Genomic DNA, 57,671 nt, shown 5'->3' on the forward strand with positions numbered 1-57,671 from the left:
AACTACAGCTAATTTAAAAGCCATATTATAATCCTTTTGAGTACGCTTAACTCGCGTTGTTGTTGTGTCTTTCATAATAAGTCGATTTTGTGTCAACTTATTTCAGGACGGGACACAACAATAAAAAAAGCGCACTGAATAGTGCGCTTTTTTTATTGCTAATACTGAAATGCCTACGCATTTACAGTTATATTGTTTTCCAGTTTCAGGATTTTAGCGGTATGTGCTCTTAAGGTATCGGCTAATTCCGGATTATCATTCAGCGACAAACCATAAGAAGGAATCATTTCCTTTAGTTTATGCTGCCATTCGGCTGTTGCCAGTTGTTCCGGAAAACAACGTCCTATCAGATCCAGCATGATCGACACGGTGGTAGAAGCACCCGGAGAAGCGCCAAGCAATACGGCTAATGAACCATCGGCAGCATTAACCACTTCCGTTCCGAATTCCAACACGCCACGTCCCTGCTTGTCTTTTTTAATTACCTGCACTCGCTGACCGGCATTTTCCAATACCCAGTCTTCTTTTTTAGCATCCGGTAAGTATTCTTTCAAAGCTTTCATCCTGTCTTCAGAAGACTGGAACACCTGATCGATCAGGTATTTGGTCAACGGAATGTTTTTCATTCCGGCAGAAAGCATCGGTTTAATATTATTCAGTTTAATGGACTGTGCCAAATCAAAATACGATCCGTTTTTCAGGAATTTAGTCGAAAATCCGGCATAGGGTCCGAATAACAAGGCTTTCTGCCCGTCAATCATTCGGGTATCGATATGCGGTACCGACATTGGCGGTGCGCCAACAGAGGCTTTTCCGTATACTTTTGCCTGGTGTTTTTCGATTATTTCCGGGTTGATACATTTCAACCATTGTCCGCTAACCGGGAAACCTCCAAATCCGTCGCCTTCCGGAATATTGGCTTTTTCAAGCAGCAATAACGATCCTCCTCCGGCTCCGATAAAGATAAATTTCGCTTTTACGCGTTTTTTACCCCCGTTTTCCAGGTCTTTTACTTTTACTTTCCAGTTACCGTCTTCATATTTTTTCAGGTCTTTCACTTCGTGGTGGAAATGCATTTTCACGCCTTCCAGTGTTTGCAGATAGCTGAATATGCTTCGGGTTAATGCCCCGAAATTAACATCGGTTCCGATTTTCATTGAAGTCGCGGCAAGTTTTTTAGCTCCTTTACGCCCTTCCATGATCAGCGGTGCCCATTCTTTAATCTGACTGGCATCTTCCGTATATTCCATTCCTTTGAAAAGGTGGTATTTCTGAAGTTCCTGATAACGGTTTTTAAGGTATTTTACATTTCTTTCTCCCCATACAAAACTCATGTGGGGAACGCTTCTGATAAAACTTTCCGGATTGTTGAGTAATCCTTTTTCTACCAGGTAGGCCCAAAATTGTCTTGAAACTTCAAAAGATTCAACAATCTTAACGGCTTTTTTGGTTTCTACCGAACCGTCTTCCAGTTCCGGTGTGTAGTTTAATTCACAAAACGCTGAGTGTCCTGTTCCTGCATTGTTCCATGCATCCGAGCTTTCGGCAGCAGCGACATCTAAACGTTCAAAAATTTCAATTTTTAAGTTTGGTTGCAGTTCTTTCAGTAGTAGTCCTAATGTTGCGCTCATTATTCCTGCTCCTATTAAAACCACATCAGCCTCAGTTTTGTGTGTCGTAGTAGTCATCGCAATATTTTAAAAGTGCAAATTTAGTTTGTAAAGTTCGAAAAACTATTACTTTTCCTGATCCTTTACAATCCAGATTACATTTTTAGTAAATTATAAAATTTTTCTAAATCATTTTTCGAGATAGATAATCTCTAAGCATAATTGTTGCGGAAATCTCATCAATCAAGCCCTTATTCTGACGCTGTTTCTTTTTAAGTCCGCTGTCGATCATGGTCTGAAAAGCCATTTTTGAAGTAAAACGTTCGTCTACCCTTTCCACCTTCATATCGGGAAAAGCAGCCGTAAATTTAGCGACAAAAGCCTCTATTACGGGCGTACTTTCGGAAGGCTGACCATTCATTTGTATCGGTTCTCCAATGAGTACTTTGATTACATTTTCTTTCGAAAAATAGTCTTTTAAGAAGGGAATCACTTCGGCTGACGGGATGGAGGTTAAGCCCGAGGCAATAATCTGCAGTTCGTCGGTAACCGCAATTCCTGTTCTTTTCTGTCCGTAATCTATCGCTACAATTCTCGGCATTTGTTTTTTATTAAAGGGTTTTCTGTAATTTTCCTATTCGCAAAAGTAAGGGAAAAGTAACTTTTTTATCACTTTTCTCCCACGATGTTTTAAGGTCTTCCCGAATGAGTGCTATCGGGTTCGTATTGTTTTTATCTTTATAATGCTGTACTGCCGACCAGGTTTCAAGATAGCCAATCAGCTCCTCAAATTCCCAGGTTACATGATTCTCAAAAGATTTTGTCTTGATCTCGTCATAAGGAAACGGTATTGTGCTGTAATTGTTATCAATATAAGCCCGTTCTTTATCCCAGTAGCCGCCCAGTATGTCTTTATAGAGCCTTTTAATAATGGCATCCGTGTGCGGGTTGGTTTTTAGCAAAGCATATCCCAAAACCGCAAAGATGCCGTCATTTTTCAGCACACGGTAAATCTCCCTGTTAAAGCGGCTGAAATCGAACCAGTGCACTGCCTGGGCCACCGTTATCAGGTCGAATTGTTTGTCCTGGAATGTTGTTTGTTCGGCCGGCTGTATACTATATGCCAGATTGGGAACTTTTGCGGCATTTTTCAGTTGTTTCTCACTAATGTCGATAGCTGCTACCTGCTCAAAATGTTTTGCCAGTTTTTTTGCCAGCTGTCCGTTGCCGGTGGCTATATCAAGCGCCTGTTTTTTATGGGTAGCAAATGAAACAATGTAATCAATAATTTCCTTTGGATATTCCGGTCTGTAAGCAGCATATTCTACTGCCATTTTGGAAAAATTGTCTTTCATCTCTTCTTCTTTAAACATTACCGAATAGTAATGCTTTACAAAGTTACTCCCAACAATGTAAAATTATATCCAAGACCGGTTTAAATATTTCTTAAAGTTTTACGGCTTAATGGGATACATACTTTAAACCGATAATCGATCCGATCAGGGTACAGATAAAGAAGATTCTCCAGAAATCTGCCTGTTCCTTAAAGAAAATAATGCCGACTAAAACGGTTCCTACTGCTCCGATTCCCGTCCAAACGGCATAAGCGGTCCCGATAGGCAGGGTTTGTGTGGCTTTAATAAGCAGCAGCATGCTAACGGTTAAACAGATCACAAATCCGGAATACCACATAATGGCTGCATTTCCGGTTGCTTCTTTGGCTTTTCCCAGACATGAAGCAAATCCTACTTCAAAAAGTCCCGCAATAATGATTAAAATCCAGTTCATTTTTTATTATTTTTAGACTGCAAATTTCGGGTACCGCAGCATGGCATCCTTTAACAAATGATAAAAAATTCATCTTATTTCGGCACGGATCCGGCTTAAGGTTACCTGAGTTACGCCCAGATAGGAAGCAATGTTCCCCAGAGAAACCCGGTTCAAAAGAGACGGATCGCCTTTTATCAGTTCTTCATAGCGTTCCAACGCCGATTTAAACTGCCGGGAAATGAGTCTTTCTTCGGTTTTAACCAGTTCATATTCCGAAAGCCTCCTGCCCCAGTTGGCAATATCAATATCTTCCTGATAGAGTTCTTTCAGTTCCGTTGCCTTGATATGGTAAAGCCTGGAAGCTTCCAGAAGTTCTATCGTTTCATAGCCCGGTTTGTTAAAGATATAGCTGTTAAACGACAATACGACATCGCCTTCTTTCCCGAACCAGAAGGTAACTTCGGTATCGTTATTATAGCAAAATGCCCGCGCCATTCCTTCTTTTATAAAGTAAATGTCGTTTTCCGTTTTGTTGCTTTCAATTAAATAATGCCCTTTGGGATAGTGTACTTCCGAAAGGCGTTCTAAAATTTTATGCAGTGCTTTTTCCGGCAACGGATGAATGGACTGTAGTATTTCTTTTGCTGTCATTTTTGGGGCGGCGTGTTTATAGAACCAAAGCAAGTGTTTCGAAAAACAGTGCTGTTATCTGGCTTTGAATTTCCAGTCGAACTCATCATTGTCATTGATCGTTGCGCCCACCTCAACCCGGATTATTTTTTCAAATTCCGATTGTAAAATCAGCCAGTTGCTTTCATTAAAGACATTATCGACCGAATCGAAGGTTTCCACTTCCCAGCTTTTGATGCCTTTTTCTGTAATTTCTTCCTGAACTTCTGCGGTTGGCCTGCCGATAATCCTGTTTCCGAACAATTCCAGATCCGGATGCGAACAGATAAGATACCCCATTCGCATATCTTCATCTTCATAGAATGTTACGCGGATTCTTTTATCGTTATACAGATAAATGATGTTGTTTTCATCGTCTTTATACTGTCTGTCCGGTTCACCGTAAACGGCCATAACGTTTTTTTGCGTCATCCCGAAGATAAGTTCGTCTATTCCTGTTTTCAAATTGATTTTCATACCTGTTTTTGTTTCTATCAAAGATATTTTATTTCCTTTTAAATGGCATTACGAATGCTGCTATTATTAGCATAAAAAAAATCCCTTATTCAAGGGATTTTTTAAATTGTTATGGTGATTGTTTAATATTCGAATTGTCCGTATTCGCTATTAATCGTCAGTTTTTTATGTTCGGATTCTTCTACCCTTCCTACAATTCTGGCATCGATGTCGAATGATTTTGAAATGGCAATAATATCTTCGGCAATTGCTGCCGGAACATATACTTCCATACGGTGCCCGCAGTTGAAAACCTGGTACATTTCTTTCCAATCGGTTTTAGACTGCTCCTGAATTAGCTTAAACAGCGGCGGAACCGGAAACAGATTGTCTTTGATTACGTGAAGGTTATCAATAAAATGTAATATTTTGGTCTGTGCTCCTCCGCTACAGTGTACCATACCGTGGATTTCGTTTGCCGTATATTTTTCTAAAATCTTTTTAATGACCGGTGCATACGTACGCGTTGGTGATAAAACCAGTTTCCCGGCATCAATAGGCGCGTCTTTTACAGCATCCGTTAGTTTAACATTACCGGAATATACCAGTTCTTCCGGAACAGAAGCGTCGAAACTTTCCGGATATTTAGCTGCCAGGTATTTATGAAAAACATCATGACGGGCCGAGGTCAGTCCGTTGCTGCCCATGCCACCGTTATAGGATTTCTCGTATTTTGCCTGACCAAAAGAGGCTAATCCTACGATTACATCGCCTGCTTTGATGTTTGCATTATCGATAACATCCGAGCGTTTCATTCTTGCCGTTACGGTAGAATCCACTATCAGTGTGCGAACCAAATCGCCCACATCAGCTGTTTCCCCGCCTGTAGAATGGATGGTTACACCAAATGTTTTTAATTCTTCTATTAATTCTTCGGTACCGTTAATGATTGCCGAAATAACCTCACCCGGAATCAGGTTTTTATTTCTGCCAATGGTAGACGACAGCATGATGTTGTCTGTTGCCCCCACGCATAACAGGTCGTCAATATTCATGATCAGGGCATCCTGTGCAATTCCTTTCCAAACGGTAGTATCACCGGTTTCTTTCCAGTACAGGTAAGCCAGTGACGATTTGGTACCGGCACCATCGGCATGCATGATAAGGCAGTAATCCTGGTCGTTGGTAAGATAGTCGGGAACAATTTTACAGAAAGCTTTTGGAAAAAGCCCTTTATCAATGTTTTTAATGGCGTTATGCACATCTTCTTTTGCGGCAGAAACGCCTCTCAAACTGTAACGTTTACTAGTATCGGAACTCATGAAATGGTAGTGTGTGTTGTTGTCGGGCAAAGATACTCTAAAATGTGGGAATTTGAAAAAATGAAGATTTGAAAATCGTTTTTTACTTAATTTTCAATAATTTCAATTTCCACTCTTCTGTTTGCCGCTCTTTCTTCTTCGTTTTTTTCCGGCAGCGGATTAATGGGCTGCGTACTGCCAAATCCTTTAAAGGTGGCTCTGGTTTTATCGATACCGTTTGCTTCCAGAAACAGACGGATGGCTTTGGCGCGTTTGGTCGACAAATCGGCTCTGTCATTAGGCATGCAGCAGATATGTCCCTGGATCTGAATGCGGAGTTTCGGATTGCTTTTCATGATCTCCAGCAATTCAAACATTTTGGGCCGTGAATCCGGCAGTATGGCAAAGGTATTTTCGTAGAAATTAAGGTTTTCCAGTTTGAGTTTATCGCCCACCAAAGCATGCTTTACTTTTAATGCCAGCGGCGCATCGGCCGGAACGTCTACTCTTTTAATTTCGGTTACCGGTTTGATTCCCAGTATTTCGTTTTCACGGGACAGGTCTTTTGCTTCAATATAATGAATCATGACTTTCCTGTTTTCGGCTTTTATTTTAGACTGCTTGTGGCTTTCCCCGAAGCTTCTGGTCTTAAAATCGTCTCTTGTTCTGACCGTATGCCGGACCGTATTGAAAACATACGTAACTCTTTTCTGGGCTAAGGTGTCGTTATAACTATTCGTACCGTCCTCATCGGTAAATCCGTTGATGGCTACAATTTTGGATGTTTTGTTTTTTTGCATCCATTCTTCCAGCCGCAGCAGTTCTTTTTTATTGAGTTCGTGTTTATTACTTTCAAAATACACCGCAACAGATTCCTGTGCGAAAGTTGTTCCGCCAAATAAAGCAACGAAAAGCAGTAATACGAATGGTTTCATGTGTTGTAATTAGTTACAACGAATTAACAACTTTCCCCTGACTTTTAAAAGTCTTCCTTTATTTTTCTTGTGTTACCGGTCACATTAATAAAGGCGTATCCTCCATACAAGAGCGATACGCCTTTAAAAAAAGAAAGAGGTGAATCTTTTATTTCCAATCGGGCATTAGTCCGTTACTAAACAGTGCCGTACGGGAACCGCTTGTTCCCATCGTATATTTTGTAATGGTTCTCGGAGAAACGCCGTCGTTTGAGGTGCTCACAAAAATCAGTTCTGCTTCATTGGGCGAAAAACGCACATCGAGGTCATTATACCCGGCAGGTCGCTGAACCGGTACTTCTGTTGTTGTACTGGCCGTAAAATCATACATAAATATTCTGTTGTCCAATTGTCTGTAATCGCTGCTCTGGTATCCGGAAACATCGCGGGTAAACACGAGTTTCGTATTGTTAACCGACAGGTGCAGACCGCCTGCCGCTCCGTTTACTCCGGATAATACATTGGCAATGACATTTCCAGACATATCAATCACATATATTTCTACGCTGTATCCGCTTAGATCATTTACTTTTAGAGCAATCCTGGTGCCGTCATAACTCCAGTCGCATTCCGAGATAAACTTACCGTTAGGTGTCTGAAAAAGCTGTACCAGTCCGCTGCCATCAGCATTAATGCGGTAGAGTTTATCAAAATTGGCGTAGATCAGCTGACTGCCGTTTGCTCGCCAGCAATAGTTATAATAATCGCCATTGAATGCCGCTACCGGTACATTACTGGTCACTTTAAAAACACTGGAACCGTCCGGGCGCATGGTGTAAATATGTCCCTGACCACCGGTTGTCCGGATAAAGGCAATTTTATTCGCCTGGGTATTCTTTCTTGGACGGAAACTGTTTGTCGCATCCGAGGTGATCTGCAGTTCATTCCCGGCATCATCGGCTGTAAAAATAACGTTATTGTCGCCCGTTTTCCTTACAAACAGGTATCTGGCGTTTGGAAACATCAGTGTTCTGAAAGAACTGGTCAGGCTGTTTACATCCGGATTGATTCCGTCGTTTGCCGTTACCTGCCAGTAATATTTTGTACTGTAATTTAAATTGGTAAGCGTAAAGCTGGTGGTTGTGATGTCGTCATAAACCACCACATTATTATTGGTATCGTTTCGCAATGTCACTTTGTACGTTATCGGGTCTTCTTCCGGATCGGTACAGGTCCAGGTCAGATTGACTTCTAACGACTGGTCTGTAGCATTATCCCCCGGAGCGGTCAGTACCGGTACCGTTGGCGGTAAATTTTCCACCGTTTGTTTGACAAGTTCAAATACCATTTCGGTTGTTCCGCCCGTATTTACGTGTACGGCTTCAAATTTTGCTATATAACCGTCTTTTCTGGCTTCAAAGGAGTAATCGCCTTCATTGACCTGGGTAACGGTATAATATCCGGATGAGTCTGTAAAAACTGTACTGGTATTCGGGCTGGAAGAGACTCTGGCGTTCGGAATGGGTGTAAAGGTTTCCGATTCTACAACCCGTCCTCTAACGGTTCCCTGTCCTTTTTCTATAAATTCTTCCTGACTGCAGGACCACGCAATGCTGAATACTAAAAGCGCGAATCCTATTCTGGTTATAATTTTCATATTCCTCAGTTTTATTTATCCGGAAAACCAATAGTATAACCTGCAGCATTCGCTTTTTCTTCTACATGTTTTTTTACCGCTTTATTGGGGTATTTCTGTTTCGGGAAGTAAAAGGTTATTCCCGCTCCAAAACGCCAATAATAATCATCTCTTTTTCCCATAATCAGATAATCTACGTTATCCGAGAAGGTGACGTTATTTTCACCATATAGTTTGAGTCCGACGCTGTCCGTCAGCAAATACTCTACGCCAACGCCAAACTGTATTTTCGTATGTACATTTTTATAGGCACTGTTTATGCCCATTCCGCCGCCGCCATAAATATAGGGCGTGAACCGGTCATAAGGCAGAATCAGCAGTTCCATATTCAGATCGCCGGTAAGGTAGCCCACATCCAGCTTGTCTTTGTTGCCAAACCATGACGGGCTGACTGAAGCACTCATGTTAAAGTTTGGCCAGAAGAAATATTTTAATCCGCCGCGTATCATCGGTTTGAATTCCGGATTGGGATAATCGCCATTCATCAATGTGGTTCCGCCGCCGATTTCAATTCCGAATTTGGCACGTCTTTCATTCAGATGCCGTCCGTATAGCTGGGAAACTTCCGATTCTCTTTTTTCATAATCGTAATTGTTGATCAGCTCGGTCAGTTTGGCTATCGGTGCTTTGGCTTCCCAGATATTATCGCGGATCCCTTCAATGATCAGGCCTTCAACCGCTTTTTCTATCGCTTCTGTAATGGCCATTTGTATCGGTTCGTTTTTTGTGAATCCCGTTTCTACTTCCAATAGTCGCTTAAAGTCGACATATCGGAACAAACTGGCATCAACCGACTGGGAAAGTATGGTTTTGGAAACATAAACCGTTTTCAGGATTTTACCATTGGAGGTAGACACCAGCCTGAGGTAAATGGTAATTCTGTCCTGTCTGTATTTTGTAGATCCGCCGGCGCCAAAGTAACGGGCACCGAATCCGCCAGTGATAATGTTGGAGTCATAGGAAATAACGCCTCCTTCCAGCAGAACACCTGCATAGAGCAAAGGTGCCAGCTGCATTTCCGGATTATTGGGATCTTTGGTATATTCTTGTCTGGTAGAGCGGATAATGTTTCGCTCATTCATCAGGTTCGCCAGGTTTTCTCTTTCAATCGGAGTAAACCATTTTGAATCTTCCAATGCTTTTATTAAGATTGAGGTCGCTCCCTGAGTAACAGCGGTACTAAAAGTACTTCCTGCTTCTGAAGGTTTATACTGCCCTGTTTGGTCCCTAAATTTATAGACACCCACGACTACTGGTTCTTTTGGTGGCGGTAATGCTTTTAAAGCACTCGTTGATGGTGTAGGTTCCCCTATTGAGGCTTTTTCCACACTCACGGGCTGATTAAAATAGGCACCACAGCCAGACAAAGTCAGCGCCAGCAATAACGAAAGTAATTTTGCTGTTTTCATATTAATTCCCTGGAATGATTACTTGAGTTTCTTCACCTGTTGTTATATCCAGTATGTTTACCACAACTCCTAAATTTGACGGATAGATTTCGACAGAAAGGCTGCCGAAAACAAACGTTCCCTGCTGAAGTCCTCCCGAGCCGGTTCCTGTACCCGTTCCCGTTCCTGTTCCTGTAGTGGTTCCATCGCCGTACTGTTGCTGAAACAGCGATCTGGATATATAGTTTAACAACTGATTGTTTAAATTATCTCTGAATCGTTCTAGTGCTGTTTGCGGCTTGTAGAGATCGTTTTCTTCTTTGAACTTATTCTGTGAATCGGCCGAACTGAGCAGCCACTGATAGTTAAAGGTATCGCCTCCGAAAGCGGGATTGATGGGTTTATACACCAAATCCTGAGCGTTTACACGCATTCCCACAGAGACCATTACGAATAAAAAAACGATTGTCTTCATGATGCAAAAAAATAGAATTAATACTGTGTTATATATTGTTTCTGTTTCTCTATATCCTGCAGGTATTTAATGAGTCTGGCAATGGAATCATCGGCCATGTACATTAAAAAATCTTCATCAGGTCTGGAAACAAATTCATTGATTAAATCATTATCTATAACTACTCTGATTCTGGTTGTTCTCCCAAAACTGAGTTCTTCTTCAATTCGCACTATTTTTCTGGCATTTAATTTTTTTTCCTGATATTTTCCATAGAAAAAATCATAGAAATCTTTTCCGAACTTTGTTTTTGTATCGTCCGATACAATTCCCAAAAGTTCCAATCCATCCGCCGGCTTGTCTGCTTTTACATCTTCTCCCACAACGATTCTGTCTTTTCCGATGATTTTGTCATCTTCATCATAGAGCAGTAATAAAATGATGGTTTCATCATCACTGGAAATATTTACCTGTGTTTTGGATAATATTTTCTTTTCGTTAGGGCCCAATGTAAAGCGGCCGTCCTGTGAATTGTTCGATAAATTCTTGGTTCTTTTACTTTTTTTGATAACAGACAGTTTGTAACGAAGGCTTTTGTGCACTTCGGTCACATTCTCTGCTGTTCCGGTAACAGATAGTATGTTCTCTACAACACTTGTTTCTATTTTTGCTTTCACTTCTTTGTTTATAAATTGTGCTTCGCAAGGAATGGAAAAGGTGAAGATCAACACCGTAACGATTGCAGTGTAATATGGTTTCATGGCTTTATCTGTTAAAAATGAGTACTGAACCTGAATTTCCTCTTTGTATAATTCTCATATCATCTGAAATGGAATTGGTACCGTAGCTCGTGTAATTCAGGTTATTACCATATTGAATTACCTGGTTATTAACCGAATAATACGGATTCATCGAATAATCGTTCACCATATTATTGCTTCCCTGCTGGATAACCGTCTGGTTAATATCCTGAGCACTTTTATACAGTTCCAGATAGTTGTTCGCTCCCAATTGCTGTACGTTTACCATAGCGCTTGCCGCTTTTATGTTTACGTTTGAAAAGTTCCGGGTGCCTATCTGCTGTATGGTAACAATATTGCCGGCAGAAAGTGTCATGGCTTTTTTATCGGCTTGTCCGGCATAATGTTGCTTGACAGCCATTTCCAGTTCGTTATCACCGGAGAACTCTTGTGCTTTTAGCCCGAAGGAAACTAAAACAAGTGTCCAAAATCCATATTGCATCACTTTTTTCATAACCGGTATTATAAAGGAAAAAGGAGAGATAGAAAGTGTTTACCTCTCCTCTTTTCTATGGGATTTAATTTGATTGGTTTACTAATGAAACGTTAGCTATACCTGCCTGATTTACAAAGCTCATGTGTCCTAAACCGGATTGGTTGGTCCATGCAAAGTTTAAAGCACCGTCCTGATCAATTAAAGACAGGTTAGCATCTCCCGCTTGTGTAGTTATTGCCATATTATAGAATCCGTCCTGAGTATGAACCGCTACGTTATCTTCACCCAATTGTAATTGGTAAGATTGGTTTCCGGTTCCGGTTTGAAAAGCAACTGCAGTGTTATCAGATCCTACCTGCATTTGTGAAGAGTAGTTGTCTGTTCCTAATTGCACCGCTAAAGCAGCGTTTCCGTCTCCAAGTTGTGTCTGATCGGCAACGTTACCGGTTCCACCCTGAATAATAGCAGCGTCATTTCCAATACCGATTTGCAATACATTGGCATCGTTTAAGGCACCTACCTGTAATACTGAAGCCGAGTTGGCAATTCCGTATTGTTGAATATCAGAACTGTTGGCAATTCCAATTTGGGCAACAGAAGCTTCGTTAAATGCTCCCAGCTGGAAAACAGAAGATTGATTAAGAATACCCCACTGTGCTACAGTAGCTTCGTTAGCAAATCCTATTTGTGCTACGTCAGACATATTAAGGATTCCAAGCTGATCCACATCGGCACTATTGAAAAAGCCCAATTGATCTACATCTGAAATATTTAATAATCCTGCCTGATTTACGTTCGACATATTACCGATACCAACCTGGCCTACGGTACTAAGGTTAAATTGAGCAAAAGCTCCTGCGGTTAATAGCATCGCGGAGATGCATAAAATCACTTTTTTCATAATAAAAATATTTAATTGGTTAAAAATTTCTTTCTTATTATGAGGAAGCAATACTGTAAAATGGGATTTCGGTGACTTCGTCAGACACGGAAATTATTGTTATGGAAGTGTGGAAAAATTGTGGTTATTTTCCATTTCAAAGATAGCCAAATTATCTTTCACGGGTAAACCGGCTGTTATTTTTATTCAACAAAACAGCCAATTTTCTACGAAATGAATAAAATATCAGATAAACAACAGTTATTTTAACAAAATAAGCCTCATTTTACTGAGGCTTATTTATTTTGTATTTTTGTTTTTCTAACCTTATTTGGTGAAAAGTAACTCCCTATATTTGGTTAGGGTCCAGATCTCATTGTCTACTAAAAGTTCCAATTTATCACTGTGGTAACGAATTACATCGAAAAACGGTTTTACTTTTTCACAATATGCATCAGCCTGTGCTTCAATATTGGTCAATTCGTTCGCAATTTTACGCTCTTCCGTCATTTCTTCAACCTTTTCATTGATACTTGCGATATGGCTGGAAATTTCTTTTATCAGATTGATCTGCTCTTTTCCGATAGTTTCAAATTCTTTTCCGAAAATTTCTTTTAATCCTTTTACGTTCTCAATTAACGTATTCTGGTAACGGATCGCTGTCGGGATAACATGGTTTCTTGCGATATCACCCAAAACTCTTCCTTCAATCTGGATCTTTTTCACATATTCTTCCAGTTCGATTTCATAACGGGCTTCCATTTCCACATGGTTCATTACCCCCATTTCTTCAAATAGTGCCAAAGCTTGTTTGGAAACTTTTGCTTTTAAGGCTTTCGGAGTTGTTTTGTGGTTGCTTAAACCTCTTTTGCCGGCTTCAATTTCCCAGGCTTCGCTATAACCGTCACCTTCAAAAAGGATTTTCTTGAATTGTTTGATGTACTCTCTCAATACGTTGAAAATAGCATCGTCTTTTTTCATGTCTTTTCCTTCGATCAAAGCATCAACTTCTACTTTAAAGTCTTTTAACTGCTTTGCAACGATGGTATTTAGGATTGTCATGGAGTTCGCGCAGTTCGCAGAAGATCCAACGGCTCTGAATTCGAATTTATTTCCTGTAAAGGCAAAAGGCGATGTTCTGTTTCTGTCGGTATTATCCAGGAATACATCCGGTAATTTGCCGACAACGTTCAGTTTCAGGTCTGTTTTTTCTTCCGGTGATAATTTTCCTTTGGAAACACCTTCCAGTTCTTCCAGTACTTTCGTTAGTTGCTGACCGATAAATACAGAAATAATAGCCGGTGGTGCTTCATTAGCTCCCAAACGGTGGTCGTTACTTGCCGAAGCAATAGAAGCTCTCACCAATTCTTCATTATTGTATACCGCTTTAATTGTATTGATAAAGAAGGTCAGGAATTGCAGGTTGCTCATAGGCGTTTTACTCGGGCTCAATAAATTGATTCCGGTATCTGTTGCCAATGACCAGTTATTGTGTTTACCCGATCCGTTTACACCTTTAAATGGTTTTTCATGGAATAATACTTTAAAATGGTGGCGTTCTGCAACTTTTTGCATAACATCCATCAATAAAGAGTTATGGTCAACGGCTAAATTGGTTTCTTCAAAAATAGGTGCCAGCTCAAACTGGTTAGGTGCTACTTCATTGTGACGTGTTTTCACCGGTATACCTAACAACATACATTCGTTTTCCAAATCCCTCATGTAGTTCAGTACACGTGTTGGGATAGAACCGAAATAGTGGTCTTCCAATTGCTGTCCTTTAGCCGAAGTGTGTCCTAACAAGGTTCTTCCGGTTGCTAAAATATCCGGTCTTGAAGCAGCCAAAGCGCTGTCTACCAGGAAGTATTCCTGCTCCCAACCCAATGTAGGTGTTACTTTCTTTACATTTTTATCAAAATATTTGGCAACATCCGTAGCCGCCTGATCAATTGCATGCAAAGCGCGTAACAAAGGTGTTTTATAATCCAGGGCTTCTCCGGTATAGGAGATAAAAACAGTTGGAATACACAAAGTCGTTCCGAAAATAAATGCCGGAGATGTCGGATCCCAGGCCGTATATCCTCTCGCTTCAAAAGTGTTACGGATTCCGCCGTTCGGAAAGCTGGAGGCATCCGGTTCCTGTTGTACTAACTGGCTTCCGCCGAATTTTTCTACCGGATCACTACCGTCAACAGCTGTTTCAAAAAACGCATCGTGTTTTTCTGCCGTTGTTCCGGTTAAAGGCTGGAACCAGTGGGTATAATGGGTCACTCCTTTAGACAATGCCCACTCTTTCATTCCCATAGCAACATAATCGGCAAAACGTCTTTCGATCTTTGTACCGTGCTGGATTGCATTTTTTACTGCCTGATATGCTTCCGACGTCAAAAACTGACGCATCGCCTTATCGTTGAATACATTACTTCCAAAAATCAAAGATTTTCTGTCCAATTCTTCTACCAATACGGGTTTTCTACCGCTTGCTTCTTTTAGTGCCTGAAAACGAAATGTTGACATAAAGTTGTGTTTTTTTGTTTATACCTATTGTTTTACACTGCAAATGTAAATATTTTTAAAAAACAAAACACAATACCCCATATTTTTTTAGGGGTACGGTTAAAAAAAATCGTTTTAAAGCAAAAATAACGAAACAAAAGAGGGGTAACCCGCAGCCTTATCCCGTTTTGTTCATGCCGCAACTGCTGTTTTCCGGAACAAAAACAAGTAATTACACCTGCCCGGGTTTAATTTTAGAATCAAAACTTTGTACCATCCAATAGTTTATAGTAAACAATACTATTGAAACCCGATAAAAAAACAACCCAAATCCCGAAAATCATGGATACCGCAAGAAAGGAAGCACATTTAATAGAACTTTTACTGGTTATAGATACCGAATATATTAAATCGAAATATCCCAATCCGAGTCAAAACCAGCATGAACCCACCGAGGTCAGCGCCGAAAATCATTATATACTGAGTAACCTGCCCCAGCTAATCATCAGCGGACAGGGGACATCCTGCCTGAATCTTAAAGCTGATTTAGCTGACTATATTACCTTCAGAGGTACCAGCCTTTATCTGAACACTGACGACGCCGTCCTTTTTTATAATGCCAGACATCAGTCCGGTGATGCCGTTATGAGAAATTTTTCAGGTTGGATTACCGAAAGACTGGGAGCGGTATCCAGTAATACAAAAACGATTAATGGATTACCGGCAATTGCAACTGCAAATCGTACAATGTCCTTCGATTCCATGATACTCCGAACCGGTGAAGAAAAACTATCCTTTTATTTCGCCCTTTATACCTTGGCAGATAATGCTATGGACCAGAAATTATATGGCTATTTCAGCTGGAGCCCTACAATTATTGCCAGTAAATAATGTAAAAGCACCTGATATAAAAAAAGGGAACCAATTGGTTCCCTTTTTTTATATCAGGTATCGAATTATTTCAATACTTTAATTTTTGATTCATCAATATTATAGGCTTTAATTACCGCATTATAATCGGAATAGTCAACCGGCTGAGCATTTTTAGAAAAATACCCCGGAACAATTACAATACGAAACGTTTGATTTTGTGTCCATTGCGGTGCCAGCATATTCAGATCAAGATCGGCCGAACTTAAAAAGATGTTGACATCCGATCTTGTAAAGTCGAAATTATACAATAAATCGCCTTCGCTTAATTGTACTGTTTGCGGCATTAATCTCCAGATTGGGGTTGTCGGATTAACCGTATCCCAAAGCAGGTAAACCAAAACAACATCGGAAGCATATATTTGTGGATTCAGCGGTACGATACTGCCAAAATTATTACCGGCATTAAAAGATCTGGTAACTTCAAAAACTTCACTAATCGTATTTCCGTCAGATGGTCCCTGTGGTCCTTGCGGTCCCTCCGGACCTTCACATCCCTGAAAAGCAAAAGCTGCTACAACCGTTAAAAGTAAAAGTATCTTTTTCATATTTTTTTGATTTAAATGATTCTAACAAATATAAACAATAATCAAGCCAAAAATCTTTAATCCAAATACTATCTTTTTTCTTACGTTTTAATTTTTAGTAATTCTATTGAAAATCTCTTTACTTTTGAAAATGGAATCGGGAAAAACAAAATCATCTGACTGTAATCAAAACACGGCTGTCCGCTTTTGGGCAGCATTAATCATAACCCTCTTTTCTTTTACCGCATCTGCCCAGACCGATACCGCGTGTGATACGCTGATCACTACCGGAATTGCAAAAATGTTTGAACAACAATACGGTTCGGCCATAGAGTATTTATCCAAAGCACAGGAAACCGCCAAACGAAAAAACTTATACCGGCAGGAATTTCTGGCCATTAATAACCTCGGGCTTACCTATTATAAAATGCTCGATTATGGCAATGCCATTGCCTATTATTTAAAAGCCTATGAACTGGCGCTAAAAAACAATGCCCCTACAGATGAAATGATCGTCCTGAATAATATTGCACTACTATATATTAAGGATAAAAATTTCAGTCAGGCAGAAGAATATTTTAAAAAGTCTTATGACATTGCCCTGAAAAACAACATTCAGTCCCGTGTAGGCATTTATGCTTCCAACCTGGCGCAGCTCAATCTGGAACTTAAAAGAACCGATATTGCTACCAAATATGTCAATGAGGCGATTGCCAATCTGGACGAAGATCCCAAAAACAAGCTTAATGCCTTTGTAACCAAAAACAATATCCTGATCGAAACAGGACGCTTTAAAGAGGCTATCCCCGATTGCCTTTCCCTGTTGGAACAGGCCAAAAAAAAGAACTATACAGAAGCCGTTACCGAATTAGAAACCCTGTTGGCAATAGCTTATACAAAAAGTAAAGAATGGCCCAAAGCAGCATTCTATGTAGAAGAAGCGTTAAAAAGCTGTACGGATGATGAAATGCGGATTAAGGTGCTGGAACAGCAATCGGTTATTGCTTTTAACATGAACAATATCCGTAAACTGGTTGCCGCCAAAGACAGCATCCTGACGCTGACAAACCTCATCAACAAAAACAAGAACAAAGAATTACTCGAATATTCCAAGCTGCGTTTTGAACTATCGGAATCCAAACACGATCTGCGCATCAATAAAGCCCTGGTTGCCAGTTCCCGAAAATTGTATTTTACCATTACCGCGTTTTTAATCCTGCTGGTTTCCATACTGATCTGGGCTTTTTACAAAAGAACGGAAATGGCCAGACAGAAAAGGATCATTGCCGAAAACAACCTGAAAATTATTGACCTGGAACTGGAAAAAGAAAAAAACAACACCAGTATCTTAAAAAAGGAATTAAAAGAAAAAGAACTGCTTGCCGCATTGGAGCAGGAACGCCAGAAAGAAAAAGAATTTTTACTGCAGCAGGAAATTCAGCAGAAGAACAAACAGATATCCGATAAGATCCTGTTCCAGTCCACACGAAACGAACTGATCGAAGAAATTATCGAATCCATCCCGAACCTTCCGAACATTACCCATAATGAGGCCCTGATACAAACAATCCACAACCTCAAAAGTCATCTGAAAGAAGATTCCAAATGGGAGGAATTTACAGCCAGTTTCGAAAACATCAACAATGATTTTATCAACAGGCTGAAAACAAAGCATCCTTCCCTTACGGCAAATGACATTCGTTTTCTGTCGTTTGTGTACCTGAATTTAAGCAATAAGGAAATTGCTTCTTTACTGCATATTTCCCCGGAAAGCTGCCGCAAAAGAAAAGAACGCATTACCAAGAAGTTAGCCATAGATCCGGATATATCGCTGTTCAAATTCCTGTCGGCTTTATAGCGATGTCACACAATGTCACGCCAGGTGTCACACCTTGTATCGCTTCATAAATAGGAGATTAGCCTTGCACGCTGTTATTTAGCGGTTCCAAATAAAATCGTTTCAACAAACTGCCCGAACCGTTTTTTTTGAAAATGCTAACCTATATATCAATCTATTATTTATGAGATCAAAACTACTTTTACTTGTTACCTTATTTATTTTCTGGAAAGGGAACAGCCAGAATGCTCCGGTCATCAGCGGCGATTTAATGTTATGTCCATGGACAAACGGTACCGCTGTTATCAATAACAACGAAGGCTATACTACCTACCAGTGGTATTTTAAATACTGGTTTACTTCCGACAGCTTTGAAGCCATACCCGATGCTACTGCTGCAAGTTTTACCTACGACTGGTACACTTACGACCAGGCTTTGCTGAAAGTGGTGGTTACTAAAAACGGGCAGACGTTTGAATCCAACACGATCCAGGTTGACAGTTATGCCTGGGTAGGTCTGGGAACCATGTACCAGTATGATGAAAACATCATGTCTTTTGATCCTCAAACAGAAAGCCTGTTGCTTTGTAACGGTGCTTCTTTTGACCTGCAGGTAAACAATCCGCCTTATAATGCGAATATCCAATGGTATAAAAACGGCGAACCGATTGTTGGTGCCAATAATCCTGTACTGACCATTTCGGGAGCCGGGGAATTTCACGTTGTTGCCGCACCGGCATTTTGCCCGAACAGTACCAGCTCCACTGCCGGAACACCAACGAGAGTCGCGATGAATCCGGATTGTAATCTGAGCGTGGATAATCCGACCCTTAATAAAACCGTGACACTATATCCGAATCCGGTAAAAGACAAACTAACCATTGCTTTTGACAACCAGATCATCGAGTCGGTAACGATTTACAGCCTGACCGGTCAGCTGATCTCCAAAACAAAAATAAACACAACCGAAGCAAACCTGGACACTTCCGCTTTGTCTTCCGGTGTTTACATAGTGGAAGTTTCTGCTAACGGAAGCAGCAAAAAAGTAAAACTGATTAAAGAATAAACCAAAAAAGACCTCAATTGAGGTCTTTTTAAATAAGAAGTACACAAAACGGCTCCTTAAATACTAAAAGGATAACCCGAAAAAGGTTATCCTTTAGTGTTTTAATTAGACCATTTAGCGCAAACTTGAACGGTATCCCAACCAAGGCACACCATATTGTTGTTCCAGCTCAGACATACTCTTTTCGGTTTCCATGTCAGGCAAATTTCCCCTCTTGTAGTCGCATTTGCCTCCTGGTAAAAAACCTTTCCGTCTTTCTCTTTTTTTACAGCGACAATATTGCCCGCCTCATCCAACAAATTTTCTTTGTCTTCACTTAAATAAAGTGTTTGTTCTTCCATAATGTTTTCTATTTTTTGGTTTGTCCTACTCGTATGGCTTTTCGGTTCCGCCCTGTTTATTTTGAGAAGGTCCACAGTTACCTCTTTTCGAAAACCCGTTGATTTTCTTACTCAAAATTCCGGAAACAGCCACAAAAAAAAATCCCCAACAATGGGGATTTTACACAGTTTCATACTTTTATTTTTAAAAATCATATTTGCGTTCTACCGCAAACCGGATCAGATCGGTTTTGCCCTGAATACTCATTTTTTTCAGGATATTTTTCCGGTGGGTATCTACGGTACTTTTCCCGATAAACAGCAGGTCGGCTATTTCCTGGGATGTTTTCCCCTCACCGATTAACCGTAAAATTTCTTTTTCACGGGAGCTCAGAATAATATCTTCTTTGGTAACCGTGTCTTTCGACATGATGGCGTCATCAAAAAACAAATTATTTTTTGCCACTTCACGGATGGCTTCAACCAGTTTTTTAAGGGATGAATTTTTCATGATATAACCGGAAGCACCGGCTAATTTCATCTGGGTTACCGCTTCCGACTGGTCAAACATGCTGAAAGCAATGACTTTTATATCCGGAAACTCTTTTTTAATGGTTTTCGTCGCACAGATACCGTCACATTTTGGCATCCGGATATCGGTAATTACAATATCCGGCCTTTTGGCTCTTACCAGCGCTATTAAAACCTCGCCATCATTCGCTTCTCCCACAACGGAAATATCCTCTTCATATTCCAGAGAAAGTTTTATCCCGTCAATAAGGGACTGATGGTCTTCTGCTATCACTACCCGTATCATATTATAATGGTATATCAATAATAATTGTCGTTCCTTTCCCGATTACAGAATCAATTGTAAACGTTCCGTTCATCTGTTCTACTTTTTTTTCAATACTTTTCAGTCCGATTCCGGCCGACTTACCGCTCATTGCCGGCACAAAGCCTTTACCGTTGTCTTCAATCATGATATTGATTCCCTTTTCATCATGCTGATTAAGGTAAATATTCACCTCTGTCGCTTCCGAGTGTTTTATAATATTCGTGCACAATTCCTGAATGATCCGGAACAGGATCACTTCCACCGAATTTTCCAGTCTTTCCGTTAACCCGAACGGAATGACATTCATTTGCAGTTTATTCAGGATACTCATCTTTTCCGCCATTTTTTTAACGGAAAGCAGCAATCCCTCTTTCCCCACCACACCCAGGTTCTTTAAATGGGAAATATTCCGGACTTCCTGATAGGCTTCTTCTATTAAGGCATCCGTTTTATGGTATAACTGATTTTCTTTTTCGGCAGCATGCTGATTCGTTCTGCTGATGTTTTGAAAATTCAGTTTCAGCGTAGCCAGCAAACTTCCTAAATTATCGTGCAGTTCATTGGCAATCCGCTGCCGCTCTTTCTCCTGGCTTTCCAGCATTAGATCAATTCCGGCAAGTTCCTGTTCTTTCAGTACTTTTTCCAGTTTCTGGGTTTCGATCAGTTTCTCCTGAACCGCAATTTTCTTTTTCTTGGATATATTCTTAAAAATTAAAATACCGGACAACAAGGTTAGCAGTAACAGCCCGATCGCCGCATAAACAATGATCCTGTTCGTTTGCAGCCGGTCTTTTAAAGCCAGGTTTTCTTTCTCCTTTTCTTTGGTTTTATACCAGATATAATTTTCATTGATCGCTTTTTTCTGTTCCTTTTCATCCAGTTGCTCTTTGAGCTCTTTTTGCTTTAAAACAAACGCCAGGGCATTTTTATAATCCCCTTTGCCTTCATAAGCCTTGGTCATATAACCATACAATGCTTCTTTTGTTTTTGCCTTGAACTCTTTATTTGGTATGGAATCAGCTTTAAAAAAATAAAACAGCGCTTTGTCAAACGCTTTCATTTTGGTGTAGGTTACCCCATAATTAATATAGACATAGGAAATATAATCTGTTAACTGATGTTTCTCGTATATTTTGAGGGCTTCCCGATAGGCATTTAACGCCAGGTCAAATTTCCGGAGACTATCGGTAGCATAGGTGGCGCCCATATTGAGCAGTATTCGCGCCCGGAAGATATCATCTGTTGTTTTTAAATTTTCCCGTTCTGCTTTTTTAAAATACTGTACCGCTACCAGGGGTTGCCGGTCATAAAAAGATTTTCCCGCCTGCATATAGGCGTTGCTCAGATAATCCGGATTCTTTTTACGTTGGGCATACGCTATATATTCGTGTAAAAAAGTCTGGTAATCCATAGTATTTCCATCAATCGCCAGCAATAACGAAACCAGCTCAATATTGATCTGTGCTTCCTGGTCAAGGCTGTCAATGGCTTTATACTGGTCTTTCGCTGCTATATAGTAACGATAGGCAAGATTATCCTTATTGTTCAGGGCATACAAATTGGCATTAAGATAGTTGTAGCGGGCTGTTTCGGCAGCTGTGAATTTTGCAGTAAGCAGCTTGTCCGAAATAAAGGATGCCCTGGCTATATCTTTTTCTTTAACGTATTTTTCAAACTCTTTTAAGGTAGCCGTTTGTCCAAAGGAAAAGCTTACCACAAAAAGTAGTACCGTTAACAGCCTGTATCGTATGCTTTTTATCCCCGACATGGTATCAACATCCGTTTGCTGTCAGGATTCCGCCATCGCCAACCTTGGGTTCTCTGTTGATCTCTTCCGACGAAGCTTCCATTAAAGCCGGAAAATTGGGCAGGTTTGCCTGAAAATATTCCAGATCTTCCGAATCGCCTTTAAACCGGTCGTCGTGCAGGCACATAAAATGAATCTTATCGTCCTCTTTCAGTTCCGAAAAGGACTTTCCTTCACCGCTAACCGGCTTATATTGCAACAGGTTTACCGTACTGTTTTTAACGCTCTTCAGGTTTTTTGCCGTAGTGGGATACTGTCGTAAATTAACATTATCCTCGCCATCCATGACCAATATTCCCAGCAACCCAAAATACTTTTCATTGGATATATTGTAAAATTCAGCATAACGGTAAGTACCGGTTTTTAAATTGGGCAGCATCGTTTTTATCGTAGCCCGCTGCTCTCTCCCGGCATCGCTTTTCTGAAAACTTATTGTTCCGCAAGATTGGTACACTTTCATTTTTGATAGATTTAATGTTAAACTACTCAAAATTCAGATATTAAATTATTAAAAAAATCCCTAACAATAGGGATTTTACAATATTAAAAAATGATAAAAAAAGACATCGCTTTTCATTTTTTGCAGATACAGCAACTACAACATCCGGCACTGCCGCTTTAAAATCGAAAACAGTACCTAAGCAACTCGTTTATAATTAGTTAATTTTCTTTTGGGTTCTAAATAAAGGACTTACATTTGGCGTCCAAAATTAATCCACTATGACAAAAATTTACCTCACTGCGTTTTTAATGTCAGTGTTAACCGGCTATGCCCAGATTCCTCCCGGGTATTACAATTCCGCTACCGGAACCGGTTATACCTTAAAAACCCAATTGTACAACATTATCAAAGGGCACAATGCTAAAGGTTATAATCAGCTTTATACCTGTTACCAGACTTCCGATCGCGATTATTTCTATGAAAATGACGGAACTATTCTCGATATTTATTCTGAAGTGCCCAATGGTGCCGATTTCTACAATTATTCTGCGACAAGCACCGGCGACCGTTGCGGCAGCTACAGTGTTGAAGGAAACTGTTTCAACAGGGAACATTTAATGCCTCAAAGTGTTTTCAATGAAAATGCACCGATGGTTTCGGATGCACACCACATTCTTCCTACAGACGGAAAAGTAAACGGTATGCGCAGCAACTATCCTTTCGGAAAAGTTAATTCCCCGACCTGGACATCCAAAAACGGATCCAAATTAGGCAACAACGCTACAGCCGGATATTCCGGTAAAGCCTTTGAGCCAATCGATGAATTTAAAGGGGATGTTGCCCGCTGTCTTTTGTATTTCGTAACCCGTTATGAAAACCAGGTAGCCGGCTGGAATCACGCGATGCTAAACCACACCAGCAATCAGGCGGTAAGCGACTGGTTTAAGGAAATCCTGTTAACCTGGCACAACCAGGATCCGGTGAGTCCGAGAGAAATTGCCCGCAACAATGCCATTTATGCTTTTCAGGGAAACCGGAACCCGTTTATCGATCACCCGGAATATGTGCAAATGATCTGGGGATCGCCATTGGCAACCGATACATTTGAAGCTTTGGCGAATATCTCGGTTTATCCGAATCCGTCAAATGACCACCGTATCAATATCCGGTCGGAAAAAGAACTGGACGAAATTGTAGTGATTGCTATTAACGGCCAAATCATCCAGCAAATTAAGAAACCCGCTCACAACCAGGGGACCTATACTATGGAAAATCTTCCGCAAGGTTTTTATTTAGTAAAAATGTCCTCCGAAAATCAATCGACTACTAAGAAAGTCATCATAAACTAAAGCAATAAAAAAGCCGTTACAGTGTAACGGCTTTTTTTATTTAATTGTCACCTTTTTGTCCCATCATCATCAGGTAGGCTTTTAAAAACTCATCCAGTTCTCCATCCATAACGGCATCAACATCGCTGGTTTCATAACCGCTTCTGACGTCTTTTACCAGTTTATAAGGATGCATCACATAGTTTCGGATTTGTGAACCCCATTCGATCTTCATTTTATTCGCCTCAATTTCATCCCGCTTCGCCTGGCGTTTTTTCAATTCGATCTCATATAACTGCGACTTTAGCAACTGCATGGCTTTGGTCTTATTATCCAATTGGGAACGCGTTTCCGAATTTTCAATGATAATTCCGGTTGGATGGTGACGCAAACGAACAGCGGTTTCCACCTTGTTCACGTTCTGCCCTCCTGCACCGCTGGAACGCATGGTTTCCCAGGAAATATCAGACGGACTGATCTCGATCTCGATCGTATCATCTGCTAAAGGATATACATAAACAGAAGCAAATGACGTATGTCGTTTCGCATTACTGTCGAAAGGAGAAATCCGAACCAGACGGTGTACGCCGTTCTCTCCTTTTAAATACCCGAAAGAATAATCCCCTTCAAATTCAAGTGTTACCGTTTTAACACCGGCAACCTCACCTTCCTGGAAGTTCAGTTCTTTAATTTTATACCCTTGCCGCTCTCCCCACATCAGGTACATACGCATCAGCATGGCAGCCCAGTCACAGCTTTCGGTACCACCGGCACCGGCAGTGATTTGCAGTACTGCGCTCATACTATCCCCTTCGTCAGAAAGCATATTACGGAATTCCAGATTCTCAATATGAGTATTCGTTACCTCATAATGGGCATCCAGTTCCGCTTCGGTAGCATCACCTTCTTTAAAAAATTCATAGATTATCTGAAGTTCTTCAGCCAATGCTACGCCTTTTTCATAGTCTTCCACCCATTTTTTCTTCGATCGCAGGTTCTTCACAATAAGTTCCGCTTCCTTTGCGTTATTCCAAAAATCTGGTGAAAAGGTTTTCTCTTCCTCGTTTGTAATCTCTATTAGTTTCTTATCGACGTCAAAGATACCTCCTTAACGCACCAAGACGCTCAATAATATCCTTAATCTGTTCGGTATTTACCATAAATATTGTAGTTTTATACCCGCAAAAATAGACATTCCTTTTTAATTATATGGAAATAAATTTAGTTAGCGATACCGTTACCAAACCTACGCCCGAAATGTTGCAGCAAATGTTTCGCGCAAAAGTGGGCGATGATGTGTATAAGCAAGATCCTACGGTCATCGAATTAGAAGAAACCGTAGCCGATTTATTTGGTATGGAAGCCGCTTTATTTTTCCCTTCGGGAACGATGGCCAACCAAACCGCAATCAAATTGCATACGAATCCCGGTGAGCAGATCATCTGCGATAAATGGTCCCATATATTTCATTATGAAGGCGGCGGTGCTTCTTTTAACAGCGGGGTTTCCTGCTGTCTTGTAGATGGCGACCGCGGTATGATCACTGCCCGACAGGTAGTGGAGAATATTAACGATCCTGAATTTTACCACAGCCCGTTAACCCGTTTGGTCAGCATTGAAAATACTACTAATAAAGGCGGCGGTGCCTGTTATGATATTGAAGAATTAAAAAGAATCAAACAGGTCTGCCAGGACCACAATTTAAACTATCACCTGGATGGTGCCCGTTTGTGGAATGCTTTGGTTGCCAAACGTCAGCACCCGAAACAATACGGCGAATTGTTCGACACCATATCCGTTTGCCTGTCCAAAGGGCTGGGCGCTCCGGTAGGTTCCGTACTTTTAGGCAGTCATGAAGCCATTCATAAAGCCTTGCGAATCCGTAAAATTTTCGGAGGCGGTATGCGCCAGGCAGGCTATCTGGCAGCAGCCGGTTTATATGCCCTGCAGCATCATGTGGGAAGACTGGAAGAAGACCACCGCCGGGCAAGACAAATCGGTATTGTGCTAAAAGAATTGCATTGGGTCGATACGGTTGAACCTGTTGAAACCAATATTCTGATCTTTTCTGTAAAACCACAATATGACGAAGCCTCCATCATTGAAAAGCTGAAACAAAAAAACATCTTTATCAGCGCGATGGGAAGAGGAAAACTGCGAATCGTAACCCATCTGGACTATCGGGAAGTAATGCATTCCTATGTTATTGAAACACTTCAAAAAATAATAATATAATATTCTTAGTTCTGTTCAACCTAAAACCTTTAAAGACAACTGTTTTTAAAGGTTTTATCTTTTTTGGCCCAAAAGATACAGTACGGCAACCTGCAAAAGCCTGCTTCCGGCATTCCAAACTTTGTTAAAATCCATTTTTGTTTGTTTTTCCTCAAAAAAGACACCTCAAAAACCCTCATTTATTCATTTTTATCAGCTTTAAATGTTTTTTTGTTAATTATTCACATCTGTTAAGGTTGGAAAGGGACGATTTTTATCTTTGTTGTTATTAACAAATTTATATAGCATGCAAATCAATCATTTACTTTCAGTAGCGGAAGAATTTGGCAGTCCTGTTTATGTATACGACGCCGACAAAATTCAATCACAGTACCAACGTTTAACCAATGCTTTTTCCAAGGTGGAAAGCCTGCGCATCAATTATGCAGTCAAGGCATTGTCAAACCTATCTGTTCTTAAGCTACTGAAGAAGATGGGGTCCGGACTTGACACTGTATCCATTCAGGAGGTGCAGTTAGGTCTACTTGCAGGCTTTTCTCCGGAAACGATCATCTATACACCAAACGGTGTTTCGATGGAAGAAATTGAAGAAGTAGCACAATTAGGCGTTCAGATAAATATTGACAATCTATCCATTTTAGAACAATTCGGCGCGAAGCATCCAACCACTCCGGTTTGTATCCGTATCAATCCACACGTAATGGCGGGTGGTAATTCGAATATTTCTGTAGGCCATATCGACAGTAAATTCGGTATTTCGATACATCAGATTCCACATTTGCTCCGCATCATCGAGAATACACAGATGCACATTAACGGAATCCACATGCATACCGGTTCGGATATTCTGGATATCGAAGTATTCCTTTATGCCGCCGAAATATTATTTGAAACGGCAAAACACTTTAAAGAACTGGATTTCATCGACTTTGGAAGCGGTTTTAAAGTACCTTATAAAAAAGACGATATCGAAACCAATGTAGAAGAATTGGGTAAAAAACTAACCAAAAGATTCAATGCCTTTTGTAAAGAATACGGCAAAGAGCTGACACTTGCTTTCGAACCGGGTAAATTTCTGGTTAGTGAAGCCGGTTATTTCCTGGCCAAAGTAAATGTGGTCAAACAAACCACATCTACTGTATTTGCAGGAATAGACAGTGGTTTCAACCACCTTATCCGCCCGATGTTCTACGGTTCACAGCACCATATCGAGAACATCACCAACCCGAAAGGAAAAGAGCGTTTCTATTCGGTTGTGGGATATATCTGCGAAACGGATACTTTTGGCAGCAACCGGAAAATTGCCGAAATTAAAGAGGGCGATATCCTGTGTTTCCGCAATGCCGGAGCCTACTGTTTCTCTATGGCATCCAACTATAATTCCCGCGTGCGCCCTGCCGAAGTACTGTGGTATAACGGAAAAGCACACCTCATCAGAGAGCGTGAAACCTTTGAAGACATCATCAGAAATCAGGTAGTACTCGAGTTTGAATACTAAATAAATAAGCAATTAAGAAAAGAGCCGTATTTTATGGCTCTTTTTGCTTAAAATAACACTAACATAAAACGGCTTCCCCAATTGTTTTATACCTTTGTGCCCTTAATTACAGAATTTTACAACATGGACAGAAGGAAATTTTTCAGAAACGGTTCAATTCTAACCTTAGGCACAGCTTTAATGAATCCTTTGGATGCCGTTTCGAACACACTTGATTTCGATACCGTAAGAAAAAATAAAAAAGCCAGAAACATTATCTTCCTTGTTAGCGACGGTATGAGTACCGGAACGTTAAACATGGCCGATCTATACCTTAACAGAAAAACAGGAAACGGTTCAAACTGGTTACAGCTTTACCGTGACAACCGCATTAACCGCGCTTTAATGGATACGGCTTCGGCCAGTTCCATCGTAACCGATTCTTCGGCAGGAAGTTCTTCCTGGGGAGGCGGTTTCAGAGTAAACAACGGTTCCTTAAATGTGGGACCGAAAGGAGAAGTACACATGCCGATCTGGCAAAAATTCAAAAAAGCCGGTAAAATGGCCGGTTGTGTAACCACCGTTCCGATCACCCATGCAACACCGGCCGGTTTTTGCGTAAACAGCAAAAGCAGAAATGCACAGGAAGACATTGCCGAGCAATACCTGGAATTAGGTTTTGACATCATGATGGGCGGCGGAAATAACTATTTCAGCCCGGAAATCAGAAAAGATAAAAAAGACATGTATGCCGCATTTAAAGCAAAAGGTTACCAGGTAGCCCGAACGCGTAAAGAAATGCTGGATACCGACAATAACAAGCCTGTTCTGGGTGTTTTTTATGACGATGCCCTGCCGTATAATATCGACAGAAAAAGCAGTAAAGATTTAACCGAACAGATCCCTACACTGGCAGAAATGGCACAAAAAGCTATTGACCGGATGAAAAACCACAAAAACGGATTCGTATTGCAGGTTGAAGCCGGAAAAGTAGACTGGGCAGCACACGCAAACGATATCGGTGCGTTAATATACGACCAGGTAGGTTTTGACGAAGCGGTAAAAGTAGCCATTGATTTTGCTGAAAAAGACAAAGAAACACTGGTGATCATTACAACCGACCACGGAAATGCCAATCCGGGTGTGATTTATGGCAAATATGCGAATGCCAATTTCGACAGCATACAGAACTATACCCAGACAAACGAATGGATTTTAAATGCAATCAGTCCGCAGTCGACCGTTAAACAGGTTCATGAAATCATTGAACATGCAAACGGAAAAACCATTACCGATGAAGATGCAAAAACCGTTTTAAGCTATTATGACGGATTACACAAAGAAGACGGTTTGTATAACTATAAAAAATTACCGTATAAAGCGTTTTCCGAAATGCAGCAAAAAACAAACTCTGTGGGATGGATCAGTATGGATCACTCTGCCGATTACGTTGAATTAGCGATGTTCGGACCGGGAAGCGATCTGTTAAAACCTTTCGTTAAGAACACCGACTTACACTACCTGATGCTACAGGCAGCAGAAGTGGAAAATAAATTCTGATCCGGCAACCGGACAGGAACCGCTTAAAATCAGGAAGAAATAGTTCTTCCTGATTTTTTTTATGCCAATCTGAATCCGGCAAAATCTACTGGCAAAGATGCCGGATATTTAATTTCTATTGTAACTTTGTTACACTTTTAATCTACTCCTCCATTGAAAAAAATACTGATTATAGACGATGAAGAAAAACTGCGTTCCTTAATGGCGCGTATTGTTGGTTTGGAAAATTTTGAAGTCTTTCAGGCCGGCGACTGTAAAACAGGCTTAAAAAAACTGGAACAGAACAGTATCGACATTGTACTGTGTGACGTTAAATTACCCGATGGCAACGGCGTTGAACTAACCCGGCAGATTAAGGAAAAATACCCGCACATCGAAGTTATCCTGCTCACTGCCTACGGCAATATTCCCGATGGCGTACAGGCCATTAAAAACGGAGCATTCGATTATATTGTAAAAGGCGACGACAACAACAAGATCATTCCGTTGCTGCATCGTGCGATAGAAAAGAGCAACCTTACCCGGAGAGTGGCACAACTGGAAGCCCAGCTGGAAACCCGATTTTCCTTTGAAGGAATCATCGGTACCTCCAAAATGCTGCAACAGGCGATCGAACTGGCAAAAAAAGTGGCGGTAACCGATACCACGGTACTATTAACCGGCGAAACCGGAACCGGAAAAGAAGTTTTTGCACAGGCAATCCACCAGTCCAGCAACCGGAAAAACAAAAACTTTGTGGCGATAAACTGTTCTGCTTTTAGCCATGACCTGTTGGAAAGCGAAATGTTCGGTCATATCAGCGGTGCTTTTACCGGTGCGACAAAAGACAAAAAAGGATTGTTTGAAGAAGCGAATAACGGTACCATCTTTTTAGATGAAATTGGCGAAATGCCACTGGACCTGCAGGCGAAATTACTCCGTGTTATCGAAAACGGCGAATTTATTAAAGTAGGCGAAAGCAAGGTCACCAAAGTCGACGTCCGTATTATTGCTGCTACCAACAGAGATCTGTTAAAAGAAATCGAAACCGGTCATTTCCGTCAGGACTTATATTACCGCCTGTCCGTTTTCCAGATACAGTTACCGTCTTTAAAAGAGCGCACTTCCGATATTGCATTGTTAGCCAGCCATTTTTTAGCGATTTTCAGCCTGAAAATGAATAAGAAAATAAAAACACTATCCGACGACTTTATCAGTCTTTTAAAACTGCACAACTGGCCGGGCAACATCCGCGAACTGAAAAACGTACTGGAACGCAGTGTTATCCTGGAAACCGGCGACACACTCACCCGCAGCAGCCTGCCCATAGAAATACAGCAATTACAGGAAGACGGTCAAACCGGAGCACTTCCGATACTTTCTGCTTTTTCGCTGGCTTCCGCCGAAAAAATTCACATACAGAAGGTACTCAACTATACTAACGGAAACAAAACCGAGACGGCACGTTTATTAAATATAGCACTGACCACACTGTACCGGAAGCTGGACGAATACAAAATATCCTGATTTCTGCTAAAAATACTATCGTTTTGAAAGCCCTGACCCTATCGTTTTGATAGGGTTTTTCTTTTGGCACAACGCCCAGAAAACAATATTCCCAACAAAATCAGCACCTTAGCAGCATTCCTGATTTTTTGGTCTCTGATTTGGCTTATGGTTATCAAATAATTTTAACCATTATGAAAAAATTCAACGACACACTTGTTCAAAAAATGGAGCGCCTGGCAAACATTACGATCAGTAGTCTGCAATTAGGGAAAACAGCCCGAACCAAAAGATGCCTGAATCTGGCTGAAGAACTGTTAAACAAAGGCAATGCCGAAATGAAAAATGCCATTACCAATGTGTATTTGTATTCCGTTTCACATTACATGGAACTCAATCATTACGCCATGGCCAAACTGCTTCCGGTATCCCTTCACAAAGAGTATGTAAAACAAATTAACACTTCCGGAGTATGATAACTGCTGTTTTAACCTTAGCCGGACTGGTGTGCTTTGCACTTTTTTATGCATCGATTTACTATTTTGATAAAATTTAAAGAAATGATACTGCTATTTATTATTGCCCTGGCTGTATTTGCCTACATCTGTTACGTACTGCTGAAACCCGAGAAATTTTAATTCAAGAACACAGAAGGTTTAAGCGGTCATATCTTTTTAAACCTTCTGTGCTGCTTCAAAAAACCAAACAATTTAAAAAATGAATACAGAAATTACAGGAATTGTAATGATGTTTATCCTCACACTGGTGTTAGCCATACCTTTGGGAAGATACATTGCAAAAGTATATTTAGGACAAAAAACATTTTTAGACCCTGTTTTTAATCCCATTGAAAAACTATTTTTCAAAGCAAGCGGAATAGACGCTTCCCGGGAAATGAACTGGAAACAGCATCTGGTAGCGCTTTTAGCCTTAAACACCATTTGGTTTCTTTTGGGAATGCTCATACTGCTCTGCCAGGGTTGGCTGCCGCTCAATCCGGATAACAACCCGAACATGACGCCTGATCTGGCCTTTAATACCGCCATTTCCTTTTTAGTGAACTGTAACCTGCAGCACTATTCCGGGGAAACCGGCGTGAGCTATCTGAGTCAGCTCTTTTTAATGTTCCTGCAATTTGTTTCTGCCGGAATCGGACTTGCTGCCGCTGCAGTACTCTTTAATGCGCTAAAAGAGCGCACAACCGATAAATTAGGAAACTTTTACAACTATTTCATCAAATCCTGTACCCGTATATTATTGCCCATATCGGTTATTGTAGCTGTTATCCTGATGTTTAACGGTACACCGATGACTTTTGACGGTAAAGACACGATGACCACCCTGCAGGGCGATACGGTACAGGTTTCCACGGGACCCGCTGCGGCTTTTGTAGCCATCAAACATGTGGGAACCAACGGAGGCGGATTCTTCGGAGCCAATTCGGCACATCCGTTTGAAAACCCGAATTACCTGACCAATACGGTCGAAATGATCGCGCAGATGATTATCCCGTTTGCAATGATATTCGCCCTTGGTTTCTACCTGAACCGCAGAAAACTGTCCTGGATGATTTTTGGCGTTATGACCATCGGATTTTTAGCCTTAACGATACCAACAGTCATTACCGAAATGAACGGAAATCCGGCAATAACCCAAATGGGTATCAACACTGCAAACGGAGCTACCGAAGGGAAAGAAGTACGATTTGGTGCTGCTGCTTCCGGTTACTGGAGCATTGCCACAACGGTTATTTCAACCGGTTCTGTAAACTCCATGCACGACAGTGCTATGCCGTTATCCGGAATGAACGAATTATTAGCCATGATGGTCAACTGCTTCTATGGTGGCTGCGGTGTCGGAATCCTTAACTTTTACATCTTTATTATCCTGGCGGTTTTTATCAGCGGACTGATGGTGGGAAGAACACCGGAATTTCTCGGAAAGAAAATTGAAGCCCGGGAAATGAAAATTGCCATGATCATTGCCTTGTTGCACCCTTTCCTTATTCTGGTTGGCGTTGCCTTATCGACCGCTTTTCCGGAACAGGGAGCCAGTAGCTTAAACAATCCCGGTTTCCACGGTTTCAGTGAGATCCTGTATGAGTTTACCTCATCGGCAGCCAATAACGGCAGCGGATTTGAAGGCCTGGGCGATAATAATCCGTGGTGGAACATTACTACCGGTATCGTATTGCTGCTTTCCCGTTTCTTACCAATTATTGGCCCGGTAGCGATTGCCGGAATCTTAGCCGGTAAAAAACACATCCCGGAAAGTGCCGGAACACTAAAAACCGATACGGCTACCTTTGGATTAATGATTTTTGCCGTGATTGCTATTATTGCTGCCTTGTCTTTCTTCCCTTCCCTGACTTTAGGACCGATAGCCGAATATTTTTCAATGAAATAACATTTACAATTGATCTCTCCATTATAAAATAAAGACTGTAATGAAAACCAAAAATAAATCACTGTTTCAAAAAGAGCTGATGCGAGAAGCATTCAAGCAGTCTTTTGTGAAACTCAATCCGGTAACACTCTTCCGAAACCCTATTATGTTCACTGTAGAAATAGGGACTATAATCATGCTGGGCGTTTGCCTGTGGATCGCCACCGGAGAACAGTCGCAAGGAAGTTTTGCCTATAACTTTACGGTATTTCTAATCCTGTTTTTCACCTTGTTATTTGCCAACTTTGCAGAAGCCATAGCAGAAGCACGCGGTAAAGCGCAGGCCGATAGTTTAAGAAAAACCCGGGAGGAAACCCCTGCGAAAAAAATAGAGCAGGTTGGCGAACTCTATGTCAATGAAATTACCATTGTTCCTTCATCCAGCCTGAGAAAAGGCGACCTTTTTGTCTGTGAAGCCGGCGATACGATTCCTACCGACGGTGAAATCATTGAAGGACTGGCAACCATTGACGAAAGTGCCATTACCGGGGAAAGTGCACCGGTAATCCGCGAAGCCGGAGGCGACAAAAGCTCGGTAACCGGAGGGACAAAAGTATTGTCGGACAAAATTAAAGTACAGGTAACCACCGAACCCGGCGAGAGCTTTCTGGACAAAATGATTGCTTTGGTTGAAGGGGCTTCCCGCCAGAAAACACCAAACGAAATCGCCTTAACCATCCTTTTAGCCGGATTTACCTTAGTGTTTATCATTGTTTGTGTGACCCTGAAACCTTTTGCCGATTATGCCAATATTCCCATCACGATAGCCGCTTTTATCTCGTTGTTTATCTGCCTGATTCCAACCACTATCGGCGGGCTGCTTTCCGCCATCGGTATTGCCGGTATGGACAGAGCCTTACGGGCCAATGTGATTACCAAATCGGGGAAAGCAGTAGAAACTGCCGGAGATATTGACGTACTATTGCTGGATAAAACGGGAACGATCACGATCGGTAACCGAAAAGCCACCCATTTCTATCCGGCAAACGGCATAAATGAAAATGATTTTGTGAAAGCCTGTGCCCTTTCTTCCCTTGCCGATGAAACACCCGAAGGAAAATCGATTGTTGAACTGGCCGGAAAAGACACTACCCGTAATTTATCGATACAGGGCGCTACCCTGATCAAATTTACAGCCGAAACCCGAAGCAGCGGTGTTAACCTGCCCAACGGTACCAAAATCCGAAAAGGAGCTTTTGACGCCATTCGCAAGCTAAGTGAAAATGCCGGTTTTGCCTTCCCGGAAGAAACAGCCGGTAAAGTGACCGAAATTTCCAGTAACGGAGGAACGCCGCTGGTAGTGTCGGAAAACGAAAAAGTACTGGGTGTAATTGAATTACAGGATATTATCAAACCCGGAATACAGGAACGTTTTGAACGTTTGCGCAAAATGGGTGTTAAAACCGTAATGGTTACCGGTGACAATCCGCTGACAGCGAAATTCATTGCCGAAAAAGCCGGTGTGGACGATTTTATTGCCGAAGCCAAACCGGAAGACAAAATGAATTATATCAAAGCCGAACAGCAGCAGGGTAAACTGGTAGCGATGATGGGTGACGGTACCAATGATGCACCGGCTTTGGCCCAGGCCGATGTTGGTGTCGCCATGAACAGCGGAACACAGGCAGCCAAAGAAGCCGGAAACATGGTCGACCTGGACAACGATCCGACCAAGCTTATTGAAATCGTAGAAATCGGGAAACAATTACTGATGACAAGAGGTACATTAACCACTTTCAGTATTGCCAACGACGTTGCCAAATATTTTGCAATCATCCCGGCCTTGTTCATTACCGCCATACCGGCCTTGCAAGGACTCAACATTATGCAGCTGCACAGCCCGGAAAGTGCCATCCTTTCAGCCGTGATCTTCAACGCTGTTGTAATTCCGTTCTTAATTCCGCTGGCTTTAAAAGGAGTGACCTATAAACCGATAGGCGCTTCTGCCCTGCTGCGAAGAAATCTCTTTATCTACGGATTGGGAGGGATTATCGTCCCGTTCATCGGAATCAAACTGATTGATATTATAGTTGCCTTATTTATGTAAAAAAGCGCTTAAGATGGAACTGTTTTCCGGTTGCATCTTAGGCTGCTTCCAAAATATTAAAATTTAAAAAAATGAAAAATCATCTTATAGCCGGAGCAAAATTAACCGTATTGTGTGCCGTTTTATTTGGCGGTGTGTACACCCTGTTCCTGTTAGGTATTGCCAGACTGGCACCTAATAACGGGAAAGGATATGTAGTGGAATTCAACGGTAAGAAATACTATCAGAACATCGGACAGTCTTTTACCGATCCGAAATATTTTAACTCCCGCCCTTCTGCCGTGGCTTACAATGCAGCAGGTTCCGGAGGAAGCAACAAAGGCCCAGGCAATCCCGAATATCTGGCTGAAGTTCAAAAACGGATTGACACCTTCCTGATATTGAATCCGGAAGTTAAAAAACAGGATATCCCTGCCGATCTGGTAACGGCAAGCGGCAGTGGTCTGGATCCGGATATCTCTGCACAGGCAGCAAAAGTTCAGGTAAAACGCATTGCCAGAATAAGAAATCTGGAACCTCAGAAACTGGAACAACTCATTGCTGAAAATACAGAAAAACCACTTTTAGGATTTTTCGGTCCTGAAAAAATAAACGTACTCACCCTAAACATCGCCCTTGATAAATTAAAATAAAATGAACACAAAAATATTCGGCTCCGCTTTAGCGGCCTTAGCCTCTTTCGGATTACAGGCACAAAACGACAGTACCAAAACCAAAAAATCACCTTTAACCGTCAGCGGTTATATCGAAACCTACTATGCTTATGATTTTGGAACACCGGAAAACAACACAAGACCCAATTTTATCTATTCCCACAACAGACACAACGAAGTAGCCCTGAATCTGGGTTATCTCAAAGCCAATTATGAAAAAGACAATGTAAGAGCCAACCTCGCCATCATGGCCGGTACCTATAGCAATGCCAACCTGGCTGCGGAACAAGGCGTTTTAAAAAACATTTATGAAGCCAATGCCGGGGTAAAACTGTCTAAAACCAAAAATTTATGGATCGATGCGGGAATCTTTGCGTCCCATATCGGATTTGAAAGTGCCGTGGGGAAAGACTGCTGGACACTTACCAGAAGCATACAGGCGGATAATTCTCCCTATTATGAAAGCGGTGCCAAAATATCCTATACAACAGACAACGGTAAATGGTTCATGAGCGGATTGGTTTTAAACGGCTGGCAGCGCATTCAACGCGTTGACGGTAATAAAACCTTAGCCTTTGGCCATCAGCTAACCTACAGGCCGAATGCTAAAATAACCCTGAACAGCAGCTCTTTCATTGGGAACGACAAACCGGATACGATTAAAAAAATGCGCTACTTTCATAACCTTTACGGACAATTCCAGGTTAGTGACAAATGGGGACTGACCGCCGGGCTGGATCTGGGTGCCGAACAAAAAGAAAAAGGAAGCAACAGTTACAACATCTGGTATTCGCCGGTTATCATTGCAAAATATACCGCTACCGACAAAATCAGCCTGGCTGCCCGCGGTGAGTATTATTCCGATAAAAACGGGGTTATTATTGCAACAGAAACACCAAACGGGTTTCAAACCTTCGGATATTCCTTAAATTTGGATTATGCAATTTATCCGAATGTCGTCTGGCGGATTGAAGCAAGAGGACTATCCGGTAAAGATGCTGTTTTCCTTAAAGACAACGAACCTTCAAAGCAAAATTTTGCAGCGGTGACTTCTTTGGCAATCTCATTTTAATAACCATAAATACTACTGTTTTGGAAGACAACAGAGAAGATAATGTACAGCATTTCCTCGATTTGATTCAAAAATCAAGAAAAGGAAAGTTTAAAGTCTACATCGGCATGAGTGCCGGTGTGGGCAAAACGTACCGTATGCTGCAGGAAGCCCATTCCCTTCTTAAAAATGGTATCGATATTAAAATCGGGTACATCGAAACCCATAACCGTAAGGAAACCCACGATTTACTCGAGGGTTTGCCTGTTATTCCGCGTCGTAAATTATTCTACAAAGGAAAAGAGCTGGAAGAAATGGATGTACAGGCCATTATTAACTTACGGCCGGAAGTGGTTATTGTAGATGAACTGGCCCATACCAATATTGAAGGCAGCAAAAACGAAAAACGCTGGCAGGATGTTGTTGAAATACTGGAAGCCGGCATTAACGTGATCAGTGCCGTTAACATCCAGCATATTGAAAGCCTTAACGAATCGGTAAAATACATTACCGGCGTTGAGGTAAAAGAACGCATTCCGGACAGTGTACTGGCTCAGGCCGATGAGGTTGTGAATATTGACCTCACTGCCGATGAACTGATTACCCGCCTCAAAGAAGGAAAGATCTATAAAGCGGAAAAAATTGACATGGCTTTAAAGAACTTCTTTAAAGGGGAACACATCCTCCAGTTGCGGGAGCTGGCTCTGAAAGAAGTGGCAAGCCAGGTGGAACGCAAAGTTGAAACCGAAGTTATTAAAAGTAAAAATGTACGGCAGGAAAAACTAATGGCCTGCATCAGCAGTAATGAAAAAACCGCAAAACGTGTGATCCGCAAAACCGCCCGGCTTGCGAATTATTACAACAGCAAATGGTTTGTACTTTACGTGCAGCTGCCACAGGAAAGTGCCGATAAAATAGCCCTGGACAAACAGCGCCACCTGATTAACAATTTTAAACTGGCCACAGAACTGGGCGGTGAAGTGATTAAAATAGAACATACCGGGATTGCAAAAGCAATTATTGAACAGGCCGAACTTAAAAAGATTACGACCGTATGCATTGGCAAACCGCGTATGAACTTTCTCAAAATTATTCTCTCGACAAACGTTTTCAAAGAACTATTAAATAAACTATCTTCGAGTGATATTGATCTGATTATTTTAAGTTGATCGGCAAACCATCATCCGGTTATTCAAACAACACGTTAGCACATCAGCAAATGAAAATAAAAACAAAATTAACCTTAGGTGTCGGACTGCTTTTTTTCCTGATCGTTTTGCTTGTCGCATTAGGAGTAAGACAGCTGCACACATTGGCTAATGACACCGAAAATATTTTAGTGGACAACTACAATTCGTTAGACTATTCCCGAAATATGCTTAAAGAGCTGGATAAGTTTGAACTTGAAAAACAGTCCCTGACAAAATTTAACAGCTTCCTGGAATTGCAAAGCAAAAATATCACGGAAATCGGCGAAAAGGAATTAACCGAAAACCTGTTGGAAGATGCCCGTACTTTTCAGAAGCAAACAGATAATAAGGTTGTTATTGCCCAGATTCGCAATGACCTTAACGACATTATGAAACTGAATATGGATTCGATCCAGCGGAAAAGTATTGTCGCTTCCCACACGGCAGACAAAGCCATATTGTGGATCTCAATTACCGGTTCCATGTGCTTTATTATTGCCTTTACCCTACTGATCAATCTTCCGAGCAATATTGCCGACCCGATCAGGGATCTTACCGAAAGCATCCGCCAGATTGCCGGAAAAAACTATTCCCGGAGAGTTCATTTTGAAGGCCACAGCGAATTTGGCGACCTCGCCAAATCGTTCAACACCATGGCCGAAAAGCTACAGGAATACAGCGATAGTAACCTTGCCCGCCTGATGATGGAGAAAAAGCGGATCGAAACGCTGATTAACAACATGCACGATCCGGTTATCGGTCTGGACGACAGCAATAAAATATTGTTTGCCAATGAAGAAGCCTTAAAGATATCCGGATTAAAAGCCGAGGACGTAACCGGAAAACCGGTTCAGGAAGTCGCGCTTTATAACGACCTGATCCGTTCGCTGATCCAGCATCTTGCCAATAACAGTGCTGCCGAAAGCAAACCGGAAACACTTAAGATCTATGCGGACAATAAAGAAAGCTATTTTGAAAAACAGCTGGTTCCGATTATCATTCTGCCTACCGGCGAAACCGAGAAAAAAGAAATCGGTTCCTTTATTATTCTTCGCAATGTAACGGCGCACAAAGAACTGGATTATGCAAAAACCAATTTTATCGCTACCGTTTCCCATGAGTTTAAAACCCCTATTGCTTCGATGAAAATGAGTCTGCAATTACTCGAAAATGAAGGAATAGGCACTCTTAACGACGAACAGAAACACCTGATCTCGGGAATTAAGGACGATACCAGACGCCTGCTGCGCACCACTTCCGAGCTACTGAACATCACTCAGGTAGAAACCGGAAAAACACAGCTGAACATTGAAGCCTGTAATATCAAAAAAATTATAAAAGACGCGGTAGAAACAACCCACAATCTCGCCGAACAAAAACACATATTGCTGCAAACGGAAATCCAGGAAAATGTCTCGCACGTTTTAGCCGACCAGGAAAAGACAACCTGGGTTATTTCGAATTTAATTACCAATGCCATCCGGTATTCCTATGAAAATTCGGCCATACTGCTTACGGCTGCCAACCGGGATAACCTGGTCACGATTACCGTAAAAGATAATGGCCTGGGCATATCCTCCCAATACAAAGACAAAATTTTTGATAAATACTTCCGCATTCCGGGTTCTGAAAAAGAAGGAACCGGACTGGGACTGGCTATCAGCAAAGAATTTATAGAAGCACAATGCGGTACCATTACCGTTGACAGCGAACTGGGTTCCGGAAGTACTTTTACGATCACGTTAAAAACAGCTTAGTTTCCCCTTTTTTCAAACGCTTATAAAAGCCTCTGATTTTGACAAAAATCGGAGGCTTTTTTTGTTGATTCCCGTTTTCCTGCACTTTTTTTAAAGGCGGTCTTTCCGGCATTGCGCTTTTACCATTTCTCTCCCTAAAAACACAAAACACTAATTAACAATTGTTTACATTTTAAATCTAACCAAATTATTGCTGTTTTGTCGGGGAAAATTCCCCATAAAATAACCCGAAAAAATCCCCGTGCAAAAAAAGGGAATATCCTCTACCTCAAGCAGTTAAACCAACGCAATTTTACATCAGAAAATTTAACGTAAAAAATCAGAGGCATTATTCTTAAAACAATTCATCAGAATAATAATCTGAAAAATTTATTAATCAACTAAAAAATTGAAATCATGAACAACAGAGTAATTTTTAGAGTAATAATGGTAATCATTATCATTATCGGAGGGATCATCATCATCATTGGAAGAAAACCAATCCCGGAACCTATTTGTATTGTATGCAGCGATAACATCCTGAGCCTTTTAGGTTTTGCAGAAGTCGTTTTAGGCGCCATCGCTCTTAACGTACACAACAAGCTTATCAAAACAGCAAATATTAATGTCCGTTAATATTATTCACTAAAAAAAATGATGGCGGTATCCGAAAAGCCTGGAACAGAGTAGGAAAATATCAAAATACACATTTATTATGGCACAAGTAACACCACTTGGTTATCCGCACGCCGGAGCAGGATCAGTAGAAATTCTTTTAGAAGACGTAGACGGGGCAGATTATGCCGTGTTGTTCTCACCCGATCCAAACAATATCGAATTACGGGAAAACGGACAGGCAATGCAATTCTATTACTATCCGAAAAATCCAAGATTAGCAAAAGAACCCGGAAAAGACGGAAAATATAAATTTGCGATGCAGGTTTTCAAATCAGAAGGAGATTCTTCAACCGTTATCGGAGCTGAAGGACTTGAAGAAGAAGCAGGCGCTTATACAACACTGACCAGTACTATTGATCTACCGGAAGCTTTACTGAAAAAAGCGATCGACAAATTAAAAACCAGACTGCACACCGAATATCAGAATCAGAGACAATCTAAAATTCTGGGGTTATTTTCTTTCCTGAAAGGAGTTGACCGCGACTTTAACGAAACAAATGTACGCCCGATACAACTGGTTGAAAATACTATTGCCATGCACATTGTAGGAGAAAAATCGCCTAACAATCCGTTTGGCGGTGCCAACCCGTGGACCTTCAACATCCAAGGTGAAGGAAACGGCAGTACTTTCGGTTTAGGTGAAAACGCATTTTCTGTACTAATGGGCAGAAACAGTGCTTCCCTTGTTAAAAACGCTTTGGAAAACGGAAATAACAATCTGGTTGTAGAAAACAACATTAAATACAAAGCCTATTTGCCAACAACAACAATCAAAACGACCGTAAACATGAAAAAGGTACATACCTATTTCTCTTCTAAAGTAAACGTGAGCTGGTCGTTTGTGGACTTAAACTGGGAAAATGAGTATGAGAAACTGGTAACGGACGGTTCCATTATTTCTGAAATCGTAACAGACAATCAGTTTTCAAATGACGAAAGAAAGAAAATTGAAGAGGCACTATTATCAAAACAAAGGGATTTTGCCTTTAAAATGATCGAAAAACAAATCCTTGACGTACCGAACAAACAGTTTACGGCGGTAAAAGATCCGGAAAAACAAGGTGGAATTTTCCGTTTTATCTTTGGTTCGGGAAGTGTGGGCGCTAATTTAAAATCGGCTACAGACATTAAAGAGATCAACTTTAAAGATGAAATCAAATTCTCTGCAATTGAGGTTTTAGACTCTAAAATCAGTGGTAATCTTGATACGCTGACCACAAAATCGGGAGCAGCTGCAAAAGAAGAACTGAAAAAGTACATTACCGAAGTACGTCTGGATGAAGACTTTACCAAAGTTCAGGTGGTTGCCGCTTTAAACGGAGGTTTGATTAAAATGGATAAAGACGGTGAAATCCTGAACGACAGCCCGGTAAGCCAGGTTTCTTTAGAAGTTGGGTATCCGGATTCCAAAGGAAAAATGGTCTGGAAAAGTTCCGGTAGAATGATTGCGCCGGAAGGAACTCCTTATGTAAAAACAACCAGCAGAACCGGAAAAGACATCGACGCTATTTTCCCGGCCACCTGGACCGACAAGTCTAAAGACAAAAACGCTTTTGTTTTCGACTTTGTGCGCAACACTACCGGCGGAAAGATAAAAGTGCGTCAAAACATCATGTATGAAAAAGACAAACGAATCAAATTAAAAGATACCGTTAACGAATTTGAGTTTGACGGAACCAAATTGTTCATTCCGCTTCCGGTACAGAACATGATTAACTATAATCTTTCTACAGAACAGTTGTTTGACTGTGACACTCTTGAGGTTACTTTTAAAGTGGATAAAATGCCGACTAAAAAGTTCAAGTTCACGGCCGAAAACTACGAAGAACTGATTCCTTATCGTTCGTGGTATGAGTTTGATTATGAGATCAAGCCGACACAATATAAAGTGAAATACACCTGTAAAGGAAAAATAGGCAGTAAATCGAAAAAAATCACCCTTTCTACTGATTACCAAAATATTGACTACCAGGAAGGTGATATCTTATTTGAACTTCCAACCGGAACAGATGCTCAAAACAAAGACATCGAAAAAATAAGAGCGCCATTCATGGAATAGTCCATCCCCGATAAAACTGAAAGGAGTGTTTTTCATTCCTTTTAGTTTTATTTTTTAATGCTTTTCAACTCAAAAAAACAATATCATGCCGGATAACAATACTTTTAAACTGGACGGAACAAAATTAGTTCCGATTAACCGCTTCAACCTGGAAGCCTCCAAACCGAGCAGTTCTTTTTCGGCTGTGGCGGTAAACAACCTTCAGAAATTCACGGTAATTGAACATCCCGTTGTTCATTCCATCAATATAAACCCCACAACTCCGGTAAACAGGGAACGTTTGCCTCTTGTGGAAAACAACATTTTAATCACGGAAAATTCGCTTTTTCAGGACTATAACGACAACAAGATATCCTTTACTTTTCCCGAGGTGATCATCACGCCTAACGACAATACCGTTTTTTACTATGAAAACATCCTGGACGCTTTCGGGCGGAACAGCGGTCTTTACGGCTATGTAACGCTGCGTTATGCCATCCGGAACAAACCCGAAACCAGTACGCTGCGCAACATCCCGATCCAATTGCGGGAAGTGGTCCTAAACCTGAGAGTCGAGAACAATAAAGAAACGGAAACCGTAAAGATAAACGGCCTTATCAATCCGGAAAAAAGCGAGATCCTCTTTAACCTGAAAGACCAGGCGGTAAAAATTGCATTCCTGAATATGGTCACCAAAATCGAAACGTTAAAATCCAGCCTGGACTTATTTTTTGATTTTAAAGGCTATACCAAATTCCGGCGTAAATTTCTATATGCCAAAGGTATTGACGGCACCACCACGCCGCCCATCATCAACCGGGATCCGGATACGGCTGCCAGTGCCCGGATGAGCCTGAAAACCGCTGCCTTACTGGACAGTCCGTTGCTCATTCGTTCCAATTCTGCCAAAAGCCTGATTTCAAAAGAAACGATGCGCGAGATTCAGAAAGAGCAGAACATTGTTGCCGAAGAACCGGAACAATATGTAAAAAGTACGTTTTTGCTAAAGGTAAACAAAACCATTAATTACCCTTTAGCCGCAGATGCTTCAATAAGCCTGTATAAAACAATTGACGGCGGTTTTATCGTTAATCCGTTTAACTCCAATTACGACTTTTCCCAATTCAGACAGATCTTTATTCCGGGAGTGAATTACAACAAACTTTCCATTTATAAATCGACGATTCAGCCGAATACGTTCCTGCTGATCTCAAAAATATACTGCCTGTCCAGAGCAATCGACACAAAGAAACCGTGTATTTCAACCATTTTTCATGCCTATGAAGACGGAACCGGATTGACCGAAGATATTTCAAAAATCAGCTTCCAGTTTGCTTTGGGCCCGGATTTATCCGACTACGATCTTACCAAATTAAAAATCGATTTGAAAAACAATAACTTTCTGGATGGAAATCCGGCCGACTACCTGAATGAGATCCAGTTTTTATATCCCAACAATATTGATTCCGACTTTGACATCAGCGGTAATTATTTCCTTCAGAAATCGGATGTGACGACAGACGGGAAATACTTCCTGTTTTCCATTACCACCGAAAACCTCAACGATGCCAGCCTGCTCATCAATGCTTTGAACAATTCCGTTTCCCAGTTTGCCAATATCAATTTCAGGCATAAGGAGATTAAGGATACCAGTATTATCGAACTGAATATTGAAAAAACAAACGGCGAGCTGCTGGATACCGTTTTTGACCGTACTTCCAAAAAGCTGACTACGGAAAACAAGTCGATTTCCAAATGTAAAATCAATGCGGTACTTTTTATCGATCACAATAATGCGCCTTATTTCAACAACGCTTTCTTTACCAAATATCCGTTACTGGACAGCGGGCAAACCGTGGAACTGGCACTGAATGCCATTAGCAGCGAAAATGCCATGCTGAACCTGAAAGACGTGTATTTTGATTATGAAAGTATTGAAGACATCAGCACAGAATTCAGCCAGATCGTTTCCAAATCGACAGACTATAACAAATACATACAGTTGCAGATTCAGAAACAAAACACGAAGATCAGTAAAATTCAGATTGAGCTGGTGGTTGACGAAACCCTGAGTAAATTCAATATTGAAAAGCTGAAAGCTGAATTTTCAATTCCCGTCCTTTTTAACTTTATCATAAAAAATACCGTTCCGCAGGGAAGAACAACACTTTCTTACCGAATAAATTATTTCGACAAGAACGACAATATCATTGCTTCCAAAAACAGCATTTTTGATTTCTCGGACACTTCCATTATAACGATACCCAAACACAAATAGCCACACCGTTAAACGATTATTCACGTAACAGTAAACATTATGAAAACACTCAAACTGAATACCCGGGCGCCCGAAGTGGCTACCCTGTGTGAAATGCTTTGTAAGATCGGGTATCTCCTTAAAGTAACGGATACCTTTACCCGGGAAGTTGATGAAGCGGTAAAAGATTTTCAGGCTAAAAACAACCTGGTGATTGACGGTATCGCAGGCATCAAAACCTGGTCCCGGTTATTTGAAAAGAACAGCCAGCTTGTCAACTATAACGACAAGCTGCTTTCGGAACAGGATCTAATCGATTTTGCCAGTGAGTATCAGCTGGAACTGGCTGTTATCAAGGCTGTAAATGAAATTGAAAGCAGCGGTAAAGGCTTTCTTATTGACGGCCGGCCGAAAATACTCTTTGAAGGACATGTTTTCTGGAGAGAGCTCACGCGAAGAAATATCGATCCGCAGCAGTATGCGAGTACTGCCAACCAGGATATTCTTTATGAAAAATGGACCCGGAAATTTTACCTTGGCGGACAGCGCGAATACGACCGGCTGCAAAAAGCAATCCGGTTAATTCCGGGAATGAACCTTTCCGATGCCGCAAACGCTTCCTCTTCATGGGGCGTTTTCCAGATCATGGGTTTTAATGCGATAGCACTGGGCTATGAAAGTATCGATAGTTTTGTGGGTAAAATGTATATGGACGAGCGGGAACACCTGGAGGCTTTCGGGCAGTTTTTAAGGAAGAACGATCTGATCAGACCGCTGCAAACCAAAAACTGGGAAACCTTTGCGTACCGCTATAACGGAGAAGGCTATAAAGCCAATAAATATGACGAAAAACTGGCAAGAGCCTATCAAAAATACAGTGCCTGACCATTCATAATGGCGCAACCGTTTCCTCCTTTTACCCGTATTGCATTCGTTTTTTAGATACAGACGATTTTATTCTTCATGGCATATAAAACGAGTCCGATGCGGGTTTTGATTTCCAGTTTCTGAAACAGGTTTTCCCGATAACCATCAACCGTTTTAGGGCTCAGGCACATTTCATCGGCAATTTCCCGGTAGGTCATTTCGGTACAGGCCAGTTTGATAAATTCAATTTCCCGTTCTTTAAGGCTTGCCTTACTTGCGGCACCCAGTTTATTAATCAGTACACCGGAAACCATTTCGGTATAAAAATACCCCGTTTCGTGTACTTTTAAAAGCGCTTCCCTAAAAACGGCAGGATGGGTATCCTTTAGTAAATACCCGGTAGCGCCGTTGCTGATCATCTTGATAATGGTATCTTCATCGTCATTAACAGACAGTGCCAGCACCCTGAGTTCGGGATAGTTTTCTTTAAGGCGTTTCATCGTTTCAACTCCGTCCATGACCGGCATGTTTACATCCAGTAATACCAGGTCCGGTAATTCTTCTGTAGCGACTAATCCGGTTAAAAAGTCTTTGCCGTTGTTGTAATTTCCTGCAACGACAAATTCTTTGAAACTGTTTATCAGAAAGGATAGTGATTGTGAAAACAACAAGTGGTCGTCAACAATTACAATTTTAATTTTGTTCATAGTAAGGGGCGTTTTAATCTTTTAATTCTTTAGTTATAGGGTAATTAATGGTTAATCTTGTTCCCTCATTCTGTTTGGAAATAACAGAAAAGGTTGCGCCAATAAGCTTCGCTCTGGTATTCATATTAGCGAGTCCGGAACCCTTTTCAACTTTCGAATTGTCAAAGCCAATACCCGAATCGGCTATTTCAATAACACAATTGGATCCCTTAAAGTCAATGCACACGGCAATGGTTTTGCTGTGCGAATATTTTAATGCATTTGTCATTGCTTCCTGCAGTATTCTATAGATAATCACTTCATGCTGGGAGTTTATTTTCCGGACGGTACCGGTTACCTCTAACCTGCAGTCTATGATCTTTAACTTTGTAATACGGTTTAAATCTTCGGTAACCGCTTCAATAAAACTGGATTGTAAAACAATATCGCCGTTTATCAGTTTGGCTACCATCCTGATTTCGTCCAGTGATTTACTAACCAGTTTGCGAACTTCATCAATCTCGTTTTTACTATTCCCGTCTGTACTGGCTGCCATTAAATTGAGCTGCATTACGGCAACCGACAGTATCTGTCCGATATTATCGTGTAATTCCCTGCTGATGTTGGTAAGTGTCTGTTCTTTGATTTCGATCCTGGATTTGGCTAGCTCCGAATTAAAGAAGAGTTCGGCTTCCATTTTATCCATTAAAAATTTGGATTTCTTCTTCTGAAAATAAAAGAAAAAAACAAGCAGTGTCCCTAATAATGTAAAAAGAACAATACTGAACGAAATGATTAATAATGGTATCTCTTTTTGCTCCATATAAAACCGAAAATAAAACTGCCGTTCATTAATACGTTTAAAAAGAATACTATCAGACTATACGTCGATTCGTGGATTCCGGATAAGAACCAACGTAAAGAGAGCATAAAGGGTAAATAGGGTACATAAAACAATAGTATCCCCAATACAAACCAGAAAAAAATAGTGTCTTTTAAGGACAATATCAGGTTGGAACTGAATAACTCTACGAGATACAGGCAGCTCAGGACCAGCACCATAACAACACCTATGGCAAAATTATTAAAACAGACCTCTTCTACTATATCCTGGAAAAAGACCGGATTAATGATAACCGACAGGGCAAACAAGGCAAAACAAACGTTTGCGGCAAATTTATTTTTTGGCTGTTGTAAAATAGACTTTAAAAACAAAATATAGTACGGGAAAATAATAAACATATAGATATTGAAAACCATATAGTTTACCTGTCCTGTAACCTGTGTGTAAAAAATCCCTGTTAGTTCTGTAATCGCCGAAAGCCAAATGGACAATACAAAAAGCTTTGCCTTATTATTGGGAAGCTTGTACCAGTAAATGATGCCAAACATACCCGCCAATAAGGCTAAAAACACAGTATATAGTCTTAAATCTGCTAACATTATTATCCCCCGTAATTCAGTTTTGGAGGATTCCCCATCGATCCATAATTTAACGGTTCTATTTCAGTGATATCAATTGGATTTAGCGGTGCCGGTATTGTACCGTCTCTCTGGATCTGCGCTGCTCCCTTTGCTCCTGTTGGCGCTAAAAAGACAGTCGTATAATCGGCATTCTTTGCTTCTTCAGAAGAATATACACCAAGGTAAACCCGGATTCCGTCAACAGTATAGCCTTTCGCTTCTCCTGTTTCTTTTACATAAGTAATATAGCGCTCTAATTCCTCGATGGAAAACCAAAAAGCATTGGCATCTTCCATACCCATTCTTTCCATTAGCATTGCGCTTCTTTTTTCATTGTAATTTTTATTCAGTTCTTTTCCTTTTTCAAAAGAAATTAGCTGCGTAGGTTTAACTGTTGCATTCATTTTTTAGATTGATTATTGATTTGTGACAAAATTATAGTGAACACTTGCAGGCTACAAGGGGAAATTCCCCCCTTTTTATATACCACAATTTTTCCCTGTCTATTACGATAAGGATGTTGTTTCACGGATGTCAAAGAAAATGAATATAAAATTAATCATAAAATAATGATTGACTTTATTTACACACCGTTAAAAGTTTTTATAAAACGCGATCTCAGAACTGGTCTACAATGGTTCTGAAAGTAAGATTCACACGGGGACGTGTTATTTTTGTAGTGGGCGGCAGCCGGTGCAGCCAGTTGGTTTGCGTAGCGCCTTTCATAATTAAAAGACTGCCGGCTTCCAGCAGCAGCGAGGTGGTCGCTTTGGTTGTTTTATGTTTGAACGAGAATTTGCGTTCGGCACCAAAACTCATCGAAGCAATAACGGTATTAACACCCAGTGATTTTTCATCATCACTGTGCCAGGCCATTCCTTCCTGTCCGTCATGGTATAAATTTAAAAGGCAGGAATTAAATTGTGTTCCGGACTGTGTTTCGGCCATTTTTTTTAAGGCTAACAATTCCGGTGTCCACGGCAGTGCCTTTTTGGTCGTATTCGAATAGGTATACAGAAATTCCTTATCGCCATACCAGGCGACCTTTCTTTTGGTCAGGATCAGTTTCCCGAAAATGATGGCTTCATCATTCCGCCAGGCAATGGTATCCATCAGGCGGTCATAATAATGCTGTGCTTCACCTCCGTTCATAATTCTTCCGTAGTAATTCACTTCCCCGTCATAAGGCAGTAAATTTTCTATTGCTCCGGTACTGAATAAGTCCATTACTGTAAGTTGTTTAATTTCCAAAATCGGTACTGTGCTTTCATGCAATGTCCGCAGGGGCGAAATCCTGCCGCTACCGCCATGGCTTCCGTGGCAAAAAACACCCTGTTTTCCTTTTTCATCCGCTTTCCGGACGCACAGCGCAAAAGTCCGTAAATCCGTAACTTTTTATTACCTCCAAAAATAATACTTTGTTTCCGTATCCCGCTATGCAATTCGGAATCGGTTAACGAACAATGTGCCATCATACGCCTATTAGCTTAAAGCATCGTGAAAAATAATCCCTAAAGTATGCCGCTTCCCGCTTTGCACTTCACTGACACCGTGTTTCATATTCACCCTGTAGTATCCTTTTGTTCCTTTTACCGGCCTGAAATTGGTCGTAAAAAACAGGATATCCCCTTTTTTGGGTTTCAGCACGATTGCCCGTGACTGTGCTCTCGGAATTTGCTCGGTCAGCACGAACTCCCCGCCGGTATAATCCTCATCCGGCTCATTTAAAAACAAGACCATCTGAATCGGGAAATAAACCTCCCCGTACAAATCCTGATGCAGGGTGTTGTAACCGCCTTTTCCATAGGTCAGGATCAGTACCGTGGGTTTTAGCTGGTTCTTTTCGGCACACAAATCCAGTAAATCCTGATGAGTAGCCGGGAATACCGTATCTATATGAAGTGCTTTCATCCATAGATTGGCAATGGATGCCAGTTCCGGATACACCGCTTCCCGTATGTTTTGCAGTAATTCCGGTAACGGATATTTAAAATACTGGTATTCGCCCAATCCGAAACGATACCGTTCCATCACCACCTTTTTCCGGTACCAGCCGGTATTGTCGTAATTTTCAATTAAAAAACGGCACGCTTCATCCGTAAGCACACCCGATACTGCTGCATAGCCTTTTTCATGCATGGATAGGGTCACTTTTTCCCAATCCATTGCCGCTATTCGTTCCGTTATCCCTTCCATTACGATTCACTTATAAGGGTATCTGCCTGACAGGCTTCCCAGCCGATGATCGCTTTTTTACGGGCACTGCCCCAATGGTACTCTCCTATCACTCCGGTAGCCTGTATCACGCGGTGGCAGGGAATCAAAAATGCCACCGGATTGTTTCCAATAGCCGTACCTACTGCTCTCGAAGCTTTCGGACGGTTAATCGCTCTGGCAATATCGCCATAAGTAACCAGTTGCCCCATTGGTACTTTTAGCAGTGTTTCCCATACTTTCAGCTGAAAATCAGTTCCTTTCAGATGCAATTTCAGCTGGTGAGGCGCTGTCCAGTCTTTTCTGAAAAACGTCATGATCCCTTTTTGAAACGAATCGGAAGCCTCGGTATAAACAGCATTCGGAAAAGTATGTTTCATATCCTGTAACGAACTTTCCGGATTATCGGCAAAAGCCACATGACAGATTCCTTTGGCTGTTGATGCGATCAGCAGCAAACCAAACGGACTTTCTTCAAAACTATAATTGATGCTCAGAAAAGCCCCTCCGTTTTTATAATCACCCGGGGTCATCCCTTCAATATTCACAAACAAATCGTGCAGCCTGCCCGTTCCGGAAAGCCCGGTTTCAAAAGCCGTTTCCGACAAGGTAAACTGGTTGTTTTTCAGCATTTTTTTGGCGTGTTCGACCGTTAAATACTGTAGAAATTTTTTCGGACTCACGCCTGCCCATTCCGTAAACATTTTCTGGAAATGAAAAGGACTTAAATGTACATAAGCCGCCACTTCATCCAAAGTGGGCTGAGTCTTAAAATTGCCCTGCAAAAATGTGATGGCCTTTGCAATACGGTCAAAATGAATGTCTTCCTGTGTTTTCATTTTTACAATTCTTTTATGATTACGATACAAAGGTAGCTGGCAGCAAACCGGTATCCGACCCGAAACTTGCGGAGTTTACCCGGTTCTGAAATTTTTCCGAAAGCCGCTTTTTAAGGCTGTTTTTTTTTCGGCTTAAAATACTTTTGAAGTATCTTTGTGTGCTTAAACGACAACACACTACCTATGAAATTAGTTTTTGCATCCAATAACAGCAATAAAATTAAGGAAATTCAGCAATTACTTCCACAAGACATCCAGATTTTAAGCCTTACCGACATCAACTGCGATGTTGATATACCTGAAACCGCTGCCACCATTGAAGGCAATGCTATTTTAAAAGCAAATTATGTAACGGAACATTACGGTTACAATTGTTTCGCAGACGATAGCGGACTGGAAGTTGACGCTTTAAACGGTGCTCCGGGAGTAATCTCTGCCCGTTATGCCGGAGATCACAAAAGCGATGCCGATAATATGGACAAATTACTGGCTGAACTGGATGGTAAAAACAACCGAAATGCCAATTTCAAAACCGTTATTGCCCTGAATATCGATGGGGAACAGCATCTTTTTACCGGAATTATCAACGGTGTGATCATTACGGAAAAAAGAGGTGAAAACGGATTTGGTTACGACCCGGTTTTTATAGCCGAAAACGATACCCGCACTTTCGCTGAATTAACAATGGAAGAAAAGTCCGGCATCAGCCACCGCGGCAAGGCCGTAAAACAATTGGTTGATTTTCTAAATAAATAAACCGGAATTTTGGTATTCACTATAAAATCAGTGTACTAAACCGGAGGAAACGGAAAGCAGTAAATGTTAAAACAACGAAAAATCTTCATAAAGTTTTCATAATTATACGCCAATATTACGGCAATCTGACATCATATTTCGATACAGAAATGAGTGAGCGCCTGACCTCCCGGAATAACTACCTGAAAATCAACAAAAAACAAAAATACAAATATGCAAAACACATTAGCATATATCGTTAATTTACAGTAACTTTGCCCCCAATTTAAAAATAACGAATGAATAAATTTGAACAATTAGGATTGAATGAATCGCTACTGCTGGCGATTAAAGATCTAGGATTTGAAAATCCGTCGGAGGTACAGGAAAAGGCGATTCCCCTATTATTGGAAAAAGACACAGACATTGTAGCATTGGCGCAGACCGGGACTGGTAAGACTGCAGCGTTTGGTTTCCCACTGATTCAAAAAATTGATGCTGATAACAGAAATACTCAGGCATTAATTTTATCGCCAACACGCGAACTTTGTTTACAGATCACCAATGAGATTAAACAATATTCAAAATACGTTAAAGGAATTCACACTGTAGCTGTTTATGGCGGTGCAAGCATCACCGAACAAGCGAAAGATGTAAAAAGAGGAGCACAAATTATTGTGGCAACTCCGGGAAGAATGCAAGACATGATTAACAGAGGTATGGTTAACATTAAGAACATTAATTTCTGTGTTCTTGATGAGGCTGACGAGATGTTAAACATGGGATTTTATGAAGATATTACAGCTATTTTATCCGATACACCGGAAGATAAAAGCACATGGTTATTTTCTGCAACTATGCCACAAGAAGTAGCTAGAATAGCTCGTGAGTTCATGAGAAAACCTCTTGAAATCACTGTTGGACACAAAAACTCAGGTTCACAAAATGTATCGCACGAATTTTACCTGGTAAATGCTCGTGACCGTTACTCGGCTTTAAAACGTTTAGCCGATGCTAATCCTGATATTTTCTCAGTTGTGTTTTGTAGAACCAAGCGTGACACGCAGGCAGTTGCCGAAAAATTAATCGAAGACGGTTATAATGCAGCAGCTTTACATGGTGATTTATCACAGGCACAACGTGACAGCGTTATGAAATCCTTCCGCGGAAGACAAATTCAGATGCTTGTAGCTACAGACGTAGCGGCTCGTGGAATTGACGTTGACGACATTACACACGTTATCAACTATCAGTTACCGGATGAAATTGAAACCTATACACACCGTTCCGGTAGAACTGGTCGTGCCGGGAAATCAGGGACATCACTTGTAATTATTACAAAAAGTGAATTACGTAAAATATCGCAGATCGAGCGTATTATTAAAACGAAATTTGAAGAGAAACCAATTCCTTCCGGAATTGAAATTTGCGAAATCCAGTTATTCCACCTGGCTAATAAAATTAAAGATGTAGAAGTTGATCACGAAATCGACGCTTATCTTCCAGCCATTTATGAAGTAATGAAGGATTTATCAAAAGAGGAATTGATTAAGAAAATGGTTTCAGTAGAATTTAACCGTTTCATTAATTATTATAAAAAATCAAGAGATCTTACCGCTCAAAACGCGGGAGAGCGTCGTGACGAAGGTGGTTCTATTCCATCTGACGGAGCTGTTCGTTTCTTCATCAACATCGGATCAAGAGATAATTTTGACTGGATGACCCTGAAAGACTTCTTACGTGATACTTTAGAATTAGGTCGTGACGATTTATTCAAAGTGGATGTTAAAGAAGGATTCTCTTTCTTCAACACTGATGCTGAACATGCCGAAAAAGTAATGGACGTATTAAACAACATCCATTTAGAAGGTAGAAAAATCAATGTTGAGATTTCTAAAAATGATGGTGGCAGCAATACCCGAAGAAGAGATCACAATGGCCGAAGCGGTGGCGGAGACAGAAGCCGTTCAAGAGGCGGTGACCGTGACAGAGGTGGTGATCGCGACAGAGGCGGCGACAGAAGAGACAGAGGTTTCGGAGGCGGACGCTCTGAAAGAAGAGATGACTTTTCCGATAGACCGGCAAGAAACGAAAGAAGAACATCGTCAGACCGTTCTCCACGTCGTTCTGAAGGCTCATCGAACAACTCAACAGGAAGACGCCCAAGGAGAAGCTAATTCTTTTGTTAATTTTCTTGTAATATAATGTAGAAACTGCAAAATATCCCTTACTTTTAGACCAATCTAATGACCCGTATGAGATTTTTTGCAGTTTTTTTATTTTCACTACTTTCACTGGTAGTACAAGCACAGGAAACACCAACAACTGTTTCCGGAATTGTCGTGAATGCTACGACTTTACTTCCTAAAAGCAACGTAAACGTTGTGAATATCAATACCGTTAAAGGAACTACATCTAACGGTCATGGTGAATTTACCATCGAAGCAAAAGCTAACGATACCCTTCACTTTTCGTTCCTGGGTTTTGAATCCATTAAGGTCCGGGTAACCAACGACTGGCTTAAAAATAAAAACACAAAAATCAGACTTACCGAAAAAGCGTATGCTCTGGAAGAAGTTATCATCAACAAATACATCTTAACCGGATATCTGGAAGTCGACACCAAAATACTTCCGCTCAACGAGAATTTCCGCTACCCTATTTCCGGTCTTCCGTACGGATATGAAGCCGGAGATCACTCTCCAAACAAAATCAGCCGCGTTTTAGGCTCCCTGTTCAATCCTGCCGATTTGCTGTACAATTTCTTCGGAAAGAAACCGAAAGAAATGAACAAGCTTAAGGAAATGAAAAAGGATGATGTGATCAAAAACCTGCTGGCATCGAAGTTTGACAAAGAAACGCTAGCCGCACTTTTAGGTATTGATGTTAAAGAAATAGGTGAAATTTTACAGCGTTGCAACTATTCCGAAACGTTCATACAAACCGCAAATGACCTCCAGATCATGGAAGCCATCAGCAGTTGCTATGAAGACTACAAGATCCTGAAAAGAAAATAAAACACGCTTTACCGCAATATGGAGCAAAAAATCACTAAAGCATTTAACTATTGGAAATGGCTTTGGCTGGTTGTTTTTTGCGGGTTCTTTTACCTGATGCTGGACATCACGCTCCGGTATATTCCTTACCGGCCTGACAGCGCATTTTTACAGATCAAACAACACGAAGTAACTAGTGTTTCCGGTTACCTGCCGTTGTTTTACCTGCATGTTTACAGCGCTATTTTTGTATTAATAGCCGGTTTTACACAATTTAACGATACCCTTTTAAAGCGCTACCCGAAAGTCCACCGGCTCTTTGGAAAAATATACGTGTATACCGTTTTATTTTGTGCCGCTCCTTCCGGATTGTTTATAGGCTATCATGCCAATGGCGGATTTTCTGCCAAAGTATCCTTTATCCTTTTAGGCACATTATGGTTTAGCTTCACCCTGCTGGGCATTTTACAGATCTATAAAAAGAATCGCATTGCCCATCAGAATTTTATGCTCAGAAGTTTTGCTTTAGCATTTTCTGCCATAACTTTACGACTATGGAAAGTGATTCTGGTTTTTCTTTTCCAGCCCAATCCTATGGAAGTGTATCAGGTAATTGCCTGGCTGGGATGGATTCCTAACATATTGCTCATCGAATGGTATATTCAATCTAAAAAACGTAAAACATGAAGAAATTTATTTTTTTAGCGCTTACAATAATCATAACCGCCTGTAATTCCAAAGAAAAGAAAGTTGAGAATTCCATAGAAAAGACCGCTGCAAACGAAGTTGTAAAAGAAACCAACACGGAACTGTACGGCTCGTGGGTGGGTGATTTTATTCCCGAAGAGCAAAACAATCCGGAAGAATTTTCACCGACCAACAAGATTAACATTATCCTTAAAAAAATCACACCGGATCAGGTTATCGGACAAAGTGTGGTCGCCGGAAACAACCGCCCGCTCATTGGAACCCTGACCCAAAACGGCAATACGTTTTCTTTCAGCCTTAAAGAACCGGGAGATCACAAATATGACGGTTCCTTTGCATTTACCATTACAAACGATACACTCACCGGAACCTGGACGGCAAACGACAAAAAACTGAATGTTACCAAAAGAAGTTTTAAACTGACCAAAAAGCAATTTGTATACGACCCGAAATTAATGCTGCCGGACGAAGAGGAATACATTGACTGGTACAATCCGAAAACGGTTCAGGTAACCGATGAAGAAGAAACCTATCCGGAAGATTATTACCGGCAGGCATCCGAAAACATCACCATTCTTAACGCTTCCACACAAAAGCTAAGCGATAACGATTTGAAAAACCTGAAAAAGCTGGATCTGGAAATCATCCGCAATACCATTTATGCACGTCACGGATATACTTTTAAGAAAAAAAGCATCCGCCAGTTTTTTGATCCGGTGGAATGGTATATTCCGGTATCCGAGAATGTCGACAACGAACTGACGACACTGGAAAAAGAAAATATCGTTTCGTTAAAACGCTTTGAAAAATATGCCGAAGACAATTACGATACTTTTGGCAGATAATAAAAAAAGGAGGAATTAATGTCCTCCTTTTTTATTGTTTCTCCAGGTATTTCCGGGTAATAAAATCAATATCCTTGATGGATTTCCGGGCCCAGTCGATTCTCTTTTCCAAAACTTCGGCTTCCGTCAGCTTCCAGTCAATATCCGATTTCCGCAATCGCGTAGATATATTCTGAAGGATAATCGCCGCCGAAACGGAGATGTTCAGGCTTTCCGTAAAACCAACCATTGGAATTTTAAGATAACCATCTGCCTGCTGCATCACTTCTTCCGATAATCCAAGCCGTTCCGTTCCGAAAAAAATAGCCGACGGTTTTGTAATATCAAAATCTTCCAGCAAACAATCATCATCGTGAGGTGTCGTGGCAATAATCTGATAACCGCGTGCTTTCAGGTTGTCAATACAATCCTGATTCGAATTAAAACGGTGAATATCCACCCACTTTTCGGCGCCCATCGCAATTTCCTTGTCAATTTTCTTTCCAAAACGCTGTTCTACCACGTTTAATTCCTGAATACCAAACACTTCACAACTTCTCATTACAGCACTTGTATTGTGCAGCTGGAACAGGTCTTCTACAGCCACAGTAAAATGCTTGGTTCTGTTTTCCAAAACTTTAACAAAGCCATCCTTACGGTTTTCTGTCATGAAATTTTCGAGGTAGGCCAGATATGCTGTATCTAAAAAAAGAGATTCCATTAAAAAAGGGTGTGATTATAAATTTTGTTTATTAACTTAGTCGGAGTTAATTTGCTCCTATGACTCAAGAAGAATTATTGCCACAAATCTACAAAAAAGACGACAAAGCGTTCACTCTTTTGTATGATATGTATGCCAAAAGTCTCTACGGCATCATTTATAATCTGATAAAAGACCGGGAAGAGGCAGAAGATGTCCTTCAGGAAACCTTTGTGAAGATCTGGAAAAATATGGACAGCTATAATGAAAGTAAAGGGCGTTTTTTTACCTGGATTCTCAACATAGCCCGTAATACCGCTATCGACAAATTACGTTCTAAAAACTTTAACAATAATCAGAAAAACTTATCTTCTGACAATTTCGTACATATACTCGATGACAGTTCGAAAACAAATAACAAAATTGATACTATTGGAATTCAGGAGTTTGTCAAAAAACTAAAGCCAAAATGCATCCAGCTGATTGATTTGCTGTTTTTTAAAGGCTACACCCAGCAGGAAGCATCCGAAGAACTGGAAATACCTTTGGGTACGGTTAAAACGCAGAACAGAAATTGTATTAATGAATTAAGAAACTTACTTGGAGTATAATGAACACGAGAGAATATATAGCGTCTGGAACCCTTGAATTGTACGTTTTCGGAAAATTATCCGAAGAAGAAAACCGTAATGTTCAGGAAATGGCAAATGAATTTCCGGAAGTAAAACAGGAAATTGAAAGTATCGAACAAGCCGTAATCAATTTATCGTATAGTGTTGCCCCTAATTTGTCGTTGGACAACTTCAATACCATCAGGGAAC

At 41.0% G+C, this 57,671-nt stretch carries 57 protein-coding genes (1 of these 57 running past the window's edge); 27 read left to right on the forward strand and 30 right to left on the reverse strand.

The annotated features are described in order from the left end of the window. Positions 1-173: 173 nt before the first annotated feature. The 15 genes from BGO42_RS15640 to BGO42_RS15710 all read right to left on the reverse strand — a co-directional run bounded on the left by BGO42_RS15640 (position 174) and on the right by BGO42_RS15710 (position 14,891). Complete coding sequence (locus BGO42_RS15640) at positions 174-1,688, reverse strand: malate:quinone oxidoreductase (protein ID WP_273243531.1); 1,515 nt, start codon at positions 1,686-1,688, stop codon at positions 174-176. Between the two features lie 106 nt (positions 1,689-1,794). Continuing rightward, a complete protein-coding gene (gene ruvX, locus BGO42_RS15645) occupies positions 1,795-2,211 on the reverse strand; it encodes a Holliday junction resolvase RuvX (RefSeq protein ID WP_177735373.1) in 417 nt (138 codons plus the stop codon). Positions 2,212-2,221: 10 nt separating this feature from the next. Next, a complete protein-coding gene (locus tag BGO42_RS15650) occupies positions 2,222-2,965 on the reverse strand; it encodes a class I SAM-dependent methyltransferase (RefSeq protein ID WP_273243534.1) in 744 nt (247 codons plus the stop codon). A gap of 106 nt (positions 2,966-3,071) precedes the next feature. Next, positions 3,072-3,398 (reverse strand): DMT family transporter, encoded by a 327-nt coding sequence (locus tag BGO42_RS15655; protein WP_177735377.1) that lies wholly within the window; start codon positions 3,396-3,398, stop codon positions 3,072-3,074. A gap of 69 nt (positions 3,399-3,467) precedes the next feature. After that, on the reverse strand, positions 3,468-4,031 hold the full coding sequence (locus tag BGO42_RS15660) for a Crp/Fnr family transcriptional regulator (protein ID WP_177735379.1): 564 nt from the start codon (positions 4,029-4,031) through the stop codon (positions 3,468-3,470). A 54-nt stretch (positions 4,032-4,085) separates the two neighbouring features. Then, positions 4,086-4,526 (reverse strand): hypothetical protein, encoded by a 441-nt coding sequence (locus BGO42_RS15665; protein ID WP_273243536.1) that lies wholly within the window; start codon positions 4,524-4,526, stop codon positions 4,086-4,088. A gap of 122 nt (positions 4,527-4,648) precedes the next feature. Beyond that, positions 4,649-5,827, reverse strand: a complete 1,179-nt coding sequence (locus BGO42_RS15670; RefSeq protein WP_177735382.1) for an AIR synthase related protein — start codon at positions 5,825-5,827, stop codon at positions 4,649-4,651. 86 nt (positions 5,828-5,913) lie between these two features. Next, complete coding sequence (locus BGO42_RS15675) at positions 5,914-6,741, reverse strand: OmpA family protein (protein WP_273243539.1); 828 nt, start codon at positions 6,739-6,741, stop codon at positions 5,914-5,916. Between the two features lie 148 nt (positions 6,742-6,889). After that, a complete protein-coding gene (locus tag BGO42_RS15680; RefSeq protein ID WP_273243541.1) occupies positions 6,890-8,377 on the reverse strand; it encodes a carboxypeptidase regulatory-like domain-containing protein in 1,488 nt (495 codons plus the stop codon). An 11-nt stretch (positions 8,378-8,388) separates the two neighbouring features. After that, positions 8,389-9,825 (reverse strand): CsgG/HfaB family protein, encoded by a 1,437-nt coding sequence (locus tag BGO42_RS15685; protein ID WP_177735389.1) that lies wholly within the window; start codon positions 9,823-9,825, stop codon positions 8,389-8,391. Between the two features lies 1 nt (position 9,826). Further along, positions 9,827-10,279 (reverse strand): curli production assembly/transport component CsgF, encoded by a 453-nt coding sequence (locus BGO42_RS15690; protein WP_273243544.1) that lies wholly within the window; start codon positions 10,277-10,279, stop codon positions 9,827-9,829. Positions 10,280-10,296: 17 nt separating this feature from the next. Continuing rightward, positions 10,297-11,019 (reverse strand): CsgE family curli-type amyloid fiber assembly protein, encoded by a 723-nt coding sequence (locus tag BGO42_RS15695; protein ID WP_177735393.1) that lies wholly within the window; start codon positions 11,017-11,019, stop codon positions 10,297-10,299. 4 nt (positions 11,020-11,023) lie between these two features. Then, positions 11,024-11,512: a hypothetical protein gene (locus tag BGO42_RS15700; protein WP_273243546.1), complete on the reverse strand. Its 489-nt coding sequence runs from the start codon at positions 11,510-11,512 to the stop codon at positions 11,024-11,026. A 64-nt stretch (positions 11,513-11,576) separates the two neighbouring features. Beyond that, complete coding sequence (locus tag BGO42_RS15705; protein ID WP_177735397.1) at positions 11,577-12,395, reverse strand: hypothetical protein; 819 nt, start codon at positions 12,393-12,395, stop codon at positions 11,577-11,579. A 306-nt stretch (positions 12,396-12,701) separates the two neighbouring features. After that, positions 12,702-14,891 carry a glutamine synthetase III family protein gene (locus BGO42_RS15710; RefSeq protein ID WP_177735398.1) on the reverse strand — a complete coding sequence of 730 codons (2,190 nt, stop codon included), beginning with the start codon at positions 14,889-14,891 and terminating at the stop codon, positions 12,702-12,704. A gap of 321 nt (positions 14,892-15,212) precedes the next feature. Between BGO42_RS15710 and BGO42_RS15715 the strand changes: the two genes are divergently transcribed. Further along, positions 15,213-15,761: an inclusion body family protein gene (locus tag BGO42_RS15715; protein ID WP_273243549.1), complete on the forward strand. Its 549-nt coding sequence runs from the start codon at positions 15,213-15,215 to the stop codon at positions 15,759-15,761. A 65-nt stretch (positions 15,762-15,826) separates the two neighbouring features. Here BGO42_RS15715 and BGO42_RS15720 read toward each other — a convergent pair whose 3' ends face one another. Then, a complete protein-coding gene (locus tag BGO42_RS15720; protein ID WP_177735400.1) occupies positions 15,827-16,348 on the reverse strand; it encodes a hypothetical protein in 522 nt (173 codons plus the stop codon). 130 nt (positions 16,349-16,478) lie between these two features. Here BGO42_RS15720 and BGO42_RS15725 point away from each other — a divergent pair, with 130 nt between their 5' ends. Together BGO42_RS15725 and BGO42_RS15730 are read left to right on the forward strand one after the other, a co-directional pair. Further along, positions 16,479-18,185, forward strand: coding sequence for a tetratricopeptide repeat protein (locus BGO42_RS15725; RefSeq protein WP_273243552.1), 1,707 nt, complete (start codon positions 16,479-16,481; stop codon positions 18,183-18,185). Between the two features lie 163 nt (positions 18,186-18,348). After that, entirely contained in the window at positions 18,349-19,230 is an 882-nt protein-coding gene (locus tag BGO42_RS15730) for a T9SS type A sorting domain-containing protein (protein ID WP_273243555.1), read from the forward strand. Positions 19,231-19,331: 101 nt separating this feature from the next. On the opposite strand, the gene BGO42_RS15735 is transcribed toward BGO42_RS15730, so the two are convergent. From BGO42_RS15735 to BGO42_RS15750, 4 genes are all read right to left on the reverse strand, one after another. Next, positions 19,332-19,571, reverse strand: a complete 240-nt coding sequence (locus tag BGO42_RS15735; protein ID WP_177735404.1) for a hypothetical protein — start codon at positions 19,569-19,571, stop codon at positions 19,332-19,334. A 184-nt stretch (positions 19,572-19,755) separates the two neighbouring features. Next, complete coding sequence (locus BGO42_RS15740; RefSeq protein WP_177735406.1) at positions 19,756-20,367, reverse strand: response regulator transcription factor; 612 nt, start codon at positions 20,365-20,367, stop codon at positions 19,756-19,758. A gap of 1 nt (position 20,368) precedes the next feature. Beyond that, entirely contained in the window at positions 20,369-22,156 is a 1,788-nt protein-coding gene (locus BGO42_RS15745) for a tetratricopeptide repeat-containing sensor histidine kinase (protein WP_273243557.1), read from the reverse strand. Positions 22,157-22,160: 4 nt separating this feature from the next. After that, the gene (locus BGO42_RS15750) at positions 22,161-22,655 is read right to left on the reverse strand and encodes a hypothetical protein (RefSeq protein ID WP_273243559.1); all 495 of its coding nucleotides are present in this window, start codon (positions 22,653-22,655) and stop codon (positions 22,161-22,163) included. Between the two features lie 260 nt (positions 22,656-22,915). On the opposite strand from BGO42_RS15750, the gene BGO42_RS15755 reads away from it, so the two are divergent. Next, a complete protein-coding gene (locus BGO42_RS15755; protein WP_273243561.1) occupies positions 22,916-23,986 on the forward strand; it encodes an endonuclease in 1,071 nt (356 codons plus the stop codon). 40 nt (positions 23,987-24,026) lie between these two features. Here BGO42_RS15755 and prfB read toward each other — a convergent pair. Next, positions 24,027-25,125 (reverse strand): peptide chain release factor 2 gene (gene prfB, locus BGO42_RS15760; protein WP_177735413.1). Its coding sequence is split into 2 segments (ribosomal slippage): positions 24,027-25,061 and positions 25,063-25,125, totalling 1,098 coding nucleotides; the frame shifts between segments, so codons are not numbered across the junction. A gap of 49 nt (positions 25,126-25,174) precedes the next feature. On the opposite strand from prfB, the gene BGO42_RS15765 reads away from it, so the two are divergent. The 16 genes from BGO42_RS15765 to BGO42_RS15835 all read left to right on the forward strand — a co-directional run bounded on the left by BGO42_RS15765 (position 25,175) and on the right by BGO42_RS15835 (position 45,702). Beyond that, complete coding sequence (locus BGO42_RS15765) at positions 25,175-26,200, forward strand: threonine aldolase family protein (protein ID WP_177735415.1); 1,026 nt, start codon at positions 25,175-25,177, stop codon at positions 26,198-26,200. A 286-nt stretch (positions 26,201-26,486) separates the two neighbouring features. After that, a complete protein-coding gene (gene lysA, locus BGO42_RS15770; protein WP_177735418.1) occupies positions 26,487-27,698 on the forward strand; it encodes a diaminopimelate decarboxylase in 1,212 nt (403 codons plus the stop codon). A gap of 123 nt (positions 27,699-27,821) precedes the next feature. Next, positions 27,822-29,237 (forward strand): alkaline phosphatase, encoded by a 1,416-nt coding sequence (locus BGO42_RS15775; RefSeq protein WP_273243565.1) that lies wholly within the window; start codon positions 27,822-27,824, stop codon positions 29,235-29,237. 153 nt (positions 29,238-29,390) lie between these two features. After that, the gene (locus BGO42_RS15780) at positions 29,391-30,743 is read left to right on the forward strand and encodes a sigma-54-dependent transcriptional regulator (RefSeq protein ID WP_177735422.1); all 1,353 of its coding nucleotides are present in this window, start codon (positions 29,391-29,393) and stop codon (positions 30,741-30,743) included. 173 nt (positions 30,744-30,916) lie between these two features. Continuing rightward, the gene (locus tag BGO42_RS15785) at positions 30,917-31,198 is read left to right on the forward strand and encodes a DUF7674 family protein (protein WP_177735424.1); all 282 of its coding nucleotides are present in this window, start codon (positions 30,917-30,919) and stop codon (positions 31,196-31,198) included. Positions 31,199-31,282: 84 nt separating this feature from the next. Then, entirely contained in the window at positions 31,283-31,360 is a 78-nt protein-coding gene (locus BGO42_RS17935; protein ID WP_177736432.1) for a potassium-transporting ATPase subunit F, read from the forward strand. Positions 31,361-31,439: 79 nt separating this feature from the next. Then, positions 31,440-33,128 carry a potassium-transporting ATPase subunit KdpA gene (gene kdpA, locus BGO42_RS15790; protein ID WP_273243569.1) on the forward strand — a complete coding sequence of 563 codons (1,689 nt, stop codon included), beginning with the start codon at positions 31,440-31,442 and terminating at the stop codon, positions 33,126-33,128. A gap of 40 nt (positions 33,129-33,168) precedes the next feature. Continuing rightward, the gene (kdpB, locus tag BGO42_RS15795; protein WP_273243570.1) at positions 33,169-35,214 is read left to right on the forward strand and encodes a potassium-transporting ATPase subunit KdpB; all 2,046 of its coding nucleotides are present in this window, start codon (positions 33,169-33,171) and stop codon (positions 35,212-35,214) included. Between the two features lie 71 nt (positions 35,215-35,285). Next, positions 35,286-35,846: a K(+)-transporting ATPase subunit C gene (locus tag BGO42_RS15800; RefSeq protein ID WP_177735430.1), complete on the forward strand. Its 561-nt coding sequence runs from the start codon at positions 35,286-35,288 to the stop codon at positions 35,844-35,846. A gap of 1 nt (position 35,847) precedes the next feature. Continuing rightward, positions 35,848-36,939: a porin gene (locus BGO42_RS15805; RefSeq protein WP_273243573.1), complete on the forward strand. Its 1,092-nt coding sequence runs from the start codon at positions 35,848-35,850 to the stop codon at positions 36,937-36,939. A 20-nt stretch (positions 36,940-36,959) separates the two neighbouring features. Further along, the gene (locus BGO42_RS15810) at positions 36,960-38,087 is read left to right on the forward strand and encodes a sensor protein KdpD (protein WP_177735434.1); all 1,128 of its coding nucleotides are present in this window, start codon (positions 36,960-36,962) and stop codon (positions 38,085-38,087) included. Between the two features lie 50 nt (positions 38,088-38,137). Then, a complete protein-coding gene (locus BGO42_RS15815; protein WP_273243575.1) occupies positions 38,138-39,865 on the forward strand; it encodes a HAMP domain-containing sensor histidine kinase in 1,728 nt (575 codons plus the stop codon). A gap of 396 nt (positions 39,866-40,261) precedes the next feature. Then, complete coding sequence (locus BGO42_RS15820; protein ID WP_273243577.1) at positions 40,262-40,480, forward strand: hypothetical protein; 219 nt, start codon at positions 40,262-40,264, stop codon at positions 40,478-40,480. Between the two features lie 79 nt (positions 40,481-40,559). Then, complete coding sequence (locus tag BGO42_RS15825; RefSeq protein WP_273243579.1) at positions 40,560-42,581, forward strand: hypothetical protein; 2,022 nt, start codon at positions 40,560-40,562, stop codon at positions 42,579-42,581. Positions 42,582-42,666: 85 nt separating this feature from the next. Further along, positions 42,667-44,838, forward strand: a complete 2,172-nt coding sequence (locus BGO42_RS15830) for a hypothetical protein (RefSeq protein ID WP_273243581.1) — start codon at positions 42,667-42,669, stop codon at positions 44,836-44,838. 39 nt (positions 44,839-44,877) lie between these two features. Further along, on the forward strand, positions 44,878-45,702 hold the full coding sequence (locus tag BGO42_RS15835; protein ID WP_273243583.1) for an N-acetylmuramidase domain-containing protein: 825 nt from the start codon (positions 44,878-44,880) through the stop codon (positions 45,700-45,702). Positions 45,703-45,755: 53 nt separating this feature from the next. On the opposite strand, the gene BGO42_RS15840 is transcribed toward BGO42_RS15835, so the two are convergent. The 8 genes from BGO42_RS15840 to BGO42_RS15875 form a co-directional block, all read right to left on the reverse strand. Then, positions 45,756-46,391: a response regulator gene (locus tag BGO42_RS15840; protein ID WP_177735446.1), complete on the reverse strand. Its 636-nt coding sequence runs from the start codon at positions 46,389-46,391 to the stop codon at positions 45,756-45,758. A gap of 13 nt (positions 46,392-46,404) precedes the next feature. Continuing rightward, positions 46,405-47,067 carry a sensor histidine kinase gene (locus tag BGO42_RS15845; RefSeq protein ID WP_246297005.1) on the reverse strand — a complete coding sequence of 221 codons (663 nt, stop codon included), beginning with the start codon at positions 47,065-47,067 and terminating at the stop codon, positions 46,405-46,407. Between the two features lie 98 nt (positions 47,068-47,165). Further along, on the reverse strand, positions 47,166-47,813 hold the full coding sequence (locus BGO42_RS15850; RefSeq protein ID WP_177735450.1) for a hypothetical protein: 648 nt from the start codon (positions 47,811-47,813) through the stop codon (positions 47,166-47,168). A 2-nt stretch (positions 47,814-47,815) separates the two neighbouring features. Then, positions 47,816-48,238, reverse strand: coding sequence for a hypothetical protein (locus BGO42_RS15855; RefSeq protein WP_177735452.1), 423 nt, complete (start codon positions 48,236-48,238; stop codon positions 47,816-47,818). Positions 48,239-48,452: 214 nt separating this feature from the next. Next, a complete protein-coding gene (locus BGO42_RS15860) occupies positions 48,453-49,061 on the reverse strand; it encodes an alpha-ketoglutarate-dependent dioxygenase AlkB family protein (RefSeq protein WP_273243586.1) in 609 nt (202 codons plus the stop codon). Continuing rightward, positions 49,061-49,309: an Ada metal-binding domain-containing protein gene (locus BGO42_RS15865; protein WP_177735456.1), complete on the reverse strand. Its 249-nt coding sequence runs from the start codon at positions 49,307-49,309 to the stop codon at positions 49,061-49,063. The genes BGO42_RS15860 and BGO42_RS15865 overlap by 1 nt, the downstream gene beginning before the upstream one ends. Before the next feature lie 7 nt (positions 49,310-49,316). Continuing rightward, a complete protein-coding gene (locus BGO42_RS15870; protein WP_273243588.1) occupies positions 49,317-50,030 on the reverse strand; it encodes a 2OG-Fe(II) oxygenase in 714 nt (237 codons plus the stop codon). Then, positions 50,030-50,887 (reverse strand): bifunctional helix-turn-helix domain-containing protein/methylated-DNA--[protein]-cysteine S-methyltransferase, encoded by an 858-nt coding sequence (locus BGO42_RS15875; protein WP_273243590.1) that lies wholly within the window; start codon positions 50,885-50,887, stop codon positions 50,030-50,032. The genes BGO42_RS15870 and BGO42_RS15875 overlap by 1 nt, the downstream gene beginning before the upstream one ends. A gap of 183 nt (positions 50,888-51,070) precedes the next feature. On the opposite strand from BGO42_RS15875, the gene BGO42_RS15880 reads away from it, so the two are divergent. From BGO42_RS15880 to BGO42_RS15900, 5 genes are all read left to right on the forward strand, one after another. After that, complete coding sequence (locus BGO42_RS15880; RefSeq protein WP_177735462.1) at positions 51,071-51,643, forward strand: non-canonical purine NTP diphosphatase; 573 nt, start codon at positions 51,071-51,073, stop codon at positions 51,641-51,643. A gap of 278 nt (positions 51,644-51,921) precedes the next feature. After that, on the forward strand, positions 51,922-53,799 hold the full coding sequence (locus tag BGO42_RS15885; RefSeq protein WP_273243593.1) for a DEAD/DEAH box helicase: 1,878 nt from the start codon (positions 51,922-51,924) through the stop codon (positions 53,797-53,799). Between the two features lie 78 nt (positions 53,800-53,877). Beyond that, on the forward strand, positions 53,878-54,639 hold the full coding sequence (locus tag BGO42_RS15890; RefSeq protein ID WP_177735466.1) for a carboxypeptidase-like regulatory domain-containing protein: 762 nt from the start codon (positions 53,878-53,880) through the stop codon (positions 54,637-54,639). Positions 54,640-54,657: 18 nt separating this feature from the next. After that, positions 54,658-55,305: a DUF2306 domain-containing protein gene (locus BGO42_RS15895; RefSeq protein WP_273243595.1), complete on the forward strand. Its 648-nt coding sequence runs from the start codon at positions 54,658-54,660 to the stop codon at positions 55,303-55,305. After that, positions 55,302-56,171, forward strand: coding sequence for a YARHG domain-containing protein (locus tag BGO42_RS15900; RefSeq protein WP_273243597.1), 870 nt, complete (start codon positions 55,302-55,304; stop codon positions 56,169-56,171). Before BGO42_RS15895 ends, BGO42_RS15900 begins: the two co-directional genes overlap by 4 nt. A gap of 31 nt (positions 56,172-56,202) precedes the next feature. Here the strand turns inward: BGO42_RS15900 and BGO42_RS15905 are convergent, their stop codons facing one another. After that, entirely contained in the window at positions 56,203-56,871 is a 669-nt protein-coding gene (locus BGO42_RS15905; protein ID WP_177735471.1) for a TrmH family RNA methyltransferase, read from the reverse strand. A 59-nt stretch (positions 56,872-56,930) separates the two neighbouring features. On the opposite strand from BGO42_RS15905, the gene BGO42_RS15910 reads away from it, so the two are divergent. Together BGO42_RS15910 and BGO42_RS15915 are read left to right on the forward strand one after the other, a co-directional pair. Then, on the forward strand, positions 56,931-57,461 hold the full coding sequence (locus BGO42_RS15910) for an RNA polymerase sigma factor (RefSeq protein ID WP_273243600.1): 531 nt from the start codon (positions 56,931-56,933) through the stop codon (positions 57,459-57,461). Then, on the forward strand, positions 57,461-57,671 hold the 5' portion of the coding sequence (locus BGO42_RS15915) for an anti-sigma factor (RefSeq protein ID WP_273243601.1). Its footprint extends 578 nt past the window's final position; 211 of the gene's 789 nt are visible here — the first part of the coding sequence; it begins with the start codon at positions 57,461-57,463; its stop codon lies beyond the right edge, outside the window. The genes BGO42_RS15910 and BGO42_RS15915 overlap by 1 nt, the downstream gene beginning before the upstream one ends.

The sequence above is a fragment of the Flavobacterium sp. 40-81 genome, from assembly GCF_001898245.1.
Taxonomy (GTDB): domain Bacteria; phylum Bacteroidota; class Bacteroidia; order Flavobacteriales; family Flavobacteriaceae; genus Flavobacterium; species Flavobacterium inviolabile.

Coding starts and splice junctions, on each gene's coding strand:
- BGO42_RS15640 (WP_273243531.1), bottom strand. CDS start 1,688: ATGACTACTACGACACACAAAACTGAGGCTGATGTGGTTTTAATAGGA.
- ruvX (WP_177735373.1), bottom strand. CDS start 2,211: ATGCCGAGAATTGTAGCGATAGATTACGGACAGAAAAGAACAGGAATT.
- BGO42_RS15650 (WP_273243534.1), bottom strand. CDS start 2,965: ATGAAAGACAATTTTTCCAAAATGGCAGTAGAATATGCTGCTTACAGA.
- BGO42_RS15655 (WP_177735377.1), bottom strand. CDS start 3,398: ATGAACTGGATTTTAATCATTATTGCGGGACTTTTTGAAGTAGGATTT.
- BGO42_RS15660 (WP_177735379.1), bottom strand. CDS start 4,031: ATGACAGCAAAAGAAATACTACAGTCCATTCATCCGTTGCCGGAAAAA.
- BGO42_RS15665 (WP_273243536.1), bottom strand. CDS start 4,526: ATGAAAATCAATTTGAAAACAGGAATAGACGAACTTATCTTCGGGATG.
- BGO42_RS15670 (WP_177735382.1), bottom strand. CDS start 5,827: ATGAGTTCCGATACTAGTAAACGTTACAGTTTGAGAGGCGTTTCTGCC.
- BGO42_RS15675 (WP_273243539.1), bottom strand. CDS start 6,741: ATGAAACCATTCGTATTACTGCTTTTCGTTGCTTTATTTGGCGGAACA.
- BGO42_RS15680 (WP_273243541.1), bottom strand. CDS start 8,377: ATGAAAATTATAACCAGAATAGGATTCGCGCTTTTAGTATTCAGCATT.
- BGO42_RS15685 (WP_177735389.1), bottom strand. CDS start 9,825: ATGAAAACAGCAAAATTACTTTCGTTATTGCTGGCGCTGACTTTGTCT.
- BGO42_RS15690 (WP_273243544.1), bottom strand. CDS start 10,279: ATGAAGACAATCGTTTTTTTATTCGTAATGGTCTCTGTGGGAATGCGT.
- BGO42_RS15695 (WP_177735393.1), bottom strand. CDS start 11,019: ATGAAACCATATTACACTGCAATCGTTACGGTGTTGATCTTCACCTTT.
- BGO42_RS15700 (WP_273243546.1), bottom strand. CDS start 11,512: ATGAAAAAAGTGATGCAATATGGATTTTGGACACTTGTTTTAGTTTCC.
- BGO42_RS15705 (WP_177735397.1), bottom strand. CDS start 12,395: ATGAAAAAAGTGATTTTATGCATCTCCGCGATGCTATTAACCGCAGGA.
- BGO42_RS15710 (WP_177735398.1), bottom strand. CDS start 14,891: ATGTCAACATTTCGTTTTCAGGCACTAAAAGAAGCAAGCGGTAGAAAA.
- BGO42_RS15715 (WP_273243549.1), top strand. CDS start 15,213: ATGGATACCGCAAGAAAGGAAGCACATTTAATAGAACTTTTACTGGTT.
- BGO42_RS15720 (WP_177735400.1), bottom strand. CDS start 16,348: ATGAAAAAGATACTTTTACTTTTAACGGTTGTAGCAGCTTTTGCTTTT.
- BGO42_RS15725 (WP_273243552.1), top strand. CDS start 16,479: ATGGAATCGGGAAAAACAAAATCATCTGACTGTAATCAAAACACGGCT.
- BGO42_RS15730 (WP_273243555.1), top strand. CDS start 18,349: ATGAGATCAAAACTACTTTTACTTGTTACCTTATTTATTTTCTGGAAA.
- BGO42_RS15735 (WP_177735404.1), bottom strand. CDS start 19,571: ATGGAAGAACAAACACTTTATTTAAGTGAAGACAAAGAAAATTTGTTG.
- BGO42_RS15740 (WP_177735406.1), bottom strand. CDS start 20,367: ATGATACGGGTAGTGATAGCAGAAGACCATCAGTCCCTTATTGACGGG.
- BGO42_RS15745 (WP_273243557.1), bottom strand. CDS start 22,156: ATGTCGGGGATAAAAAGCATACGATACAGGCTGTTAACGGTACTACTT.
- BGO42_RS15750 (WP_273243559.1), bottom strand. CDS start 22,655: ATGAAAGTGTACCAATCTTGCGGAACAATAAGTTTTCAGAAAAGCGAT.
- BGO42_RS15755 (WP_273243561.1), top strand. CDS start 22,916: ATGACAAAAATTTACCTCACTGCGTTTTTAATGTCAGTGTTAACCGGC.
- BGO42_RS15765 (WP_177735415.1), top strand. CDS start 25,175: ATGGAAATAAATTTAGTTAGCGATACCGTTACCAAACCTACGCCCGAA.
- lysA (WP_177735418.1), top strand. CDS start 26,487: ATGCAAATCAATCATTTACTTTCAGTAGCGGAAGAATTTGGCAGTCCT.
- BGO42_RS15775 (WP_273243565.1), top strand. CDS start 27,822: ATGGACAGAAGGAAATTTTTCAGAAACGGTTCAATTCTAACCTTAGGC.
- BGO42_RS15785 (WP_177735424.1), top strand. CDS start 30,917: ATGAAAAAATTCAACGACACACTTGTTCAAAAAATGGAGCGCCTGGCA.
- BGO42_RS17935 (WP_177736432.1), top strand. CDS start 31,283: ATGATACTGCTATTTATTATTGCCCTGGCTGTATTTGCCTACATCTGT.
- kdpA (WP_273243569.1), top strand. CDS start 31,440: ATGAATACAGAAATTACAGGAATTGTAATGATGTTTATCCTCACACTG.
- kdpB (WP_273243570.1), top strand. CDS start 33,169: ATGAAAACCAAAAATAAATCACTGTTTCAAAAAGAGCTGATGCGAGAA.
- BGO42_RS15800 (WP_177735430.1), top strand. CDS start 35,286: ATGAAAAATCATCTTATAGCCGGAGCAAAATTAACCGTATTGTGTGCC.
- BGO42_RS15805 (WP_273243573.1), top strand. CDS start 35,848: ATGAACACAAAAATATTCGGCTCCGCTTTAGCGGCCTTAGCCTCTTTC.
- BGO42_RS15815 (WP_273243575.1), top strand. CDS start 38,138: ATGAAAATAAAAACAAAATTAACCTTAGGTGTCGGACTGCTTTTTTTC.
- BGO42_RS15820 (WP_273243577.1), top strand. CDS start 40,262: ATGAACAACAGAGTAATTTTTAGAGTAATAATGGTAATCATTATCATT.
- BGO42_RS15825 (WP_273243579.1), top strand. CDS start 40,560: ATGGCACAAGTAACACCACTTGGTTATCCGCACGCCGGAGCAGGATCA.
- BGO42_RS15830 (WP_273243581.1), top strand. CDS start 42,667: ATGCCGGATAACAATACTTTTAAACTGGACGGAACAAAATTAGTTCCG.
- BGO42_RS15835 (WP_273243583.1), top strand. CDS start 44,878: ATGAAAACACTCAAACTGAATACCCGGGCGCCCGAAGTGGCTACCCTG.
- BGO42_RS15840 (WP_177735446.1), bottom strand. CDS start 46,391: ATGAACAAAATTAAAATTGTAATTGTTGACGACCACTTGTTGTTTTCA.
- BGO42_RS15845 (WP_246297005.1), bottom strand. CDS start 47,067: ATGGAAGCCGAACTCTTCTTTAATTCGGAGCTAGCCAAATCCAGGATC.
- BGO42_RS15850 (WP_177735450.1), bottom strand. CDS start 47,813: ATGTTAGCAGATTTAAGACTATATACTGTGTTTTTAGCCTTATTGGCG.
- BGO42_RS15855 (WP_177735452.1), bottom strand. CDS start 48,238: ATGAATGCAACAGTTAAACCTACGCAGCTAATTTCTTTTGAAAAAGGA.
- BGO42_RS15860 (WP_273243586.1), bottom strand. CDS start 49,061: ATGGACTTATTCAGTACCGGAGCAATAGAAAATTTACTGCCTTATGAC.
- BGO42_RS15865 (WP_177735456.1), bottom strand. CDS start 49,309: ATGATGGCACATTGTTCGTTAACCGATTCCGAATTGCATAGCGGGATA.
- BGO42_RS15870 (WP_273243588.1), bottom strand. CDS start 50,030: ATGGAAGGGATAACGGAACGAATAGCGGCAATGGATTGGGAAAAAGTG.
- BGO42_RS15875 (WP_273243590.1), bottom strand. CDS start 50,887: ATGAAAACACAGGAAGACATTCATTTTGACCGTATTGCAAAGGCCATC.
- BGO42_RS15880 (WP_177735462.1), top strand. CDS start 51,071: ATGAAATTAGTTTTTGCATCCAATAACAGCAATAAAATTAAGGAAATT.
- BGO42_RS15885 (WP_273243593.1), top strand. CDS start 51,922: ATGAATAAATTTGAACAATTAGGATTGAATGAATCGCTACTGCTGGCG.
- BGO42_RS15890 (WP_177735466.1), top strand. CDS start 53,878: ATGAGATTTTTTGCAGTTTTTTTATTTTCACTACTTTCACTGGTAGTA.
- BGO42_RS15895 (WP_273243595.1), top strand. CDS start 54,658: ATGGAGCAAAAAATCACTAAAGCATTTAACTATTGGAAATGGCTTTGG.
- BGO42_RS15900 (WP_273243597.1), top strand. CDS start 55,302: ATGAAGAAATTTATTTTTTTAGCGCTTACAATAATCATAACCGCCTGT.
- BGO42_RS15905 (WP_177735471.1), bottom strand. CDS start 56,871: ATGGAATCTCTTTTTTTAGATACAGCATATCTGGCCTACCTCGAAAAT.
- BGO42_RS15910 (WP_273243600.1), top strand. CDS start 56,931: ATGACTCAAGAAGAATTATTGCCACAAATCTACAAAAAAGACGACAAA.